The 57,671-nt window shown below is 67.9% G+C and carries 46 protein-coding genes and 1 pseudogene (2 of these 47 cut by a window edge); 25 read left to right on the forward strand and 22 right to left on the reverse strand.

Features of this window, described 5'->3' with window-relative positions; translation table 11 throughout:
- A protein-coding gene (locus DM992_RS38495; RefSeq protein WP_111021455.1) for a LysR family transcriptional regulator crosses the window boundary here: on the reverse strand, positions 1 to 488 show its 5' portion. 418 nt of this gene lie to the left of the window's left edge; 488 of the gene's 906 nt are visible here — the first part of the coding sequence; its start codon is at positions 486 to 488; its stop codon lies beyond the left edge, outside the window.
- A gap of 124 nt (positions 489 to 612) precedes the next feature.
- Between DM992_RS38495 and DM992_RS38500 the strand changes: the two genes are divergently transcribed.
- Together DM992_RS38500 and DM992_RS38505 are read left to right on the forward strand one after the other, a co-directional pair.
- Entirely contained in the window at positions 613 to 1,263 is a 651-nt protein-coding gene (locus DM992_RS38500; protein WP_111021660.1) for a DsbA family oxidoreductase, read from the forward strand.
- A gap of 217 nt (positions 1,264 to 1,480) precedes the next feature.
- On the forward strand, positions 1,481 to 2,422 hold the full coding sequence (locus DM992_RS38505) for an MBL fold metallo-hydrolase (RefSeq protein WP_111021661.1): 942 nt from the start codon (positions 1,481 to 1,483) through the stop codon (positions 2,420 to 2,422).
- A gap of 39 nt (positions 2,423 to 2,461) precedes the next feature.
- Here DM992_RS38505 and DM992_RS38510 read toward each other — a convergent pair whose 3' ends face one another.
- Positions 2,462 to 3,370 carry an AraC family transcriptional regulator gene (locus tag DM992_RS38510; RefSeq protein WP_111021456.1) on the reverse strand — a complete coding sequence of 303 codons (909 nt, stop codon included), beginning with the start codon at positions 3,368 to 3,370 and terminating at the stop codon, positions 2,462 to 2,464.
- Between the two features lie 397 nt (positions 3,371 to 3,767).
- On the opposite strand from DM992_RS38510, the gene DM992_RS38515 reads away from it, so the two are divergent.
- From DM992_RS38515 to DM992_RS38525, 3 genes are all read left to right on the forward strand, one after another.
- A complete protein-coding gene (locus tag DM992_RS38515) occupies positions 3,768 to 6,659 on the forward strand; it encodes a winged helix-turn-helix domain-containing protein (protein ID WP_111021662.1) in 2,892 nt (963 codons plus the stop codon).
- A gap of 158 nt (positions 6,660 to 6,817) precedes the next feature.
- Positions 6,818 to 8,704: an amidohydrolase gene (locus tag DM992_RS38520; protein ID WP_111021457.1), complete on the forward strand. Its 1,887-nt coding sequence runs from the start codon at positions 6,818 to 6,820 to the stop codon at positions 8,702 to 8,704.
- A 97-nt stretch (positions 8,705 to 8,801) separates the two neighbouring features.
- Positions 8,802 to 9,473: a phosphohydrolase gene (locus tag DM992_RS38525; protein WP_111021458.1), complete on the forward strand. Its 672-nt coding sequence runs from the start codon at positions 8,802 to 8,804 to the stop codon at positions 9,471 to 9,473.
- A gap of 78 nt (positions 9,474 to 9,551) precedes the next feature.
- On the opposite strand, the gene DM992_RS38530 is transcribed toward DM992_RS38525, so the two are convergent.
- From DM992_RS38530 to DM992_RS38590, 13 genes are all read right to left on the reverse strand, one after another.
- Positions 9,552 to 10,664 (reverse strand): alkene reductase, encoded by a 1,113-nt coding sequence (locus DM992_RS38530; protein ID WP_111021459.1) that lies wholly within the window; start codon positions 10,662 to 10,664, stop codon positions 9,552 to 9,554.
- Positions 10,665 to 10,845: 181 nt separating this feature from the next.
- Positions 10,846 to 12,063 (reverse strand): MFS transporter, encoded by a 1,218-nt coding sequence (locus DM992_RS38535; RefSeq protein ID WP_111021460.1) that lies wholly within the window; start codon positions 12,061 to 12,063, stop codon positions 10,846 to 10,848.
- A gap of 511 nt (positions 12,064 to 12,574) precedes the next feature.
- Positions 12,575 to 13,492: a LysR family transcriptional regulator gene (locus DM992_RS38540; protein ID WP_111021461.1), complete on the reverse strand. Its 918-nt coding sequence runs from the start codon at positions 13,490 to 13,492 to the stop codon at positions 12,575 to 12,577.
- Between the two features lie 70 nt (positions 13,493 to 13,562).
- Complete coding sequence (locus tag DM992_RS38545) at positions 13,563 to 15,824, reverse strand: molybdopterin cofactor-binding domain-containing protein (RefSeq protein WP_111021462.1); 2,262 nt, start codon at positions 15,822 to 15,824, stop codon at positions 13,563 to 13,565.
- The gene (locus tag DM992_RS38550; RefSeq protein ID WP_105392436.1) at positions 15,824 to 16,324 is read right to left on the reverse strand and encodes a (2Fe-2S)-binding protein; all 501 of its coding nucleotides are present in this window, start codon (positions 16,322 to 16,324) and stop codon (positions 15,824 to 15,826) included. Before DM992_RS38550 ends, DM992_RS38545 begins: the two co-directional genes overlap by 1 nt.
- A complete protein-coding gene (locus DM992_RS38555; protein WP_111021463.1) occupies positions 16,321 to 17,601 on the reverse strand; it encodes a cytochrome c in 1,281 nt (426 codons plus the stop codon). The genes DM992_RS38550 and DM992_RS38555 overlap by 4 nt, the downstream gene beginning before the upstream one ends.
- A gap of 415 nt (positions 17,602 to 18,016) precedes the next feature.
- Complete coding sequence (locus DM992_RS38560; RefSeq protein ID WP_111021464.1) at positions 18,017 to 19,141, reverse strand: FAD-dependent monooxygenase; 1,125 nt, start codon at positions 19,139 to 19,141, stop codon at positions 18,017 to 18,019.
- A gap of 166 nt (positions 19,142 to 19,307) precedes the next feature.
- Positions 19,308 to 20,435 (reverse strand): amidohydrolase family protein, encoded by a 1,128-nt coding sequence (locus DM992_RS38565; protein ID WP_111021465.1) that lies wholly within the window; start codon positions 20,433 to 20,435, stop codon positions 19,308 to 19,310.
- Positions 20,436 to 20,475: 40 nt separating this feature from the next.
- Positions 20,476 to 22,110: a cation acetate symporter gene (locus DM992_RS38570; RefSeq protein WP_111021466.1), complete on the reverse strand. Its 1,635-nt coding sequence runs from the start codon at positions 22,108 to 22,110 to the stop codon at positions 20,476 to 20,478.
- Complete coding sequence (locus DM992_RS38575; RefSeq protein ID WP_204356198.1) at positions 22,107 to 22,466, reverse strand: DUF485 domain-containing protein; 360 nt, start codon at positions 22,464 to 22,466, stop codon at positions 22,107 to 22,109. Before DM992_RS38575 ends, DM992_RS38570 begins: the two co-directional genes overlap by 4 nt.
- A 75-nt stretch (positions 22,467 to 22,541) precedes the next feature.
- Entirely contained in the window at positions 22,542 to 23,768 is a 1,227-nt protein-coding gene (locus DM992_RS38580) for an FAD binding domain-containing protein (RefSeq protein WP_111021467.1), read from the reverse strand.
- Position 23,769: 1 nt separating this feature from the next.
- Complete coding sequence (locus tag DM992_RS38585) at positions 23,770 to 24,249, reverse strand: VOC family protein (RefSeq protein WP_111021468.1); 480 nt, start codon at positions 24,247 to 24,249, stop codon at positions 23,770 to 23,772.
- Between the two features lie 199 nt (positions 24,250 to 24,448).
- On the reverse strand, positions 24,449 to 24,721 hold the full coding sequence (locus DM992_RS38590; protein WP_034184373.1) for a UBP-type zinc finger domain-containing protein: 273 nt from the start codon (positions 24,719 to 24,721) through the stop codon (positions 24,449 to 24,451).
- 217 nt (positions 24,722 to 24,938) lie between these two features.
- Between DM992_RS38590 and DM992_RS38595 the strand changes: the two genes are divergently transcribed.
- Entirely contained in the window at positions 24,939 to 26,210 is a 1,272-nt protein-coding gene (locus DM992_RS38595; protein ID WP_111021469.1) for an FAD-dependent oxidoreductase, read from the forward strand.
- Positions 26,211 to 26,253: 43 nt separating this feature from the next.
- Here DM992_RS38595 and DM992_RS38600 read toward each other — a convergent pair whose 3' ends face one another.
- Positions 26,254 to 31,338 (reverse strand): AAA family ATPase, encoded by a 5,085-nt coding sequence (locus DM992_RS38600; protein WP_111021470.1) that lies wholly within the window; start codon positions 31,336 to 31,338, stop codon positions 26,254 to 26,256.
- A 353-nt stretch (positions 31,339 to 31,691) separates the two neighbouring features.
- Between DM992_RS38600 and DM992_RS42095 the strand changes: the two genes are divergently transcribed.
- The 3 genes from DM992_RS42095 (at position 31,692) to DM992_RS38615 (ending at position 34,417) form a co-directional block, all read left to right on the forward strand.
- Positions 31,692 to 33,161: a winged helix-turn-helix domain-containing protein gene (locus tag DM992_RS42095; RefSeq protein WP_162631846.1), complete on the forward strand. Its 1,470-nt coding sequence runs from the start codon at positions 31,692 to 31,694 to the stop codon at positions 33,159 to 33,161.
- Positions 33,091 to 33,636 (forward strand): response regulator, encoded by a 546-nt coding sequence (locus DM992_RS38610; protein ID WP_239511493.1) that lies wholly within the window; start codon positions 33,091 to 33,093, stop codon positions 33,634 to 33,636. The genes DM992_RS42095 and DM992_RS38610 overlap by 71 nt, the downstream gene beginning before the upstream one ends.
- A gap of 106 nt (positions 33,637 to 33,742) precedes the next feature.
- Positions 33,743 to 34,417, forward strand: coding sequence for a response regulator (locus tag DM992_RS38615; RefSeq protein ID WP_111021472.1), 675 nt, complete (start codon positions 33,743 to 33,745; stop codon positions 34,415 to 34,417).
- A 251-nt stretch (positions 34,418 to 34,668) separates the two neighbouring features.
- On the opposite strand, the gene DM992_RS38620 is transcribed toward DM992_RS38615, so the two are convergent.
- Positions 34,669 to 36,093, reverse strand: a complete 1,425-nt coding sequence (locus tag DM992_RS38620) for an efflux transporter outer membrane subunit (protein ID WP_111021473.1) — start codon at positions 36,091 to 36,093, stop codon at positions 34,669 to 34,671.
- Positions 36,090 to 37,157, reverse strand: a complete 1,068-nt coding sequence (locus DM992_RS38625) for an HlyD family secretion protein (RefSeq protein ID WP_111021474.1) — start codon at positions 37,155 to 37,157, stop codon at positions 36,090 to 36,092. The genes DM992_RS38620 and DM992_RS38625 overlap by 4 nt, the downstream gene beginning before the upstream one ends.
- Before the next feature lie 44 nt (positions 37,158 to 37,201).
- On the opposite strand from DM992_RS38625, the gene DM992_RS38630 reads away from it, so the two are divergent.
- Positions 37,202 to 38,782 carry an MFS transporter gene (locus tag DM992_RS38630; RefSeq protein WP_111021475.1) on the forward strand — a complete coding sequence of 527 codons (1,581 nt, stop codon included), beginning with the start codon at positions 37,202 to 37,204 and terminating at the stop codon, positions 38,780 to 38,782.
- A gap of 153 nt (positions 38,783 to 38,935) precedes the next feature.
- Here DM992_RS38630 and DM992_RS38635 read toward each other — a convergent pair whose 3' ends face one another.
- Positions 38,936 to 39,757: an alpha/beta hydrolase gene (locus DM992_RS38635; protein ID WP_034184366.1), complete on the reverse strand. Its 822-nt coding sequence runs from the start codon at positions 39,755 to 39,757 to the stop codon at positions 38,936 to 38,938.
- A 554-nt stretch (positions 39,758 to 40,311) separates the two neighbouring features.
- Here DM992_RS38635 and DM992_RS38640 point away from each other — a divergent pair.
- Both DM992_RS38640 and DM992_RS38645 read left to right on the forward strand, forming a co-directional pair.
- Positions 40,312 to 40,737 (forward strand): DUF3331 domain-containing protein, encoded by a 426-nt coding sequence (locus DM992_RS38640; RefSeq protein ID WP_111021476.1) that lies wholly within the window; start codon positions 40,312 to 40,314, stop codon positions 40,735 to 40,737.
- Positions 40,738 to 40,807: 70 nt separating this feature from the next.
- Entirely contained in the window at positions 40,808 to 41,629 is an 822-nt protein-coding gene (locus tag DM992_RS38645) for an alpha/beta hydrolase (RefSeq protein WP_111021477.1), read from the forward strand.
- A 49-nt stretch (positions 41,630 to 41,678) separates the two neighbouring features.
- On the opposite strand, the gene DM992_RS38650 is transcribed toward DM992_RS38645, so the two are convergent.
- On the reverse strand, positions 41,679 to 42,320 hold the full coding sequence (locus DM992_RS38650) for an HD domain-containing protein (RefSeq protein WP_111021478.1): 642 nt from the start codon (positions 42,318 to 42,320) through the stop codon (positions 41,679 to 41,681).
- A gap of 504 nt (positions 42,321 to 42,824) precedes the next feature.
- Here DM992_RS38650 and DM992_RS38655 point away from each other — a divergent pair.
- Positions 42,825 to 44,618 (forward strand): winged helix-turn-helix domain-containing protein, encoded by a 1,794-nt coding sequence (locus DM992_RS38655; protein WP_111021479.1) that lies wholly within the window; start codon positions 42,825 to 42,827, stop codon positions 44,616 to 44,618.
- A gap of 364 nt (positions 44,619 to 44,982) precedes the next feature.
- Positions 44,983 to 46,446: a mechanosensitive ion channel family protein gene (locus DM992_RS38660; protein ID WP_111021480.1), complete on the forward strand. Its 1,464-nt coding sequence runs from the start codon at positions 44,983 to 44,985 to the stop codon at positions 46,444 to 46,446.
- Positions 46,447 to 46,510: 64 nt separating this feature from the next.
- Here DM992_RS38660 and DM992_RS38665 read toward each other — a convergent pair whose 3' ends face one another.
- Both DM992_RS38665 and DM992_RS38670 read right to left on the reverse strand, forming a co-directional pair.
- The gene (locus tag DM992_RS38665) at positions 46,511 to 47,419 is read right to left on the reverse strand and encodes a LysR family transcriptional regulator (protein ID WP_034184360.1); all 909 of its coding nucleotides are present in this window, start codon (positions 47,417 to 47,419) and stop codon (positions 46,511 to 46,513) included.
- Positions 47,420 to 47,748: 329 nt separating this feature from the next.
- Positions 47,749 to 48,015, reverse strand: coding sequence for a XapX domain-containing protein (locus tag DM992_RS38670; RefSeq protein ID WP_111021481.1), 267 nt, complete (start codon positions 48,013 to 48,015; stop codon positions 47,749 to 47,751).
- Between the two features lie 310 nt (positions 48,016 to 48,325).
- On the opposite strand from DM992_RS38670, the gene DM992_RS38675 reads away from it, so the two are divergent.
- The 11 genes and pseudogenes from DM992_RS38675 to hutC form a co-directional block, all read left to right on the forward strand.
- Positions 48,326 to 49,012, forward strand: a complete 687-nt coding sequence (locus DM992_RS38675) for a hydrolase (RefSeq protein WP_111021664.1) — start codon at positions 48,326 to 48,328, stop codon at positions 49,010 to 49,012.
- A gap of 170 nt (positions 49,013 to 49,182) precedes the next feature.
- Positions 49,183 to 49,350, forward strand: coding sequence for a DUF1427 family protein (locus DM992_RS38680; protein WP_034184358.1), 168 nt, complete (start codon positions 49,183 to 49,185; stop codon positions 49,348 to 49,350).
- A 19-nt stretch (positions 49,351 to 49,369) separates the two neighbouring features.
- Positions 49,370 to 51,259: an amidohydrolase gene (locus DM992_RS38685; protein WP_111021482.1), complete on the forward strand. Its 1,890-nt coding sequence runs from the start codon at positions 49,370 to 49,372 to the stop codon at positions 51,257 to 51,259.
- Between the two features lies 1 nt (position 51,260).
- Positions 51,261 to 51,707, forward strand: coding sequence for a DoxX family protein (locus DM992_RS38690; protein WP_111021483.1), 447 nt, complete (start codon positions 51,261 to 51,263; stop codon positions 51,705 to 51,707).
- Positions 51,708 to 51,747: 40 nt separating this feature from the next.
- A pseudogene (locus DM992_RS43200) lies at positions 51,748 to 52,176 on the forward strand (glyoxalase); the annotation flags it as partial.
- Between the two features lie 419 nt (positions 52,177 to 52,595).
- Positions 52,596 to 53,456 carry a transporter substrate-binding domain-containing protein gene (locus DM992_RS38695; RefSeq protein WP_034184651.1) on the forward strand — a complete coding sequence of 287 codons (861 nt, stop codon included), beginning with the start codon at positions 52,596 to 52,598 and terminating at the stop codon, positions 53,454 to 53,456.
- Between the two features lie 107 nt (positions 53,457 to 53,563).
- Positions 53,564 to 54,286, forward strand: coding sequence for an ABC transporter permease subunit (locus tag DM992_RS38700; RefSeq protein WP_111021484.1), 723 nt, complete (start codon positions 53,564 to 53,566; stop codon positions 54,284 to 54,286).
- A 12-nt stretch (positions 54,287 to 54,298) separates the two neighbouring features.
- A complete protein-coding gene (locus tag DM992_RS38705; RefSeq protein ID WP_111021485.1) occupies positions 54,299 to 55,045 on the forward strand; it encodes an ABC transporter permease subunit in 747 nt (248 codons plus the stop codon).
- 27 nt (positions 55,046 to 55,072) lie between these two features.
- Complete coding sequence (locus DM992_RS38710) at positions 55,073 to 55,864, forward strand: ATP-binding cassette domain-containing protein (protein WP_111021486.1); 792 nt, start codon at positions 55,073 to 55,075, stop codon at positions 55,862 to 55,864.
- A gap of 7 nt (positions 55,865 to 55,871) precedes the next feature.
- Complete coding sequence (hutH, locus tag DM992_RS38715; protein ID WP_111021487.1) at positions 55,872 to 57,365, forward strand: histidine ammonia-lyase; 1,494 nt, start codon at positions 55,872 to 55,874, stop codon at positions 57,363 to 57,365.
- A 70-nt stretch (positions 57,366 to 57,435) separates the two neighbouring features.
- On the forward strand, positions 57,436 to 57,671 hold the 5' portion of the coding sequence (gene hutC / locus DM992_RS38720; protein ID WP_111021488.1) for a histidine utilization repressor. The gene runs 520 nt beyond the window's last position; 236 of the gene's 756 nt are visible here — the first part of the coding sequence; its start codon is at positions 57,436 to 57,438; the stop codon falls past the right edge of the window.

Raw genomic sequence — 57,671 nt, forward strand, 5'->3', positions numbered from 1 at the left:
TGGAACGTGCCGAGCTGCCGCGCGACGACTTCCGCGGACGGCGCCGCTTCGCCGAGCCGGATCGCGACGTCGATCCGGCCGGCGGCGAGATCGACGCGTTCGTCGGTGAGCTGCAGGTCGAGGTCGAGCTTCGGATAGCGCGCGAGAAAGGCCGCGACGTGCGGCGCGATGCGGCGCACGCCGTACGCGACCGGCACCGACACCCGCAGCGGTCCGGACGGCTCGTCGCCGCGATCTGAAACCAGTGCGTCGGCTTCCGCGAGTTCCTCGAGCAGCCGCTTCGCGCGGGCGTAGTACACGGAGCCGGCATCGGACAGCGTGACCTGTCGCGTCGTGCGGTTCAGCAGCACGGTGCCGAGCGACGCCTCGAGCGCATCCACCGCGCGCACCACCGACGACGCTGCGAGTTCGAGGCGCCGTCCCGCGCTCGAGAAGCCGCCGGCTTCCGCCACTTCCACGAACGCGCGCAGCGCGGAGAATTTGTCCATGTCGTCGCCTTTGTGACTTTGTGCCTTTGTGCGCGCCGCAACGATGCGTTGCGCGCCGTTCGCATTCTATCGTCGGCCCGCACGCGCTATCTTCCGGACTGCAATGTACAGGAAGGAGCCTGCGATGAAACCCCTCGAAGTAACGGTGACCTACGACCTCATCTGCCCGTGGTGCTGGATTGCGGAGCACCGGCTCGCGGAGGCGCTTGACGAAGCCGGCCTGGCCGGCAACGTGAACGTCCGGTTCGTGCCGTTCGAACTGAACCCGTCGATGCCGGCCGGCGGCATGGACCGCAAGGCGTACCGGAGCGCGAAGTTCGGCAGCTGGGCGCGCTCGCAGGCACTCGACGCGCATGTGGCCGAAGCCGGCCGGGCGGCCGGCCTCGTGTTCGATCATGCGCGGATCGCGCGCACGCCGAACACGCGCCTTGCACACCGGCTCGTCTGGTTCGCCCAGCAACGCGGCAGCGCGGTCGCGCTCGTCGACGCGCTGTTTGCCGCGTATTTCCGCGACGGCCGAGATATCGGCGACGCGGACGTGCTGGTCGAGATTGCGGCCGGCGCCGGTTTGCCGGGCGACGCGGTGCGTGCGTTCCTGGCGTCCGGCGATGGGCTCGACGCGGTGGTCGCGCTCGAAGCGCAGGCGGTGCGCGAAGGCGTCGCGTCGGTGCCGTCGACGCGCATCGGGCTGTCGGTCGTCAGCGGCGCGCAGCCGGCTGCCGTCTTTCGCGATGCGTTGATTGCCGCGCAGCACGCGCGTGACCGGGCCGCCTGAATCCGGGCCGGCGCCGCCGGGGCACGGCCTTCAGAACGATTCATGTCCCGCTCAGGATTATTGCGAATCCGGCCGGTAAGCTCGGTGTCGCGTGCTTCTCGCCGGCCGTGCCGGCTGGCCGGCGCGCAACGTCGCAACGTCGCAACGTCGATACGCAACCCGGGAAACGGACATGAAGAACTTGAACTGGCGCACGCGCGCGGCGCGCTCGGGCCGCATGCTGCTCATCGCGTGGTGCGTCGGCATCATCGCAACGGTCGCGTTCGCCGGCGAGCCGGGCGGCGGGAACCAGGCCCCCGGCTTCTATCGGCAGAAGCTCGGCGATCTCCGGATCGTCGCACTGTCCGACGGCACGCATCCGTTTCCGGTCGATACGGTCTTCCGCGATGTGTCGAAGGACGAAATCCGGCGCGATCTCGATCGCGAGTTTCTCGAGCCGCCCGTCCAGGGGTCGATCAACGCGTTCCTGGTCGATACGGGATCGAAGCGGATTCTCGTCGATACGGGCGCCGGCGTGCTGTATGGCGACTGCTGCGGCAAGCTGCTCGCGAACCTGCGCGCGGCAGGCTATGCGCCGGAGCAGATCGATGAAGTGTTGCTCACGCACCTGCACAAGGATCACGTCGGCGGCATTGTGTCGAACGGCAGGATGACCTTTCCGAATGCGGTCGTTCGCGTGAACGAGATCGAAGCGAATTACTGGCTCGATCCGGACAACAAGGCACAGGCGCCGGCATTCCTCGCGTCGTTTTTCGATGCGGCGGCCGCGTCGGTCGCACCGTACGTCGCGGCCGGACGCTTCAAGACGTTTCGCGGCGAAGCGACGCTCGCTCCCGGCATTCGCGCGGTGCCGATGCCCGGCCATACGCCGGGCCATACGGCCTATCTGATCGAAAGCGGCGACGCCGGGCTGCTCGCTTGGGGCGACATCGTGCACGTCGCGGCGATCCAGTTGCAGGATCCGGACGCGACCGTCCAGTACGACAGCGATGCCGACGCGGCGCGCCGCACCCGGCGCGATACGCTGAAGCGCGTCGCGGACAAGCGTTATCTGGTCGGTGCCGCGCACATCGCGTTTCCCGGGCTCGGGCATCTGCGCAGGGACGGGGAGCAGTACGACTGGGTGCCGGTCAACTATGACGCGACGCCGCTTCAATGACACGATGACGCGCGCGTGCCGCGACCGCGCGCGACGGCTTCAGCGCGACAGTTCGCGCCGCCATGCGCCGGGCGGATGGCCGACGATGCGCGCGAACACGCGGTTCAGGTGGCTCTGGTCCGCGAAGCCGCAGGCGGCCGCGATTTCGGCGAGCGTCATGTCGGTCGTCTCGATCAGTTGCCGGGCGCGGATCACGCGCTGTTCGAGCAGCCATTGATGCGGCGTGCGGCCCGTCGTGCGCGAGAACGCGCGGATGAAATAGCCGCGCGACAGATCGCATTCGTTGGCCACTTCCTCGATCGATACGCCGAGGTTGGCCTTTTCCATCAGGAGTTCCTTCGCGAGCGCCGCCTTGGCCGGCGACAGCAGGCCCTTGCGCTGCAGGTCGCGCGCGTGCGCATTGCCGTAGCGGCATGCGAGATGCGTGCCGATCGCGAGCCCCATCTGCTCGACGAACAGCGCGTTCAGCGCGCCCGGCGCGTCGAGGCTGTTGGCGACGGCGTGCGCGAGATGGCCCAGCACCGCGTCCTGCGCGTCGGGCGCGCAGGTCAGGCCGCCGATTTCCGTTCCGTCGTGCTCGCGGCCGACGCGCTCGAGGTAGCTGCGCGACAGCTCGACGAGCAGGAAGTCGAACTTGCCGTACAGGTCGGCGCGGAAATTCCGCGAAAAGTCGCGAATGTAGATCGAGTTGTGCTGAAACTGCCGCTCGGATTTGCCGGCTCCGCCGTAGATCGTGCGCCGGTGCCCGCCATTGAGCGACACGCCGATCAGGAAGCCGCGATCGCTGGCCGCCATCTCGATGCGCTCGAATTGCTCGTCGCGCATGCATTTGCGGTGGAGCGTCAGGCCGCCGACCGACCTTTCAATATCCTTGGACAACAGGGTCGAGATGCATCCGAGCGTGTCTTTCGGTGGGGGCGCCGGTGGCGCGGCGAGAGGGGCTGGCATGATGGAACGATCCTTCGATGGGGTGCGGTGCGCGAGCATCCTGGTTGCGTGCAGTGTATAGCACGCCCGACAGGCCCAAGATAACTTGAATAAATGTCCGCTGGCTGACGGAATGCTTGATTCGGTCGATCCATGCCGCGCCAGGCCCGGCCGGCAAGCGGAGGCGCGATTCCGATTGATGTTGCCCCATTTGCAATCGCGCGGCGCGGGTTCGGCGGCATGCCGTTCTGCACGGTGCCAGCGCATTTTCCTTCAAGATTTTTGTTTAACCCGCGTTTACACTCGGCCCACTTTTTGAGACTTTGTGCCCGGCCTGCAGGGCTGGCCGGGCGAGGACTCCCGCCCCGGTGAACCGTGCGTTCACATGGCGGTCATCGTGGGGAACCTGGAGGCGGCCATGATCCAGATCGGGAATTTGTCGGTGGATTTCGAGCAGCGCGACATTCGCCATCACGGCGCGTCGCTGCGTATCGGCGCACGTGCACTCGACATACTTGAAGTGCTGCATCGCGCGAACGGTTCCGTCGTGTCGAAGGACGACATCATGGATGCCGTCTGGCCGGGCCTGATCGTCGAGGAAAACCGGCTGCAGGTCCATGTCGCGACGTTGCGCAAGGCACTGGGAGCGAACCGCGACCTGATCAAGACGGTGCCGGGCCGCGGCTACCTGCTGATCGCGCAGCCGCCGGTCGCGCATTCGGCGCCGCCGCGCGCGGCCGAATGTCCGCCCGAGGTTGCCGCTGCCTTTCATCCGGTTCCGCTGGTCGGACGTCAGGCCGAGATCGAGCAGATCGTCGACATGATCGAACGTGCGCCGGTCGTCACGCTGGTCGGCGCGGGCGGCATCGGCAAGACGAGCCTGGCCAACCGTGTCGTGCACGAGCTGCGCTGCCGGTCCGGCGAGCGTGGCCTGTTCGTGGAGCTGGCAAGTGCCGCGACGCGCGACGACGTGCTGCTCGCGATTGCCGCGGAACTGGGGCTCGAGACGGACGGCGTGCCTGCCGCCGACCGGATCGGCGATGCATTCGCCGCTTCGCGCGGCCTGCTCGTGCTCGACAACGCGGAGCACGTCGTCGACCTGGTGGCCGACCTGGTCGAAACGCTGACGTCGCGAGCCGCGCCGCTGCGCGTGCTCGTGACGAGCCGCGAGCCGCTTCATATCTCGGTCGAAGCCGTGTTTCGCGTGGCCCCGCTGGCGGTTCCGGACGGCAGCGCGTCCGTCGACGAGATCGTGCGCCATTCGGCCGTCGAGCTGTTTCTGGCGCGGATTCGCGCCGCCACGCCCGATTGCGAGGTCGACGCGGCCGGCGTCAGGCTGATCGGCGACATCTGCCGGCGCCTCGACGGGCTGCCGCTGGCGATCGAACTGGCCGCCGCGCGCGTCGCGACGCTCGGGCTCGAGGTCGTCGCGTCGCGTCTCGACGACCGGCTGAACCTGCTGACGGGCGGGCTGCGCTCGGCGCTGCCGCGCCACCAGACGCTGCGGGCGACGTTCGACTGGAGCTATGTGCTGCTGGATGCGGCCGCCCGGTCGCTGTTTCGCCGCATGGCGTGCTTCATCGGCCCGTTTACGTTCGATGCCGCCCGCGAGGTGGCGATGGATCCCGGCATGTCGGCCGCCGGGATGATCGCAGTGCTCGGCGAACTGGTCGCGAAGTCGCTGGTGACCGTCGAGTTCGACGGCGCGCAGGCGCGCTACCGGTTGACGGAATCGACGCGCGCGTATGCGCTCGAGAAACTGCACAACGAGGGCGAATTCGAAACCGTCGCCGAGCGTCATGCGCGCTACGAACGCGAGCAGGGGGAGGCGCGAATGCTGACGCAGGCACAAGCCGCGGACCTCGCGAGCCTGCGTCTCGCCGCGGGCGCGCCGGCGCCGCGCGAGCCCGCGGTGGCCGAGCCGCACGCGCTGGAAGCGGACGCGCTGGCGCTCGCGTTGCGGGAGCCGGCGCGGATGCGCGAATGTTCGATATCGGCGAGGCGAGCGCTCGACGCAATCGAGGCCGGGGCGGTCGGGGGCATCGATGCGGCGCGTGAAATGCGCCTGCGCGCGGCCTATGCGGCGGCGCTGCTGCATACCGATGGCGATACGCACACGGCCGCGGCGATGTGGGACCGGACGCTCGGTCTCGCGGGCCGGATCGGCGACGAGGCGTTCGACGCGCGTGCGCTGGTCGGGCTGTGGAACACGATGCTGACGCGCTCCGACATCCACGAATCGCTGCGCTACGCGACGCGCTTCGAGCGCGCCGCGGAGCGGCGGGGCGACCGGTCGCAGCGGCTGCTGGCGACCGCGATGGTCGCGACCTCGCTGCATTACTTCGGCGAGCATGCGCAGGCGCGCGAGCGGCTGGAGGCGGCGATGGCCGAGCTGGCCGAGGTCGGCGAACCGTCCTGTGCAGAGGCGGCGCTCGGGATCGACGTCGCGACGCTCGGCCGGACGATGCTGACGCGGCTCGTGTGGATACAGGGCGACCCGGAATATGCGATGCGCCTGGCGGCGCAGGCGGTCGAGTGCGCGCGCCGCAGCGGTTCGGCGCCGGCGCTGTGCGTCGTGCTCGGTGCCGCGGCTGTGCCGATTGCATTGCGCTACGGCGATCACGACGTGATTTCCGATTATCTCGGGACGCTGCGATCGACCGCACAGGCGAACGGGTTCGACATCTGGCTCGGCCACGCGGAATGCCTTGCCGGGCAGTTCGACATGCAGACCGGGCACCCCGGCGCCGGTCTCGCACGGCTCGAGCCCGCGCTGCGGCGCATCGAAGCGAGCGGCTTTCAGCGCACGCTCGCGCCGCTGATCGTCGCGTACGCGGAAGGGCTGACGCGCACGGGCCGCGCGGCCGAGGCATGCACGAAGCTCGACGCGACGCTCGCGCGCTGCCGCATGCACGGCGAGCATCTGTTCGTGCCCGAACTGCTGCGCGCCAGAGGGCTCGCGATGCTCGAACAGGCACGCAGCGCCGATGCGGACCTCGCGGTCGCCTGCGAAGCCGACGGGCACCGTCATCTGCTGATGGGGATCCATACCGCGAACGGGCAAGGGGCAGCCATGTGGGCGCTGCGCGGCACGCTCGATCTCGCCGATCACCTGATCGAGCGCGGGCGGACCGGACAGGCTTCGTCGCTGCTGGCCGGTCTGTCGGGGCATTTCGATCCGCAATCGCGTGCGTTCGACGTGCGCCGGCTGGCGCGCGTGCAGAACTTCGTCCGGCCGGACACGACGCCGTCGACGGGCCGCACGCGCATGCGGCACGAGGCGATGGATGCGGTGCAGTCGGTTGCGTAACGGCGCACCCGGCCCGCGCAGGACCCCGCCGCGCCATCGCGCCGCGGCCGGTCGGTCCGATCGTTCAACGTTCAAGGGGGAATGGATGGTCCGTGTATCGTCAAACCGGAAGCAGGCGGCCTGCGGCCGTATGCCGGCGTGCGGCGCAAGCGGGAGGCATGACGGTGCTTAGGGCGACGGATTCCGCCGAAACGGCGGACCTCATCGTATGCAACGGCAAGATCGCGACGCAGGACGACCGGCAGTCGTTCGTGACCGCGCTCGCGGTGAAGGACGGCCGGATCCTCGCGATCGGCAGCGGGCACGAGGTGATGCGCCATGCGCGTGCCGACACGCTGCGCATCGACCTGAACGGCCGCACCGTGATCCCGGGGCTGAACGATTCGCACCTGCACGTGATCCGCGGCGGCCTGAACTTCAACCTGGAACTGCGCTGGGACGGCGTGCCGACGCTCGCCGATGCGCTCGGCATGCTGCGTCGCCAGGTGCTGCGCACGCCTGCGCCGCAGTGGGTGCGCGTCGTGGGCGGCTGGACCGAATTCCAGTTCGTGGAAAAGCGCGGTCCGACGGCGGCCGAGCTCAACGCGATCGCGCCCGACACGCCGGTCTTCATCATGCACCTGGGCGATAGCGCGCTGCTCAACGCGGCCGCGCTGCGCGCGATCGGCTATGGCCGCGATACGTCCGATCCGCCCGGCGGCGAGATCCAGCGCGATCGCCTCGGCCGGCCCACCGGCATGCTGATCGCGCGTCCGGACATGGGCATCCTGCATGCGGCGCTCGAGAAGGGCCCGAAGCTCGGCCACGACGAGCAGATGAATTCGATGCGGCACTTCCTGCGCGAACTGAACCGCCTCGGCGTGACGAGCGCGATCGACGCGGGCGGCGATTTCCAGGCCTATCCGGACGACTATGCGGCGATCATGGCGCTCGCGAAGCGCGGCGAACTGACGGTGCGCATTGCCTACAGCCTGTTCGTGCAGCATGCCGGACGGGAACTCGACGACTACGCGCGATGGGTGACGCTGGCGCGGCCCGGCGACGGCGACGGGTTCCTGCGGATGAACGGCGCCGGCGAACTGCTGGTGTATTCGGCAGCCGATTTCGGGAATTTTCTCGAACCGCGCCCCGAACTGCCCGCAGCGCTCGAGGCGGAGCTGGCCGCGGTGGTCCGGCTGCTGGTGCGGCACCGCTGGCCGTTCCGGCTGCACGCGACGTACGACGAATCGATCGGCCGCTTCCTGAACGTGCTCGAAGCCGTGAACCGCGACATCCCGTTCGAAGGGCTGCGCTGGTTCTTCGATCATTGCGAGACGATCTCGGATGTGAACATCGCGCGCATCGCCGCGCTCGGCGGCGGCGTGACGGTCCAGCACCGGATGGCGTTCCAGGGCGAGTACTTCATTGCACGCTACGGCGCCGAAGCGGCCGCGCGCACGCCGCCGATCCGCGCGATGCTGGCGGCCGGGCTGCCGGTCGGCGCGGGCACCGATGCGACGCGCATCGCGAGCTACAACCCGTTCGTGGCGCTGTACTGGATGGTGTCCGGGCGCACCGTCGGCGGCACGGCGCTCTATCCCGAACGCAACCGGCTCAGCCGGATGGAAGCGCTGCGCCGCTATACGGTCGGCAGCGCATGGTTCTCGAACGAGGACGACCGCAAGGGCGCGCTGGTGCCCGGCCAGTACGCGGATTTTGCGGTGCTGACGGACGACTACTTCACGATCGACGAGGCGCGGATCAAGTTCCTTTCGTCGGTGCTGACGGTCGTCGACGGCAAGGTCGTGCATGCGGACGACGAGTTCGCGCCGCTTGCGCCGCCGCCGCTGGCGGTCCGCCCCGCGTGGTCGCCGGTGGCCGAATTCGGCGGAGTCGGCCGGCGTCGTCCGGCCGCGCCGGCACAGCCGCGCGCGGCGGCCGATGCCGGCCCGGATGCCGGTTCTGCGCGCGGTTACGGGCGCCGTCTCGCGCAGTGCCTTCATGCGGCCGCGACGGAGTCCGTCAAGCAGTGCGAAGCATTTGGTCAACCCGGCGTCGCCTTTTAGGACGGCGTCGCTCAGCGGGGCAGGCCGGCGACCCCGGCGCATGCCGCGCGATGAATGGACAATTTCCCGCCCCCGGCGCGGGGCAGAAGGAGACGAGATGAATTCTGCGCACACGTGCGCATCGGCCCATGACGAAGTCGCCGGCGTCCGCATTCCCCGGACGCCGATGGCGATCGAAGCCGCCGAAGCGGCATGCGCGTCGCTGCCGCAGGTGATTACCGACCACGCATGCCGGGTGTTCGTTCTCGCGTCGCTTGCCGCGCGACGTGCCAGCGAAACCTGCGATGCCGATATGCTGTACGTGGCCGCGATGTACGCGAACATGGGCTTGAGCACCGCGTATGGCCGTTCGACCGGGCGCTACGAGCTCGACAGCGCCGACGCCGCGCGGGCGTTCCTGCTGCGCCATCAGACGTCGCAGCGCATGCGCGACGACGTGTGGTACGCGATCGCGCTGCATACGACGCCCGGTGTGGCCGCGCGCGTGTCGCCGCTCGCGCGCGCGCTGGCGTCCGCCATATCGACCGACCTGATGGCAACCGGCGTCGACGCGTATTCGGCCGACGAGCGGCGGGCGCTGCTCGCCGCGTACCCGCGCGGCGACGGGTTCGGCGACGCGTTCCTCGATGCGATCGCGCGCGGGGTCGCGCACCGGCCGGCGTCGACGTTCGGCACGTGGAGCGCCGACGTGCTCGAGCGCGCCGACCCGGATTTTCACCGGCCGAATTTCTGCGGACGCGTGCTGGGCGCGCGCTGGAACGACGCGTGAGCGGGTCCGCACGGCAGGTTCGACCAAGGTCGGCGACGGCCTGAGCGAGACCGCATCGGGCCGCCGCCGGAGCGGGGCTCAGGCCGCCCGGCTGGTCGCGTCGTGACGCGCATAGTCGACGTATCCCGCGCGGTCGCCGCCATACCAGCCGACCGGCTTCGGCGCGGCGAGCGGCGCATTCGCCGCGATGCGCTCGACGAGATCGGGGTTCGCGATATACGCGCGTGCAAACGCGACGAGATCGGCGTCGCCGGCATCGATCAGTGCGCTTGCGGCCTCCGGCGCGATGCCGCCGTTGACGATCAGCGTGCCGCCGAAGGTCTTGCGCGTGTTCTCGACGATGCGCGGCAGGTCGGGCTCGCCGCTCCAGCCGTTGGTGTCGGCCGCGTGCAGATAGGCGACGCCGGCTTCGTCGAGCATGCGGCCGACGTACGCATACGTCGCGTCCGGATCCGCGTCGCGCACGTTGTTGTACTTCGCGTACGGCGAGATGCGCACGCCCACGCGGTCGAGCGGCATCACGCCGCCGACCGCGTCGACGATTTCCCCGAGGAAGCGCGCGCGGTTCGCGACCGAACCGCCGTAACGGTCGTCGCGGCGGTTCAGCGTCGACGACAGGAACTGGTGCGGCAGGTAGCCGTTGGCCGCGTGGATCTCGACGCCGTCGAAGCCGGCCGCCATCGCGCGGATGGCCGCCTGGCGGAATTCGTCGACGGTGCCGGCGACTTCGTCCGTCGTCATCGCACGCGACGGCGTCGCGTGAATCTTCGTGTAATAGCCGTTCTGCAACTGCGCCCACACCTGCAGTTGCTCGAGATCGTCGTTGACGCCGGACGGCGACAGCGGCGCGTCGCCGCCGAGCAGCGTCAGCGAGCTGACCCGGCCGCCGTGCCACAGCTGCGCGAAGATCCGGCCGCCGTTCGCGTGGACCGCGTCCGTGATCTGCTTCCAGCCGGCCGCCTGTTCGTCGGTGACGAGCCCCGGCGTCAGTTCGAACGACGCGGAGGCCGGGCTGACGTTGGTCGCTTCGGTCACGATCAGGCCGGCGGACGCGCGCTGTGCATAGTACTCGGCCATGAGTTCGGTCGGCTGGCCGCGCGACGGCGCGCGCGAACGCGTCATCGGCCCCATCACGACACGGTTGGGAAGCGGCAGGCCGCGCAGATCGTAGTGGCTGAGCAGGGAAGACATGATGGATTCCTTTTGCGTGGAGCAGGGCGGCGCCGCTGATCGTGAGATAGCGTCCGGTTGCGACCGGCGCAACGGCGGGCCCTGCGGAAAGTTCGGGAGTGACGCGGGTGACGTGCCGGCAGCGTTCCGGCGCGCGAACGGCCCGGGCGGGATTCGCGCGTGAACCGGTGCCGGCGCCGGTTCAGGTCTGTGCGTGGCGTTGCGCGTGCGGACGCCCGATGACCAGGTAGTGCGCGAGCGCGACGATCGGGAACGCGCCGGCGACGGCGGCGACGAGCGGCCAGCCGCCGTGCTCGTACAGCGGGCTCGCGAGCGCGGAGCCGATGGCGCCGCCGACGAAGATGCTCGTCATGTACAGCGCGTTCAGGCGGTTGCGGCTCGCCGCGTGCAACGCGTAGATCTCGCGCTGGCCGAGCACCATGTTCATCTGCACCGCGAAATCGAGCACGATGCCCGTGACGACGAGGCCATACAGGCCGGCGCCATGGATCAGCGTGACCGCGTACGACAGTGCGCCGGCGACCAGCGCGATCAGCGTCGCCCGCACGGTATGGCCGGCATCCGCAAGGCGGCCCGCGACCGGTGCCGACGTCGCACCGATCGCGCCGACGAGTGCAAACAGGCCGATGGCCGATTGCGACAGCCCATAGTGACGCGTCAGCTCGACCGGCACGGCGGTCCAGAACAGGCTGAACGACGCGAACATCAGGCCCTGGTAGAACGCGCGATGGCGCAGCACCGGCATCGTGCGGACCAGATGCAGCAGCGAACCGATCAGTTCGAAGTAGGTCGCGCGGTGATCGGGCTGGCGCGACGGGATCGTCAGCGCGAGCACGGCCGTCACGAGCGTCATCAGCACGGCGGCGGCCGCGAACACGAAGCGCCAGCCGAATGCATCTGCCACCACGCTCGACAGCGGGCGCGCGAGCAGGATGCCGAGCAGCAGCCCGCTCATGATCGTGCCGACCACGCGGCCGCGCGAATGATCCGGCGCGAGGTGTGCGGCGAGCGGCACCAGGATCTGCACGGCGACGGAGCTGAAGCCGACCAGCAGCGAAATCGCGAGGAACAGCCCGGGCGTCTGGACGACCGCGGCCGCCGCGAGGCTCGCGATCGACACGACGGCCGTGACGATCATCAGCTTGCGATTCTCGAGCAGGTCGCCGAGCGGCACGATGAAGAACAGGCCGAGCGCGTAGCCGATCTGCGTCAGCGATACGATGAGGCTCGCGGTCTCGCCGGACATGTGCAGGCTGGGCGCGATGAGTTCGGTGATCGGTTGCGCGTAGTACAGGTTCGCGACGATCGCGCCGCAACTGAACGCGAACAGCAGGATGAGGCCCTGCGTAAGCTTGGCCGCGTGCCCGTGGGGCGCGAGCGGGGTGGATTCTGCTGGCATGGTCGACTCCTTGGAAAGAGATATCGGGTGCCCGTTCATCGGGCGGGCGTTGCGATTGCCGTCGCGGCGAAACGGAAGCCGCCGCATTGCCGTCAAGATTATTGATCGATCGATAACAAGGGAATACGTCCGGGGCGCAATCGAGCATTGCGCGCCACGCAAAGGGGGCGGATCGTGCGCGGGTTCATGCGCGTCGGGCGGCCGCGCCCGCGCGAGGAGGGGCCGCGTCGGCGACTAGCGCGATGCGGCCGCTGGCGAAGGCGGGGTTGGGGGCATGGAAAACGGCCTGGACGGACGGCGCGGCGGCTGCGATCTTCATGATGCGTGTCTCGAAACGGGCCTCCGGCGCGGATATCGCGGATCGCGAAGCCCGATGAGACCAGTCTGGATCGACAGCACTGAATAGTCCTGAACGCCGTCTTAAATCAGTTGATTCGTGCGGTACGCGCGGCGGCGCGGACGATCAATTGCAACTGCGGGTTTCAACAGCGGACTTCGACTGCGGCTGGCGTCAACAGCGCTTGCCCTGCAGCGTCGGAATTTCCGCGAACAGCCCCGCGAGCCAGTCGACGAAGACCTTGAGCTTGACGGGCGTATGCCGATTGGGCGGATACAGGATCGAGATCGGCCGGGGCGGCGTGTTGAAATCGGTCAGCACCTCGCGCAGGCGCCCCGATTTCAGATACGGCTCGACCAGGTACAGCGAGGTCTTGATCAGGCCGATCCCCGCGACGCCGCACTCGATGTAGGTGTCGGCGTCGTTGACCGCGACCGTGCCGCACATCTGCACGATGCGCGTTTCGCCGTCGACGGTGTAGTCCCAGGGGCGCGGGCGGCCCGTATCGGCCGAGATGTGGCTGACCGCGACGTGCTGGGCGAGATCGTCCACCGTTTCGGGCGCGCCGCATCGGTCGAGATACGTGGGGGACGCGCAGGTGCAGGTCGTCAGGCTGCCGATCCGTTTCGCGACCATCCCCGAATCGTCGAGCGCGCCGATCCGCACCACGCAGTCGACGCCTTCGCCGACGAGGTCGATCTGGCGGTCGGTCACGCCGAGCTCGACCATGATGCCCGGATGGGCGGCGAGAAATTCGGGCAGCGCGGGCACCATGATCTGCTTCGCCATGGCTGGCGGCAGGTTCACTTTCAGACGGCCGCGCGGCACGTTGCGCGCTTGCGATACCGATGCCTCCATGTCGTCGATCTCGCGCAGCACCGCGACCGAGCGTTCGTAGTACGCCTGCCCGTCCTCGGTGAGCGAGATCCGGCGCGTGGTGCGGTTCAGCAGCCGGCAGCCGAGATGCTGTTCGAGCGCGCTCAGCAGCGCGGACACGCGCGGCGTCGTCAGCCCGGTCGTGTCGGACGCGCGCGTGAAGCTGCCTGTCTCGACGATGCGCGTAAACACGCGCATTGAAAGCAAGGTATCCATCGTTCCGAAATCTCCAGCCTGTTTGTCGCCCGCGCCGGTTCATGCCGGCGCGATGTGTCGTGCCGTGCCGTTAGGCGTCGATGCGTTTCCTGAGCGCGTCGCCCGCAAACGGCATCTCGCGCAGGCGCTGGCCGGTCGCGTCGAAGATCGCGTTGGCGAGCGCGCCGGCGGTCGGTCCCATCGACGCCTCGGCCGCGCCGAGGAACGGCGCGCCGGGGCGATTGATCAGATTGACCCGCACGCTTTGCGGCGCGGCCGAGAAGCGCAGGATCGGATAGCTGCTCCAGTCGAAGCTGCGCACGCGCTGCGTATCGTATTTCAGCGCCTCGTACAGCGTCCAGCTCGCGGACTGGATGATACCGCCCTCGATCTGGTTGCGAATGCCGTCCGGCGACACGATCTGGCCCGCGTCGACGGCCGCTTCCGCATGTTCGAGCGTCACCTGGCCGGTTTCCGGAACGACCGACACCTCGACCGCGATCGCGACATAGGCCATCAGATTCTTGTATTTGCCGAATGCGAAGCCGACGCCGCGGTTGCGTTCGCGCGGCGGCCGCGGCCAGCCGAATTTCGTCGCGGCGAGCTTGATCACCTGGCTCGCGCGGTGATCCTGCATGTGACGCAGCCTGAATTCGACGGGATCGACGCCGGCCGCGTGCGCGAGCTCGTCCATGAAGCTTTCGATCGACCAGACGTTCGTGTGCGCGCCGAGCGAGCGCATCGCGGACGTCTGCAGCGGCATCGTCGGCGAGAAGTTGTTGACGATGTGCATGTTCGGCAGCGCGTACAGCGGGATCGCGTTGCGGTCGCCGCCGCCCTCGGGCTGCAGCATCGGCGTCGACGGCGCGGGCACGAACGGCGGTTCGAGCATGCGCGCGGGCAGCAGCCGGCCGGCGTTGACGATCCGCTCGTTGTGCGAACTGCTCCACAGCGCGTAGTTCCAGTCGACGATGCGGCCGCTCGCATCGAGCGATGCGCTGAGCTCGGTGACCATCGCCGGCGTGAAGTGGTCCCACGTATGCTCCTGTTCGCGCATCCACTGGACGCGGATCGGCTTGCCGGGCATCGCGGCCGCGATCAGCGCCGCATGCGCGGCGACGTCGTCCGCGCCGTTGTGCCCGTAGCAGCCGGAGCCCTCGGTATGGATGCAGCGGACGCTCGCCTTCGGCATCGACAGCATCTCGGCGAGCGCGTCGCGCAGCGGGTAGACGCCTTGCGAGTGGGTCCACACGGTCAGCGTGCCGTTCTCGAGATGCGCGACCGAGCAGGACGGTCCGATCGAGCCGTGCAGCAGGTAGTTCTTCAGGAACGTGGCGGACAGCGTTTTTGTCGCCGGCGCGGTTTGCGCATGCGTATTGGCGATCTCGATGCGCTGCGTCGAGATCCGTTTCAGGTCCTCGTGAACCGTGTTGCGATCGGGCAGCGCCCGGCCGGGCGACCAGCGGCAGCCGGCGGCCAGCGCGCGCTGCGCGACGACCGCCTGCCATTCGCCCTGCGCGACCACCGCGAGCATGCTGCCGTTGCGCACGATCCGCACGACGCCCGGCATCTTCAGGATCGCGGCTTCGTCGAACGACAGCAGCTTCGCGTCGTACACCGGCGGCATCACGACGCGCGCATGCAGCATGCCGGGCAGCGTCATGTCCTGCACGTAGCTGACGCCGCCCGTGACCTTGTTCGGGATGTCGACGCGCGGCAGCGACGTGCCGATCACGGCGAACGTCGCGGGACTCTTCAACGGCGACGTCGGCGTCGCGTTGCGATGCAGGTCGACGGTGCGGACCGCGTCGCCGTAGCGCATCGTGCGGCCATCCGGCGCCTTGATGACCGCGTCGGCGACGGTGAGCAGGCGGGGCTCGACGCCGAACTGCTTCGCCGCGCCGTCGACCAGCAGCCCGCGCACCTGCGCGGCGGCGTTCAGCAGCGCGGAGCCGCTGTCCGCCATCGTGTGGCTGCCGGCCGTCAATCCCTCGTCCGGCGACGCGCCGGTGTCGGCGGTCAGGAACGTGATCAGCGAGGGCTTCATGTTCAGCTCCTCGGCGGCCACCTGCAGCAACGCGGTGCGCACGCCGGTGCCGAGCTCGACCTTGCCCGTGAACACGGTGACCTTGCCGTCGGGCGTGATCTTGATCCACGCATCCAGCAGCGGGTTGGTCTTCAGGCTGCCGGCCAGCGTTTCGGTGGCTTTGGCCACGTGGACGGCGGCGCCTTCGTCCGCGATCACGACCTCGGCAGCGGCGCGCGCGGCCGGTGCGAGGCTGAACGCGACGAACAGCGCGCCGGAAACCATGAAGTGCCGACGGCCTTCGTCGATATCGTCGGGTGGGTTCATCAGAGTCCCTTGCTGATCGTGACGGGAGCGGCAGCCGGTTCCGGGTCCGGCAGGCCCGCGACCTGGCGCACGGCCGCCAGGATCCGCATGTGCGTGCCGCAACGGCACAGATTCGGTTCCATGTGCGTGCGCAGCTCGTGTTCGGTGGGTTTCGGCTTGCGTTCCAGCAGCGCCTGCGCGCGCATGATCATGCCCGCGATGCAATAACCGCACTGCGCCGCCTGATGCTCGATGAACGCCTGCTGGAGCTTGCCCGGATGCTCGGCGGTGCCGAGGCTCTCGAGGGTCCTGACGCGGCGCTCGCCGACCGCGGCGACCGGGATCAGGCACGAGAACATCGGCTTGTCGTCGACGATCACGGTGCATGCGCCGCATTGCCCGAGGCCGCAACCGAACTTCGCGCCGTGCAGGTGCAGGTCGTTGCGCAGCGCGTAAAGGAGCGGCGTGGACGGATCGATGTCGAGCGTGTGCCGCACGCCATTCACGGTGAGGGTGATCATCGCGCGCTGTCCTCCTTTCTGAGTTTCGCGGCCAGGGTGTCGATGCCGCTCCACGCGGGGCGATCGGTGTATGTTTCGCGGAGGTACGCGGCGAGGTCCGCGATCTGCGCGTCGTCGTACTGGTCGAGGTAAGACGGCATGTAGTTCAGCGTGTCCTCGCCATGCCAGCCGATCCCGTTGAACATCATCTGGATCGCATTGCGCGGCGTGTCGGCGGCGACCGCCGTGCTGAACGCGAGCGTCGGCCGTTCGCCGATCGACTGCATCGGCGATGCAGGCCCGTGGCACTGCGCGCACGACGCCTGGAACAGCACCGCGCCGCGTTGGCCGGCAGGCGTCGTCGCCTTGCGTTCGGCGGCGGTCGTCGCAGGCCGCGGGGCGGCCGGCTTCTGGATCGACAGGATGTAGGCCGCGATGGCCTCGACATCCTCGACCGGCACGGTCGCGAGATCGCGCGTGACGGGCAGCATCGGCCCGGCGGCCGCGCCGTGCTCGCTCGCGCGGCCGGTGCGCAGGTACGTGACCAGTTGCGCCTGCGTCCACGGCCGCACCGCATTGCCGAGCGTATTGAGCGGCGGTGCTTCCCAGCCGTCGACGATGCCGCCGTCGAATGCCTTGCCCGACTGTTCGCCGCCGATCGCATTCAGCGGCGAATGGCAGGACGCGCAGTGGCCGAGGCCGTCGACCAGCATCTTGCCGCGATTCCATTGCGCGGATTGCGACGGGTCCGGCCGGTACGCGCCTTCGCGCAGGAACAGCACGTTCCAGAACGCGACCAGCGGCCGGAAGTTGAGCGGGAAGATCAGGTCGTTGGCCGGGGTCTTCGTTCGAACCGGCTCGCGAGTCATCAGGTACGCGTACGCGGCCGCGATGTCGTCGTCGGACATCCGCGTGAAGTGAATGTACGGAAACGCCGGGTAGAGCGGATGGCCGTCGCGGGCGATCCCGCTGCGCAGCGCGCGCGCGAACGCGTCACGCGACCAGCGGCCGATGCCGGTATCGGCATCCGGCGTGATGTTGGTCGCGTAGATCGTGCCGAACGGCGTCGCGAGCGGCAGCCCGCCCGCGAACGGCTTGCCGTCCTTCGCGGTGTGGCAGACGACGCAATCGCCGAGCGCGACCACGCGCGCGCCGGCCCGGATCAGTTGCGGATCGAACGATGCGCGGGCCGGCGGATCGATCGGCGCGATCGACGGCCGAACCATGATGCCGATCGCGACCGCCAGGCCGGCGATCGCGATGCCTGCCGCACCGAACCAGAGTCGTTTGTGCTTCATGCGCGCTCCACGTGAACCGGTTCGCCCGGCGTCATTCGAATGGCGGGGCAGTAGACAGCGTGTCGGACGCGTGCGTGCGCATGACGATCGCGCGCGGCACCGCGGATCCGGTTGGCGCGACAGGCAGGCCAGCCGGTGCGGCCGGGCTTGCGCGTGCTCGCGACGGACGTTCCGGTCGGCGCCGCCGGATGGCGGCACGGCACCGCCGATCGATTCGGCGATGACAAGCCTGCCCGGCGGCAGCGATTCGCGGCGGAGATCATGTCGTTACTCCAGGGGGGGACTGCGCGCGGACGATTTGCCTGCGCGGTGGATGATGGGGGGCAGTCTACGCGGGCGCCGACGCTATTTCCTGAAGCTGCGCTGAAACGTTCTGAACGCGCGTGCGCCCCGTCCCGGCGCCTGCGCCCATGCGTCAGCGCGGCGCGCCGAGGCCGAACGACGCGGCAAGTTGCGGACCCTTGTCGAGCAATGAGGTCACTTCCTCCCGCCGCCGGGCCGACCATAACGCCAGACGCCCGACGACGTCGGTCGCGTCCGCCGGCAGCGCTTCGGCGAGCGATACGGCATCGCTCGCCGCCTTCGACGTGCCGGACGCCGTATGAGGGCGCACGGTGCAGGCCGCGTCGCCGATCAGCGCGACGCGGCCGTCGACGAAAGCGGGACTCAACGCATCGAAAATCGCCTGGTTGAATGGCGCGCGCGTCGCGAGCACCAGTTGCGACAGGGAAGCAGGCAGCCGTTCGCCGGCGAGTTGCCGCAGCGTCGCGACGGTGTCGTCGGAAAGCTGCCCGGGATGCACGGACGCGTGATGAACGTGGCCGGCCCGATCGGTCAGGTGACGGCGCAGCGCATCCTGATCGGCCTCGTTGCGATACCACAGCCAGTTGAGCCGCCGCGTGCCCGGCACGAGCGAGCCGTCGAGCGCGGGAATCAGGAACGCCATGAACAGCTCGCCGGGCGCCTTGTGAAGCGTCATGTTCTCGACCAGCGATGCGATCGGCGCGGCGTCGAATTCGGCTTCGTCGACGATGCCGCGCCATGCGAGGTAACCGGCAAACGACGGCGTATAGCCGGGGAAGAGGTGCGCGCGCAAGTTCGAGCCGGAGCCGTCGGCTGCAACCAGCACATCCGCGCGGATGCGTTCGTCTTCGAGGTATACATCGACGCCGTCCGCGTCCTGGGCGAAGCCGGTGACCGTGCGGCCGTAACGGATGCGCCCTTGCGGCAGCGTCTCGCACAGCGAGCGGTAAACGGCGTCCCACGATGAAAACGGCAGCATTTCGGGTTCGTCGCGCGTGACGACGCCGTCGCGATCGATCCAGCGCCGCCGATGCGTCGGCACGCTGATCGTCTGGCGGCAATGCCGGCCATGCCGTTCGAGAAACGCCATCATCCGGCGCAACACGGCCACGCCGCCGCCCTGGCCGCGCAGCGGGGACGGCGAGCGCTCGCAGACCATGACGTCGTGTCCGATGCAATCGAGCGTCAGCGCGGCCGCGAGACCCGCGATCGATCCGCCTGCAATGACTATCTTCATCGTGCGTGATTCCCGTGTTCGGCCGGCGGCATGCGTCGCCGGCCGGTCGCCGTGATGCGTGGCGTTGCATGCCGGCCCTCACCGGCTGGCCGGATGATGCCATGTCCGGCAACGGCCTGCACCGACGGTGCAATGGGTCGAAAATTTCCATATGCCTGCTTGCCCGCTAGATCCCGAGCAGCTTGCCCGCATTGCCGCCGAGTATCATCGAACGCTGTTCCGCCGTCAGGTCGAGGCGGTCGAGAAAGCGGACCGGCTGCTCGTAGCCCATGTCGAAGCAGTAGTCGCTGCCGAGTACGAGCCGGTCGACCCCGACGTTCTCCATCAGGAAGTTCAGCACGGGCCCCGAATGGGATACCGTGTCGTAGCTGAAGCGCCGCAGATAGCTGCTGGGCTTTTGCGCGAGCCGGCGTGTTTCGGGGCGCACGGTCCAGCCCGCATCCAGGCGCCCGACGAGGATCGGCAGCGCGCCGCCCGCATGCGGCAACGTGACGTGCAGGTTCGGGTGGCGGTCGAGCACGCCGCCCAGGATCAGGTGCGAGCCCGCGATCGCCGTATCGAACGGATTGCCCAGCAGGTTGCTCAGGTAGAAGTCGCCGAGCCTGGCGCCGCCGACCGTTTGCTGCGGATGCAGGAACACGGGCAGGCCCAGTTGCTCGATACGTGCGAACACCGGAGCGAACAGCGGATCGTCGAGGTCGCGGTTGTCGATGTTGGTGCCCATGTACACGCCGCGCACGCCCGGCAACTGCGCAGCGCGCTCGAGTTCGTCGATCGCATCGGTCGCGTTCAGCATCGGCAGCGTCGCGAGGACGACGAACCGCGTCGGGTGCCGCTGGTAGACGCGCGACGCGGCCGAATTCCAGTCGCGCGCGAGCTTCGCGTTGAACGGCCGGTCGCCCCAGTACGCCATCGGCACGCTGAGCGACAGCGCCTGGACGTCGACGCCGGACGCATCCATGTCCTTGAGTCGTGCGTCGACGTCGATGAACTTCATCGGCAGCGGCCCGAGGCCGCCGGCGGGCGTCCGGAACGTGAACGACGCATCGTCGCACGCGAACGAGCCGCCGAAGCGCTTGCCTTCGCCGCCGACCAGATCGCAAAAGCTTTCAGGATAGTAGTGCGCGTGGATGTCGATCGAGCGGGGCCGGTGCTGCGGCACGGCGGTCGATGCGGCTGGGGCGCTCGCGGTGTCGGCTGCGGTGCGTCCGGCGACGGCCGTGCCGGCGAGCGCGGCCAATGCGCCGAGCAGGCGGCGCCGTGCCGGCGACATGCAGCAGGTGCAATTCAACATGGTGTCTCCCACGGGATATCGATTTTTCGGGGCGTGCGGCTCAGCCGCGTTGCGTCATGCCCATTTCGCAGGCGACGAGCTGCGTGTCGAACTGCTCGCGCTCTCGTTGCGCACGGGCCGAGCGGTCAGTGACGGAGAACAGGACGACGCCGGCGAATGCCGCCGCCATCGAGAACAGCGCCGGATATTCGTACGGATAGACCGCATGCGCGTGACCGAGCACCTGGACCCAGACGGTCGGGCTCAGCACGGTGAGCGTCACGGCGGTGGCGAGCCCGGTCAGGCCGCCCAGTACCGCGCCGCGCGTCGTCAGGCCGCGCCAGTAGATCGAGAGCAGCAGCACGGGAAAGTTCGAGCTTGCCGCGATCGAGAACGTGAGGCTGACGATGAACGCGATGTTCTGCTTTTCGAACGCGATGCCGAGCAGGATCGCGAGCACCCCGAGCACCAATGTCGTCCCGCGCGCCACGCGCATTTCCTCCTGGTCGGAAGCGCGCCCGCGACGCAGCACGTTCGCATAGAGGTCGTGCGAGATCGCCGACGAACCCGCGAGCGTCAGTCCGGCGACCACGGCCAGGATGGTCGAGAATGCGACCGCGCAGATGAAGCCGAGGAACACGTCGCCGCCGACCGCATGCGCGAGGTGGATCGCCACCATGTTCGCGCCGCCCGCGATCGCGCCGGATGCGTCGTGGTATTGCGGGTCCGACGCAACGAGCGCGATGGTGCCGAAGCCGATGATGATGATCAACACGTAACCGGCCCCGACGATGCCGGTCGCATAGAGGATGCTCTTGCGGGCCGCGTTGACGTCGCCGACCGTGAAGAAGCGCATCAGGATGTGCGGCAGGCCCGCGGTGCCGAAGATCAGCGCGAGGCCGAGCGACACGGCCGAGACCGGATCGGATACCAGGCCGCCGGGGCGCATGATCGCCGCGTGCTTCGGATGGACGAGAATCGCGTGCGCGAACAGCGCATCGAGGCTGAATCCGAAACGGCTCAGCACCATGATCGCCATGAAGGCCGCGCCGGCGAGCAGCAGCACGGCCTTGATGATCTGGATCCAGGTCGTCGCCAGCATCCCGCCGAAGAACACGTAGACGACCATCAGCACACCGACGATCAGCACCGCGACCGTGTAGTTCAGGCCGAACAGCAGCTCGACCAGCTTGCCCGCGCCGACCATCTGCGACACGAGGTACAGCAGCACGATGACGATCGAGCTCGACGCCGCGAACGCGCGGATCGGCCGTTGCCGGAGACGATAGGACACGACGTCGGCAAGCGTGTATCTGCCGAGGTTGCGCAACGGCTCCGCGATCAGGAACAGGATGATCGGCCAGCTCGCGAGAAAGCCGACCGAATAGATCAGGCCGTCGTAGCCGCTCGTGAACACCAGCGCGGAGATGCCGAGCAGCGACGCCGCCGACATGTAGTCGCCGGCGATCGCCCAGCCGTTCTGGAACGCGGTGATCTTGCCGCCCGCGGCATAGTGGTCGGCCACGCTGTGGTTCTTGCGCGCAGCCCAGCGCGTGATGAAAAGCGTCGAGGCGACGAACAGCAGGAACATGCCGATCGCGACCGGATTGTGCCCGTGCGCCAGCGCTGCGGGGCCGGCCGCGAACGCCGGTGCCGAGCCGACGGCGGCGATCGATGCGAGGAGCAGGCGTTTCATTGATCGCCTCCGTGACGAATGGACGCGACGATCGTGTCGTGCACCGAATTGGCCCGATACACGTAAAGCGCGACCAGCACGAACGTGACGACGAACATGCCGAACCCGACCGGGATACCCCACGGGGTAGGCCGGCCCTGCACGATCGGCTGCCCGAGCAGCGCCGGCGAAAACGCCAGCGTGAGGATGAACGCGAAATAGAGGGTGAGCATGACGAGCGTCAGCGACCAGGCGAACAGCCTTCTGCGCCTGACGAGATCGCGAAAGCGGGCATCGCGCAGCAGCGGATGCATGGGCTGCGCCGGCGCGTCCAGGTCGGATGCGGTGCCGGCGGCAGCCGGAATCGGGTGGTTCACGGTGTCTCCTTCTGGTTTGAGTATCTGGGCCGGGCAGCGGGCGCCGCGCGTCTCGCACGCGGCGCCTGTCCGCGCTCAGAAATGCGGCGGAACGGCGGTTTCCCGCATCACGACTTCAGGCGTGCGATAGCGCTCGGCCATTTCGCGTTCGGTGTCGTTTTTCAGTTGTGCCTGCATGTAGGCGCCGAGGTGGCGCGCGTGCTGCACGATCGCGGCACCGAATGCCGTGCGCGTCTCGCTGTATTCGCACAGTGCGTTTAGCGTGTCGGTGCGCGTGGCGAGCGCCATGACGAGCGCGAACGCATCGCCGGCGGCTTTCGTGACGCCCATCCCGCAATGCGGCCGCGCGACGAACGCGGCGTCGCCGAGCAGCGCGATGCGGCCGAACGCCATGTTCGGCACTTCGAGGTCGTAAATCGGCTGGAACAGCGGTTGCGTCGCACGCGCCACGACCTCGGCGAACTGCGGCGCAAGCAGCGCATGAGCCGCGTCTTCCAGGTCGTCGAGAACGTCGCGGCGGATCAGCGTCGGCGGAATGCCGCCCGCCCACAGCTTGCCCGTCTCGTCGGTCAGCAGGTGCGGCAGGTCGGTATCTTCGCGGGTCGCGCGATACCAGACGAAGTTGTAGCGGCGCTCGCCCGGCTTCGTGCTGTTGCCCTGGCCGGCGACCGGATAGCCGAGGATCTGCTCGTGCGGCGGCAGGCCGAACGCGAATTTATCGAACAGCGTCGCGTGGGTCGCGTCCGACAGGCCGGCTTCGTCGACCAGCCCGCGCCACGCGACGTAGCCCGCGTACTGCAACCGAGCATCCGGCAGGAATTTCTCGCGGATCGCGGAGCGGAACCCGTCGGCCGCGATGACGAGATCGGCGTGCACGACCGAGCCGTCGGACAACGTGACCGATGCGCGATCCGCTCCGTCCGCGACATCGGCGACGACGGCGCCCGAGTGGTAATGCTGGTCGGGCAGTGCCGCGCGCAGCACGTGGTACATCTTGCTCCACGCGGTCAGCGTCTGCGGCAGCCCGCGTTCCGACGCCACGCTGCCGTCCCTGGCCAGCGTGATGCGCGATTCGACCTTCACGCCGATCGATTCGTCGATGCGCACGCCCGCGGCGTGCATCACGTCGAACAGCTCCGGGTGCGTGACGATACCGGCGCCGCGGCCCGAGAGCGCCTCGGGCACGCGTTCGAACACGTCCACGTCCCAGCCGTTGCGCAGCAGGAGATTCGCGGCGAACAGCCCGCCCAGCGAGCCGCCGATGATGGCGGCCTTGCGGTTCGTCGAAGTGCTGTTGTTCATGTCAGTCTCCGTGGGTGTGGCCGGCCGAGGCTGCGGCAGGAAGTTCCAGACCGGCGACCTCGGCGGCGGGGTAGTTGAGCTCGATCGTCACGCCGGACGGGTCCTCGATGAAGACCTGGTGCAGCCCGAGGCTCGGCACCGTGCGGTCGCGCCACGCGATGTCTTCCGCGCGCAGCGTGTTCCACATCGCTTCGACGCCGGTCGCGAGGAACGCGATGTGGTCGACGGTTCCGGTGCCGGTGGCGGGCAGGTCCTTGTCGCCGAGATAGGCCGCGAGCCCGTCGGGGTTGGCCGGATCGACAGCGATGATGTGGACCGTGCCGTAATCGGCTTCGTCGCCGCCCTTGTAGAGCCACGCGCCGGGAAAGTCGAACGGCGGGCGATAGCCGCGCTTGAAGCCGAGCACACGTTCGTAGAAGCGGCACGATTTCTCGAGATCGAGCGTGCGGATCGAGTAGTGCGCAAGTCTGGAGACTGGCATGGGAGGCTCCTTGTTTATCGATAGATAACTTATCGTTCGATAAACTATAGCCGAAAAGATCGGCATGACAAAGCCGCGATCGAACGGTGTTAACCCGTGGTCCGACAAGGTGCCGGATCGATGTCGGCAGGCGGGGGCGACGGGCGGCCCGTCGGGGGACACGGGCGCGCGCGGGTACCGGATCCCGACGCGCGGCGCGTTACGACGCGATCTCGCCGGCCATCACGTCGTCCGCATAACACCAGACCCAGCGCTCGCCGGGTTCGATCGAACGCGCGAGCGGGTGGCCGGTTTCGTGAAAATGCCGGCTGGCGTGGCGATTCGGCGACGAGTCGCAACAGCCGACGTGCCCGCATGTCAGGCACAGGCGCAAATGCACCCACTGGCTGCCGGACTTCACGCATTCCTCGCAGTAGTCCTTGTCGGTGGTCAGGATGCGCGCTTCGCCGAGATGGGTGCAGGTCGTGGTCATCTTCCGCTCCGATGCCGGCGCCGGAGATCGCTCGCAGCGCGGCCGGCGCGAAGCTGCAAGCGGGGTTGGGTACGATGCATTGTGGACGGTCGTGTCGCGCGCGGACCTTAATTCTTATTAAGCATGTCACCCCGGGCGGCAGGGGGACGTACAGTCGCAAGTGCGCCCGGCGCGAGGTCCGGGCGAGATCCGACACGACGGTCACCGGGAGGCGCTCATGACTCAGCCGCAGCATGTCAAGGTAATCGGTTTGCCGAACAGCAAGGAGGCCTACGCAATCCGCGACTTCCTGAAGCGCGGCGTGATCGAGTACGAATGGTGCGAGCTGACGTCCGACACCGATTGCGCGCGCGAGCTGGGCATCGCGCCGCTGCGCGATATCCGGCTGCCGGTCGTCATCTTCCCGGACGGTTCGCGCATCTACCAGCCGACGCTGCCGGAGATCGCCGCAAAGCTCGGCTGGGTCGCCCGGCCGCGCTTCATCGAGTACGACGTATCGATTTACGGCGCCGGTCCCGCCGGCCTGTCGGCGGCCGTCTACGCGGCGTCGGAAGGGCTGCGCGCCGTCGTGATCGAACGCGATGCGATCGGCGGGCAGGCGGGAACGAGTTCGCTGATCGAGAATTACATGGGGTTCCCGGACGGCATTCCGGGCGCCGAGCTGGCCGAGCGTGCGCGCCAGCAGGCGGTCAAGTTCGGCGTCGAGCTGCTGATGATGCGCGAGGGCGTGCACGCGACGTTCGTCGACGGCAAGATTCGCGTCGACCTGGCCGACGGCTCGATCCTGACCGCGCGCTCGAACATCTGCGCGACCGGGATCGAATACCGCAGCCTCGGCCTGCCCGACGAACGGAAGTTTCTCAACGCCGGCCTGTTCTACGGCGCGGGGTCGAGCGAAGCGCCGATGTGCGAAGGCAAGCACGTGTTCATCGTCGGCGGCGGCAATTCGGCGGGGCAGGCCGCGATGAACTTCGCGCGGCATGCGCGCGAAGTCACGATGATCGTCAGGGGCGCGTCGCTGGCGGCGACGCTGTCGCGCTACCTGATCGACCGGATCGAGCGCACGCCGAACGTGACGGTGCGGTACGGCTCGACCGTCGACGCGCTGCACGGCGACGGCCGGCTCGAAGCGATCGTGCTGCGCTCGGAAGACGGCGCGCGCGACGTGCTGCCGGCCACGCACCTGTTCGTCTGCATCGGCGGTGCGCCGAACACCGAATGGGCCCGCGATACGAACGTCATCCGCAATCCGGGCGGCTATCTGGTGACCGGCAGCGACCTGTACGACTGCCCGGCATTCGAGCGCGTGTGGCCGCTCGAGCGCCGGCCGTACTATCTGGAAACGAGCGTGCCGGGCTCGTTCGCGGCGGGCGACGTCCGGTCGGGGTCGGTCAAGCGGGTGGCGTCGGCGGTCGGCGAAGGGGCGATGGCCGTGACGTTCGTGCACCGGTTCCTCGGCGAAGACGCGCATCGACCGAGCGGCACCTGAGCCGCAGCGAGAAGCGGGTTGCGCGCCGTGCTTGCCCCACGGGTCAACTTGTCGTCGAAATCGGCAGCCGGAACGTCAGCACGGTGCCGCTGTCGTCGCGCGGCGCGGCTTCGAGCGTGCCGCCATGCGCTTCGACGATCGAGCGGCAGATCGCCAGGCCCATCCCCATGCCGTGCGATTTCGTCGTGAAGAACGGATCGAAGATCCGGTTCGCGATGTCGGCATCGATGCCGGCGCCGCGGTCGGCAACGGAGACGACCGCGTAATCGTCGCCGACCTGCGACGCGATCTCGAGTTCGCGCGACGCGGCCAGTCCGTCCATCGCGTCGAGCGCGTTGGTGACCAGGTTCAGGATCACCTGCTGGATCTGCGTGCGATCCGCCATCACGCGGATGCCGCTGCAGTGCAGGTCGACGCGCAGCGCGACCTGCTTCGCGTCGATTTCGGTCGCGGTGAGATGCAGCATGTCGCGAATCAGGTCGTCGATCGCGAGCGGCGCCAGCGCGGGCGGCGCCTGGCGTGCGAGCGATCGCAGCGCGCGCACGATGTCGGCCGCACGCACGCCGGACGCACGGATGTCTTCGAGGCTCGCGAGCGCTTCGCCGAGATCGGGTTGCGCGCCGCGCAGCCAGCGTATGCAGGCGCCGACGCTCGATACGATGCTCGTCAGCGGCTGATTGATCTCATGCGCGATCGACGCGGCCAGTTCTCCCATCACCGTCATGTGCGCGGTGCGCGCGAGCTCGGTCCGCGCATGCCGCAGCGCGGCCTCGGTCTCGAGTCGGCGCGTGTTCTCGTCGATCAGTTCCGCGTAGAGCCGCGCGGATTCGAGCGCATTGGCCGCCTGCGGCGCGAGCACTTCCAGCATTGCGATGCGCCGCGGCGAAAACACGCCGTTGCTCAGCGCATTCTCGAGATACAGCACGCCGATCAGCGCTCCCTGCTTCAGCAGCGGCAGGCAGAACAGCGAGCGCGTCGGATGCGCCCGCAGGCTGTCGGCGTGGTCGGGAATGCCTTCGCGCTGCGCGTTCGCGAGCACGACCGGCTTGCGGGTCCGGGCGACGGTGTTCAGGATCGACAGCGGGACATCCTGCTCGGTGGGTTCGCTGCGGGCAATATCGACGATCACGTCGCTGCCGACGGTCCGCGCGGCCGCCTCGATCGTCAGCCGGTCGTGCCGGGCGAGCAGCAGCAGGCCATAACGCGCGCCGGCATACACGATCATGTTGCGCATTAGCGTCTGGATCAGGCGCTCCAGCACGATTTCCTCGGACAGCGAATGGGCCGCGCGCATCGCCAGCGAGAAATCGAGATCTTCGCGCGCGGGCATGGGTGGGCCGCCCGGCGACGGGTCCATCACGAGGAACGGATGCTGCGCTTCCAGCGCCTGCGTCTTGCCGGCCGCGCCCCAGCGCCGGTAGCACGCATGGGCGAGCCGCAGCTGATGGCGGGCGGGGCCGGCGAGCCCGAGCGACGCGGCGTGATGCGCGGCCAGTTCGTGCGCGAGCGCCTGTTCGTGCACGAAACCGTGTTCCGCCGCCAGGCTGGCCGAGGCCTCGTACTGCTGCATCGCGACGATATGTTCGCCGCGCACGCGTGCGAATTCGGCATCGATCAGCGCGAGCTTGTTGCGGAACGTGGCCGGGTTGCGTTCGCTCCACGCGGCGAAGCGGGCGCGTTGCGGCGCATGGCGTTCGAGCAGCCGCTCGGGCGGCGTGGCGCCGCGGTCGCTCGCGATGCCGGCCAGCACGCCGAACAGGTGGAAGTCGGACAGCATGATGTGCGCGGGAGTGGACCACGCGCTCGATGCGGCTGCATCGAGCGCCGCACGCGCCGCGTCCGCGTCGCCGAAGATGAAGGCCGCCTGGCCGGCGAGCACGTCGGTCCAGAACTGCAGGACCGACATCGGCGTCTTCGTCGACGCACGGGCGCGCCAGGTGCCGATCGGCCGGTGGTAGCCGAACTGCAGCGCGTCGACGAATTCCGACTGGGTGGAAACGAGGTCGACGATGTCGTCGTAACGTGCACCGCGTGCGATCTGCAGCAGCGGATCGATTTCGTCGCGGATCGTCGGCAGCGCTTCGCCCATCGCGAGCAGATCGCTGACGATGTGGTTGCAGCTGTAGCACATCCAGCGCAGCTCGGCGCTCGCATTGCCCGCCGCTTTCGCATCGCGCGCGCTCTCGAGCGCGTACGACAGCGGCTGGGTCCAGACGCTCACCTGGTCGAGCGCGATCAGCGTTGCGGAGCGGTAGCGCTCGAAGCCGTGGCGATCGACCAGTGCGAGTGCGACCTTCGCGAATTCGAGGCCGTCCTCATACGCGTCGTGATGCTCGGCAATGCTGACGCCGTACCACGCGAGCCCCTGCACCGACGCGGCGGTGACGCCGTGGCGCAGTGTCAGTCGGACCATCGTCGCGAGATGCAGCAACATCAGCCCGCCGCTCGGATAGAACATCGCGGCTTCGAGCGCGGTCAGCAGCGCCATCGCGGCTTCGACGCGCGTGTCGGTCATCACGGGCAGGTCGACGAGTTCGCCGACGGCGCGGCCGCCGAGCGTATCGCGCACCGCGTCGCAGGCCGCCGCGAGATCGGCCTCGGCCGGCTCGGCCGGCAGTTCCACGCCGAGCAGCGCCAGCCCCGCCAGCGCGACGTCGACGGCCTGCCGGTAGCGCGACTCCACCGTGAGCTGTGCGGCCTTCAGCCGGTGGGCCTCCGCGCGATCGGCCGGTGTGCGCGTCCGCGCCATGAGCTCGTCGATCGCGTCGGATGCCTGCGCGGTTTCGCCGGTCGCGAGCAGCAGGCCGCTGCGCAGGATGCCGATCCGGCTCGCGAGATCGTAGTGTTGCGACCATGCGTGGGGGCCGAGCAGCGCTTGCGCGGTCGCGAGAAACGACAACGCGCGATCGCGCGCGGCGACAATCGCCGCGGCCTCGGCCGCCGCGACCAGCGCATCCGCAAATTCGAGCGCGAGCGCGTCGTCGAGCGGCGCGGTTTTCGCCTGCTCGATCTGGGCGGCGAGTTCGAGCAGGGATTCGGCCGACTGCGCGTCCGCGCGCGCGAGCATCGCGGCGGCGATCCGCGCGTGGCGCTGCGCGCGCTCCGCCGGCCCGGTGACCGCGTAGACGGCCTCGAGGATGCGGTCGTGAACGAAGCGCCAGCGGTTTCCGGAGAGCGACACGAGGCCCGCCTGGCGCACGGGGTCCAGCCAGAAACGGAGTTCGGCCCACGTCTTGCCGGTGGCGGCGCACAACAGCGCGTCGTCGGCGTCGGTACCGATACAGGCGAGCAGCGACAGCAGCGTTCTCGATTCATGCGGCAGCCGCTGCATCCGGATCTCGAGCAGGCTCACGACATTCTCGGTCGGGCGGCGCGCGTCGATGCCGGCCGGATCCCATTGCCACGTTTGTCGCGCCGGGTCGTAGCCGAGGAGCTGCTCGTCGATCAGCGTGCGCAGCAACTGCTGGATATGGAACGGATTGCCGCCGGTCCTGCGGTGCACGATGTCGCCGAGCCCGGACAGCCGGTCCGGCGGCTCCCCGAGCATGCCGGCCAGCATGCGCGTCACGTCGGGTGCGTCGAGCGGCGCCAGCGTGAGGGCCGACACGCGGGTGGGGTCGAGCTGTTGCAGGAAGCGGCGGAACGCCGGCGGGTGGTCGTGCTGCGGCCCGCTTCGATAACCGGCAACGATGCAGATGTCGGCCGGCGGATCGACCGCGATCGACGCGAGAAACGCGAGCGTCGCGTCGTCGGCCCACTGGATGTCGTCCAGCGCCATGACGAGCGGTTCGGCCGGCGCCGCGAACGCGCGGAAGGCATTCACGACGGTCCGGCATAGATGAAATTCCGGAATCGCATCGCTACGGTCGAATGCGACGGGATCGACATCGAGCAGCCACGCAATTTCCGGGAAAATGGCGGACAGCAGGTTGGCCTGACGTCCCACGCAGTCGCGCAGCCGTGCGGAGATCGCCGCGATTTCGTCGTCGCGCCTGGCCAGCGCGCTGCCGAACAGCGCGCGCAACGCCTGCAGCACGGGCGCGTAGGGCCGTGCGGGCTGGAACTGATCGATCTTGGCCGACGTGCACCAGGCCGTGCGCGACGCCGCTCGCGCATCGCGCATGAAGTGCTCGGCCAGCGCGGTCTTGCCGACGCCGGCCGGCCCGTCGATCAGCACGATGGCCGTCTCGCCGGTTCGCGATATGGCCGCCAGCACCTCCTCGAGCCGGCGGGATTCGGCTTCGCGGCCGACCAGCAGGTCGGGCGCGTGCAACCCGGCGAGCGGATCGCGGCCGCCGAGCGCGAACGGCTCGACGCGGCCTGCTGCCAGCCAGTCGCGCCGGATCCGTTCGAGATCGTGCTGCACCGCTTCGCAGGACGGGTAGCGATCGGCGGGCTCCTTGGCGATCAGTTTCAGGATCAGGTCGTTCAGGACGGCAGGCAGGTCGTCGCGAAAGGCCGTGGCCGGCGCCGGCTGCATCGCGACGTGCGCGTGGACCCATTCAGGCGTCGACGTGGCCTTGTAAGGCATTGCGCCCGTCAGCAGGCGGAACAGCGTGATGCCGAACGCGTACAGGTCGGAGCGCTCGTCGACGCATGCGCCCTCCGATACTTCGGGCGCCGCGTACGCGGCGAAATCCGTGCGCATCGTACTCGCCGCGGCTCGTCCCGTCCGGCGGTTCCATGCATGGGCGAACGAGCGGAGCATGACCGTACCGTCCGGCGCGACGACGAAACTGGCCGGTTGCAGATCGCCATGCAGCCAGCCGCGCCGATGGAGCTCCCCGAGCGTGCGCGCGGCCTGGATCGCGGCGTCGAGAAAGACTTCGAGCGGCAGCCGTCCGTCCGCCAGCGTGTCGAACCCTCGCACGTCCGGGCGAGGATAGACGAGCACCGGGCCGTCCGCGGCGCGGATCAGCGCAACCGGCATGAGCGCCCACGCCGGTTCCAGCGCTTCGTTCAATGCGTATTCGTGCTCGAATTGCCGGCAGCGCTGGTCGGATTCCCACCCGGTCTGGCACGCGGACCACACGCGCCCCGTCCCGGCGTCGGTCAGGTCGAACCACAGCACGTCGCCCGAGCGGACCGCATTCGACAGGCGGGCGCGCGCCAGCCAGTCGGCATTCATTCGCTTCGTGTCGTCGGGGGCGTGTAACGGTTGGTTCACGGTCGGGGCAGGCTGGGTGGGGCAGGGCGAAAACGGTTCGTAAAAAGGGGCCGGCCGGACTGGGTTGCGCAGGCTCGGGCGGCGGCTCGTGCATTGTCCGCCAGCCTGCGGGAATTTGCAGTACCCCCTTCGCCCCACCGGCGACCGGGCCGGCCGGCGCCGGACTAAACCTATGGATAGTGGTCGGCGCGCCTGTCACACCCTACGATGCGTTCAAGCCTCCCGGCATGCATCGATGCGCCGGACGGGCAGAACAGAGGGCGTCGCCTTGCGAGGCGGCGCAAGGTGAGGAGCAGCATAAGCGAGTGCGGATCATGTACACGTTCGGGCGGGTGACGGTTTCCCTTGAATGCCGGGAAGTCTGCGTCGACGGGCAGCCCCGGTATATCGGCGCACGGGCATTCGAGATTCTCGAGCTGCTGGTGAAGGCGGCCGGCAGGCTCGTGTCGAAGGACGAGATCATGCAGGCCGTGTGGCCGAATACGATCGTGGTCGAGAACAACATCCAGGTGCACATCTCGACGCTGCGCAAGCTGTTCGGCGGCAAGCACGGCTGGATACGGACCGAATCGGGCCGCGGCTATCGTCTCGCTCCGCCGGTCGACCCGGACCACGTCGACCGCCTGCCGGCCGGGTTCGAGCCGGCAGGCGGCGTTCGCGCGGGCGCGGTGCCGCGCAAATGTCCGCTGATCGGCCGGGAGCAGGAGGCGGCCGAACTGCACGCGCTGCTCGAGCGCGAGGCGCTCGTCACGCTGGTCGGCCCCGGCGGCGTCGGCAAGACGCATCTCGCGCTGGAGGTCGCCACGACCTGGGCGGCGGTGCGCGGCATCGAGATGGTTCGGATCGATCTCGCCGGCTGGCAGGGCGACGCGACGCTGGAGTCGGCGGTGCTGGACGCGCTCGACCTGCCGGGCGGCCCTGCCGCCGAACCTGCCGATGTCGTGCGCGCGATCGGCGAGCAGCGCGTGATGCTGGTGCTCGACAATGCCGAGCAACACATCGACGATCTGGCGGACCTCTGCGAAGCGATTGCGGAGGCGAATGCCGGCGCGACGCTCGTCGTGACGAGCCGCGAACCCTTGCGTGTCGCGGGCGAACGCGTTTATCGCGTCGGCCCGCTGGCGCCGCCGCCGGCCGGCGCGAACGACGGCGAGATCGTCGCGAGCGGTGCCGTCCGCATGTTTCTGGCGCGGGCTCGCGCGATGGGCACCGACATTCCGGCGGACACGAACACGCTGAACGCGATCGCGACCATCTGCCGCCGCCTGAGCGGCCTGCCGCTCGCGCTCGAACTCGGCGCGGCCCGGGTTGCGTCGCTCGGCATCCAGGGGCTGGCGGCCGATCTCGACAAGTCCGTCCTGTCGCTGTCCGGCGGCCTGCGCACCGCGCATCCCCGCCAGCAGACCCTCAGGGCCACCATCGACTGGAGCTACCGGCTGCTCGACGACACGGAGCGCACCGTGCTGTGCCGCCTCGCGGTGTTTCCGGATGCATTCCGGCTCGACGCGGCCTGCGCGCTTGCCGCCTGCGACGAACTGGGTGCCGAAGAGGTGCTCGACTGCCTGGTCGGCCTTGCGTCGAAATCGCTGCTTGTCGTTCATTCGGTCGGACTCTCGAAGCGTTACTCGTTCCTCGAGGTCGTGCGCGCGTATGCGCTCGAGAAACTGGCGGAGTCGGGCGAAGCCGGGCGCCTCCATGCCCGGTGTGCGTCCTTTGCTACCGAAGCGCAGTCGGCACCGGCAGCGTCTGCCCAACCGGTGCTGGCTGCGGGACCGTGGGCCTGAAACACCGGTTGCGCGGGCGTTGCGCGAAGCGGCGATGCCCGTCGACGCAGCGCAAGCCGGGTCGCGATGTTCTGGATTGACAAAATTCTCGGGTTCTCATTTCATGGCCATTGTTTGCATCATCGATGACGATGCGTCGGTCCGTAAGAGTCTTGCCAGCTTGCTGAAATCGGCCGGGCATACCGCATTGCCGTTCGCGTCGGGCGAGGAATTCCTCGCGGCCGGCCCGCTGGACGGCGCGGCTTGCGTGCTGGTCGATCTGAAGATGAAGGGTATGAGCGGTCTCGACGTTCAGCGCCTGCTGGCTCAGCGCAAGGCGACGATTCCGGTCATCGTCATGTCGGCGCACGGCGACGGCGAGTCGGTGCGCCGCGCGCTCGCGCAAGGCGCGGTCGCGTTCCTGCGCAAGCCGTTTCCGTCCGACGATATGCTCGATCTGATCGATCAGATCGCATCCGGCGCGCCTCCCGCGTGAGCGGCGGCCCGTCGACCGGCCGCGCCGTGTGGGGCGTGGCGGTTCCGCTCGGCTTTTTCTTAGTTTATCATTCGATAATGAAGCGAATGCGTACACAGGGAATGCAATGGCGAGCACGCCGGATATGACGTCGACCGGCAACCGGGGCGCGGGCGATCCGGCGCCGATCGTCTATGTGGTCGACGACGACGAAACGCTGCGGCGCGCGTTGAGCGCACTGTTGCGCTCGGCGGGGTTTCGCGTCGAGACGTTCGCGTCGTCGCGGGCGTTTCTCGCGTTCGAGCGGCCCGACGTGCCGAGCTGCCTGATCCTCGACGTGCGTCTTGTCGACGAAAGCGGGCTGGCCCTTCAGGAGGAAGCGGTGCGTGCGGGCCTGAACGTGCCGATCCTGTTCATGACCGGTTACGGCGACGTGGCCACGACGGTCAAGGCGATGAAGGGCGGCGCGCTCGACTTCCTGACGAAGCCGTTCGACGAGGAAGCGATGCTCGATGCCGTCGGCCGCGCACTGGCCCGTGACGGCGAGCGCCTCGCGCGCGAGCGCGCGCTGGGCGCGGTGCGCCAGGCCTACGCGTCGTTGACGCCGCGCGAACGCGAAGTGATGAGCCAGGTGGTCGCGGGCCTGATGAACAAGCAGATCGCAGCGAATCTCGGCCTGCAGGAAATCACCGTGAAGGTGCATCGGGCCCAGGTGATGAAGAAGATGCAGGTCCGCACGCTGCCGGATCTCGTCCGGCAAGCCGAAGCGCTGGGCGTGCGCCCGGCCGGTGCACGCGACTGAGCGAGCGTGCCGGGTCGTTCGACTTAACGGCGCCGGCTTCGGCACGATACCGCGGGCTTGCGTAAACGCCCATCGGGATGTGCGCAAGACACCATTTTCAGGCGATCCATGACAGGTCTCGCTGCGGCAGATTCGGACATGACCAATCTATGCGGCGCGCCGACACCGGACAACGCAAAAAACGTTAGGTAAGCTTACGAGCGACATGAAAATACGGGGGCCGTTCGAGCGGAAACGGACGGCGCGTTTTTTCAGAATCGATCAGCGTGTTTCGCGTCGCTCGCCGGTGTCGACGCAGGCGGCGTCCACCCGCCGCCCAGCGCGCGCACGAGATTGACCGTCGCGATCGCGAGTGCCTGGCGGCTATGAATCAGCTGGCGTCGCGCATTCAGCGCGTCCCGGTCCGCGTCGATGACCTCGAGATAACTGACGTAGCCGTGCCCGTAACGGCTCAGCGACAACCGCGCCGCCGCTTCGGTGGCGCGCGCCGCGCTGTCGTAGCGCACGATCCGTTCGTTCTGCGCGGCGATGTCGTTGAGTGCGTCCTGAACCTCGCGCAGCGCGCCCAGCGCGGTCGCGCGATAGTTCGCGTCGGCGAGGTCCGCGCCTGCCTTCGCGGCGGCCACCGCGGCCTCGCGCTTGCCGCCGTCGAACACCGTTTCGGCCACGCTCGCGCCGAGGCCCCACAGCGAACTGTTGCGGTCGAGAAACGTGCCGAGGTCGCGACTGGCGAACCCGCCCTGGGCGGTCAGCGTCAAGGTCGGAAGCCACGCGGTGCGGGCGACGCCGATTTCGAGCGATGCCGCGTCGACGCGGCGCGCCGCCGCATAGACGTCCGGCCGTTGCGCGAGCAGCGCGGACGGCAGGCCGGGCGGCACCTCCGGCACGCGCATGGCGGACGCGGTCGGCGCGACCGTGAACGCGGTCGGCGAGACGCCGGTCAGCACGGCGAGCGCGTCGACGAGGTTTTCGCGCAGCCGCCGGCTGTCCGCGAGATCGGCGCGAGCCGTATCGAGATCGGCCGCCGCGCGCAGCGCATCGAGATCGCTTGCCGCGCCGGCCCGCACGCGCGCGGCGATCACGTCGAGCGCGGTGCGTCGCAATTCGATCGCGCGGGCGAGCGTCGCGAGATCCTGCTCGACGAAATGGAGCGTCAGGTAGTCGCTCGCGACGTCGGTCGCGACGCGCAGGCGAACGGCCGCGCGATCCGCAGCCGCCTGCAGCACGTTCTGCCTGCCGATCTCCGCATTGCCGCGCAGGCGCCCCCACAGATCGACTTCATAGCTGGCGTTGAACGGCACCGACCAGTTGTGCATCGTGCGTTTCGGCAACGCGTTGTCGACCGTGCCGGATACGCGCGAGCGGCTGAACGACGGATCGACGCCGACGGTGGGCGCCAGTGCGGCTTCGCGCACGCCGAGCAGCGCCTGCGCCTGGTCCACGCGTGCCGCGGCGGCACGGATGTCGTGGTTGCCGGCGAGCGCGGCATCGACGAGCGCGACGAGCGGCGGATCGCCGAACGATGCGGGCCAATCCACGAGCGACGGTGCGGGTTCGCTCGCCGCATCCGCATGGCGGAACCGGTCGGATCCGACTGCGACGGGGGCGAGCGGCTGCGGCGCGATCGTGCACGCGCTCAGCAGGGCGGCGGCGAGCAGGGCGGCGATGCGGGTCATGGCTGCGTGCGGCCGCGTTGCAGCGAAACGACGACCGACAGGCCGGGCCGAATGCGCGGTTCGGCGGAGGCCGGGCCGTCCAGCAGGATCTTGACGGGCACCCGCTGCGTCACTTTCGTGAAGTTGCCGGTCGCGTTGTCGGGCGGCAACAGCGAGAATTGCCCGCCCGTCGCGGGCGACAGGCTGTCGACGTGCCCGCTGAAGGTCCGGTCCGGCAGCGCGTCGAAGCGCAACTGCACGACGTCGCCGGCGCGAACGTGCCGGAGCTGGGTTTCGCGGAAGTTCGCGACCACCCATGGGTGCGGTTCGACGAGCGTGAGCAGCGCCTGGCCGGGCGCGACATGCTCGCCGGTCTCGACCGTCTTCTTGCCGACGTAGCCGTCCGACGGCGCCACGACGGTCGTGTACTGGCGCTGAAGCTCCGCATCGCGCAACTCGGCGTCGTTCTGGTTCGACACGGCATCGGCGGCCTGCTGCGCGGCCTGCGCGCTGCGCCGCTGCGCTTCGGCCGCCTCGATGCGTGCGCGGGCGGACTTGCGCGTCGCGTTGGCGGCATCGAATTCCTGCTGCGACAGCCCGCGCGGGGTTTCGCGGGTCAGTTCGCGTGCCCGTGCATAGTCGAGCTCGGCTTTCTCGGCGTCGGCATGCGCCGACACGAGCGTCGCCTCGGCTTGCTCGACCAGCGCCTTCGCGCGGCTCGCATCGGAGCGCGCCTGCGCGACGCGGGCCCGCTGCAGCGCGATGCGCACGTCGAAATCGCGCGGGTCGAGCCGCACGAGCGGGTCGCCCGCGTGCACGAACTGGTTGTCGTTCACCAGCACGCGCTCGACCGTGCCGGCCACGCGTGGCGAGATCACGTGCAGGTGGCCCGTCACGTACGCGTCGTCGGTGCCGCGATCATGCGCGTCGAATTCATAGACCAGCAGCGCGACGAGCAACAGCGCGCATCCGGCGATCAATACGATCGGCCATTTGCGCGAACGCGCGGCAGAAGTGGGCGGCGTGTCCGGCGAGTTCGTGGTCACGATCGGAATACTCCATCGAAAAGACAGGAATTGTCGCATCGCGCTATGCTTGCGCGAGCTTTTTGTGCGGGAGCCGCTCGACGATGAACACCACGTTCGCCCCCGGTGGCGCGACACCGGGGCCGGCCGCAGCGCCGGCCTCCGACATACCGACGTTTCGTTCGATCGCGGCGATCGCGGCCGTGCTGCTCGGCGCGATCATCGCGACCTTGACGTCGCGCATCACGTCGCTCGGGCTCGCCGACATACGCGGTGCGCTCGGCGTCGGGTTCGACGACGGCGCGTGGATCAACACAGCGTTCATCGCGTCGCAGATGTTCGTCGGGCCGCTCGCGATCGCGGCGGCCTTCGTGTTCGGCACGCGTCGCGTGCTGCTGGCGGGCGCCGCGGTGTTTCTCGTGGTCGAAAGCGTGCTGCCGCTGTGCACGAACTTCGGCACGTTCATCGTGTTCCAGAGCCTGGCCGGTTTCGCGTCCGGCGTGTTCGTGCCGTTGACCGTCGGGTTCGTCGTCCGCACGCTGCCGCCGCGGCTGATTCCGTTCGGCATCGCCGCATATGCGATGAACCTCGAGATGTCGCTCAACCTGTCGGCGACGCTCGAAGGGTGGTACAGCGAACACCTGAGCTGGCGCTGGCTGTTCTGGCAGAACGCACTGCTGACCGTGCCGTTCATCGTCTGCCTGATGCTGTCGCTGTCCACCGAGCCGATCAAGCGCATCGCGTCCGGTATCGATACGCGCGGCATGCTGCTCGGTGCCGGCGGGTTCGCGTGCCTGTGCATCGCGCTCGATCAGGGCGAGCGGCTGTTCTGGTTCCAGTCGCAGCTGATCGTCGCGCTGCTGTGCATCGGCATCGTGATGGTGGCCGCGTTCCTGATCCACGAACTGACGTCGCGACGGGCCGGGCTCGATCTCGGCTACCTCGCGCTGCCCAACGTCGCGTTGCTGATCCTGCTCGTCGGCCTCGTGCGCTTTACCGTGCTCAACACGAGCTTCATTCCGTCGGCGTTTCTCGCGAGCACCTACGGGCTTCGCCCGCTGCAGATCGGCGATACGCTGCGCTGGATCGCGATGCCGCAGCTGCTGTTCGCGCCGTGCGTGGCGTGGCTGCTGCAACGCGTCGATCCACGCCGGCTGATCGTGGCCGGCTTCGCGATGGTGGCGGTCGCGTTCGCGCTCGGCGCGCGCCTCACGCCCGTCTGGGCCGAACCCGACTTCATCCCGTCGCAGCTGCTCCAGGCGTTGGGTCAGACGATGGCACTCACGTCGGTCGTGTTCTTTTTCGGCAAGCACGCGACGGCCGAGCATGTACTGACGTTCGGCGCCGTCGTGCAGACGACGCGCCTGCTGAGCGGGCAGCTCGGCACGACGTCGATCGCGGTGATCCAGCGCATCATGGAGGCTACCCATTCGAATCTCGTCGGTCTGCATGTCACGCTGTCGGATCCGCAAACGCTGGAGCGCTTGCGGGCCGGCGCGGCGTCGCTCGTGTCGCACGGCGCGACCTTCGCGACCGGCGACCAGGCGGCTTATGCGCTGCTCGACCGGGCGGTCCGCATCCAGGCGACCACGCTCGCGCTGGCCGACAATTTCCGTGTCGCGACGGCTTTCGCGGTCGCGGGGGTGTTGATCGGCATGTTGCTCAGGCCGGCGCGTGCGCGGTGAGCGCCCGACGCCGGATCGGCGGATATGCCGCATCGACGATGCTGGCGATCGCGCCCGCCGCAACGCAATGGCGGCGACCTGAAAAATCCTGAATCGTGCTGAAGAGCGCGCCGGCCTGAAGGTCTGAAGGCAGGGCGCGCCGTGTCGCGATGCTTACGCCTTCAGGAACGCGAGCAGTTCGGCATTGATCCGGTCGGCGTTGACGACGCACATCCCGTGCGCTCCGCCGGGGATCACCTTGAGTTGCGCGTGCTTCACGATCTTCGCGGACAGGCGGGCCGAATCGTCGATCGGCACGATCTGGTCGTCGTCGCCGTGCAGGATCAGCGTCGGGACGTCGATCTTCTTCAGGTCTTCGGTGTAGTCGACCTCGGAGAATTCCTTGACGCACAGATACTGGCCATAGACGCCGCCCATCATGCCCTGCGCCCAGAACGCGTCGATCGTGCCCTGTGACACCTTCGCATCCGGACGGTTGAAGCCGAAGAACGGCACGGCGAGATCCTTGTAGAACTGCGAACGGTTCTCGGCGACGTTCTTGCGGATGCCGTCGAATACGTCCATCGGCAGGCCGCCGGGATTGGACGCCGATTTCACCATCTGCGGCGGCACGGCGCCGATCAGCACGGCCTTCGACACGCGCTTCGTGCCGTGGCGCCCGATGTAGTGCGCGACTTCGCCGCCGCCGGTGGAATGGCCGACGAGCGTGGCTTCGCGCAGGTCGAGCGCATCCATCAGCGCCGCGAGATCGTCGGCATACGTGTCCATGTCGTTGCCGTGCGACGGCTGGCTCGAGCGGCCGTGACCGCGGCGGTCGTGCGCGATCACGCGATAGCCGTGCTGCACGAGGAACAGCATCTGCGGGTCCCACGCGTCGGCGCACAGCGGCCAGCCGTGCGAGAAGACGACCGGGCGGCCGCTGCCCCAGTCCTTGAAGTAAATCTGCGTACCGTCTTTGGTGGTGATCGTGTTCATCGCATGGGCTCCTTGATGGGCGGAAGCGGCGTGTTTGGGGGCGGCAGCGGCGGCGGCGGCCGGCAACGCGGCGGCTGCAACGGCGGTCGCGCCGGCAAGCAGCATGTCTCGGCGACGCGCCGAGGGAACGGCGTCGATGTCTGCTGGACGCATTGGGACTCCTTGAACGTGCGGTGGAACGATGCCGCGTTGGATGGATGGTTCGGACCTGCCCGCATGCGGCAATCGCGCCGGCAGCCGGCGAGCGTTCGCGGTCGCGGGCCGGCAGGCGCGCAAGGGTTAGCGAACGAACGCCGACAGCAGCCTATCGCGCGGTCATGCGGCCTGTACTGAAATCGCGCTGAATTTTCATGAAGCCGGTCGCGGCGCACGCCGCACGCCGCGCCGGCCAGAAAAATTAAGCCCGGAATCAAGACTCTTCAGCGGCGGCTCGCTATCGTCAGCATCAGGTCATCCCGTCGCGGGTCTTGCCAGTTCGTGCCGGCGGATGACGACCGCAATGCGGGCGGGTGCGAACCATCCGCTCCCTTTGCCATTTGCCTGGGTACGCCGCCATGGACGAATTCAATCGCTGGGAGCACGTTATGACGCTGCTCGACCCGTCGCCGGCCACGAGCCGCTGTGCGCCGTCGCATCTTCGCGATCCGGACGCCGCGCGCCGCCGCCATCGCGACGATGCGCCGCCCGCGTCGAGCGGTGGCGTGCGCCGCCGTTGCGCGATCGTCGCCGCCGAGCGGCAGACCGATTCGTCGGTGCTGATATCGTGGAGCGATCCGACGCGCTGCCGCTACGACGAGCAGCGCTGGATCAGCGCAAAGTCTCGCGCCCTCGGCCGCTGCGCGCTGACCGGCATCACGATTCATACCGGCGATGCGATCTACAAGCCGCAATGGCGCGGAGCGAAGCGCCCCGCGAACTACCGCGAGGTGATCCTCGCGTCCGAACTCGACCGTTTCATCGTCAGGCTGTCCCGTTCATGACCCGGGACGGTGTGCCCTGTCCGTCGGCCATCGCTGGCGACCGCTGCATTTTCACCGCTGAGGAATCTTCATGAGCACGTTCACGACACGCGACGGCGTTTCGATCCACTACAAGGACTGGGGCGCAGGGCGCCCGGTCGTGTTCATTCACGGCTGGCCGCTGAATGCGGACATGTGGGACGTCCAGATGCATCATCTCGCATCGAACGGTTTTCGTTGCATCGCCTACGACCGGCGCGGCTTCGGCCGATCCGGGCAGCCGTGGACGGGGTACGACTACGACACGCTGGCGGACGATCTCGCGACGCTGATCGAGACGCTCGCGCTGCGCGACGTGACGCTCGTCGGTTTTTCGATGGGCGGCGGCGAAGTGGCGCGCTACATCGGCCGGCACGGCACGCGACACATCGCGAAGGCCGTCCTGATGGGGGCGGTGACGCCGCTGGTCGCGCGACGCGACGACCATCCGGACGGCGTCGACGTGGCCGTGTTCGACGGTATTCGCGCGGGCATCGTGGCCGACCGCGCGGCATTTTTCGAGCAATTCTGGCCGCTGTTCACCGGTTCGAACCGGGCCGCTTCGACGATCTCGCGCGCCGCGCTCGACTGGACCTCGTTCATGGCGCTGCAGGCCGGATTGAAGGGCACGCTCGATTGCGTCGGCGCGTTTTCCGAAACCGATTTCAGGGCGGATCTCGACAAGTTCGACGTGCCGACGCTCGTGATTCACGGCGACGACGACCAGACGGTGCCGCTCGCGCTCACGGGCGCGGCCACGGCGAAGCGCGTGCCGCACGCGACGCTGAGCGTCTACGAGGGCGGGCCGCATGCGCTGTATCTGACGCATGCGCAACGATTGAACGACGAACTGCTGGCGTTCGCCCGCGCATGACCCGGCGGCGGCAGTGACGTGGCGGAGCGGGCCCGGCCGACCGGACGGCTCACTCCGTCCATTTCGACCCGAGCACCAGGCCGCAGAAATTCGTACGACGATAGTCCGGGTCGCAACGCTCGAGCACGTCGGCGCCGACGTTGCCGAACGCAGCGGCAGGGCGATGCGCGGTGCCCGCGGCGAGCGCCTCGAGGAAAAGCTCCTTGAAACCCGGGCCGCGCGGCCACGCGTTCACGATCTCGTCGCGTTCGGACCGGCACACGTCGTCGAAATGACGCGCAAAGAGATCCGTCTCGATACCCGCGCCGAGCAACGCCGTCAACGGCGTCATGTACGGGTGAATGCCGAAGGTCGTGTGTAGCGCGATCGCACGCCAGACCTCCTCCGCATCGTCGGCGGCGACGCCGTATCCGCCGAGGAACGCGTGTGCGGCATTCGCGCCGTCGATTTCGAAGCGCCGGCGCGAATGCCGGTAGCGCTCCGCCAGCCCGAAGTGATGGAACAGCGCGGCGACGTACAGCAGCTCGGCGTCGAATGCGATGCCGCGACGCAGCCCGATGATCGACGCAAACGCGAACACGCGCATCGCGTGCCGGAACAGGAGTTCCGGTTCGCCGGCGCGCACGGTCGCGGCGGCCTCCCGTGCGATCGGGCCGTCGGGAATCCGGATGCCGGCGATACGGTTGCCCATGGTAGTGTTCCTCGCGGCGTGACGGCGGTCGCTCGACGCTGGCGCCATCGAAGCATCGTCGCGCGCCGCGCCGCTGAATGTCCTGAGCGGAGCCTGAATCGTTCTGAACGGAAAATCCGACCGGTTCTCGCGCCCGGAATCGATTTTGCTGCGTTTTGCGCGTCGCTTTTACCCGGTTTTTTCGCAAGTCATGCGAGCTGCGATTTCAATTAACGAGATCACGAAATGGATTCCGGCCAATCGGCCGTTTTATCCCGCGAAGCGGGTTCACGGGTGAACGGATGTTTCGCGCATTGAAAATGCAGGATGCCGTGGTGCGCCGTGTCGGGGGCACGGCGTATGCCCTGCAGGTGTCACGGCGATCGTGGTTCTCTTCGATTCAAAAAATTTGCTCTTCCTGTTCTGATAATTTGAATCATTTCTCGACGCAAATGCCGTAGCATGGCGTCGAACCGGTGTCATTTCTGACAGGGCATCAATGAATGAAATCGATTAAGAATTCCCATGATCAGGATTGGAACGCTTCACGTTTTTCTCGACAGGCGTGAAATTCGCTCGAACGGCAAACTGCTGCGCATCGGCAGCCGCGCATTCGAAATTCTCGAACTCCTGATTCGGGCGAACGGCGCATTGGTGTCGAAAGACGAGATCATGCAGCGCGTGTGGCCGCACACGATCGTGGAGGAAAACAACCTGCAGGTGCATATCGCCGCACTGCGCAAGGCGCTGGCCGGCGACCGGAACCTGATCGTCACGGTGCCGGGGCGCGGCTATCGGCTGGTCGGCGCCCAGGCCGAAGGCGTGGCGTCGGTGCGTCCCGCGGCGTCGCGGCTGACCGCCGCGCCGACCGCGCTCATCGGCCGCGAGCAGACCGTCGCCGACGTCCTCGCGGTGCTCGACACCGCGCGCGTCGTGACGCTGGTCGGGGCGGGCGGCATCGGCAAGACGCGGGTCGCGCTCGAAGCGGCCATGCGGGCCGAGGCGAGCTTTCCGGATGGTGCCGCGTTCGTGTCGTTGGCCACGGTTGCGTGTCCTCAATTCGTGCCCGCCGCGCTGGCCGGTGCGTTCGGCATCGTGCAGCCGGCCGGATCGCTGACGCTCGAAGCGGTGCTGGCCAGCGTGGCGAACCGCCGGATGTTGCTGGTGCTCGACAATTGCGAACATCTGCTCGACGCCGCCGCGCAGATCGCGACTGCACTGACCGAGTCGGACACCGGATTGTGCGTCCTCGCGACCAGCCGCGAGGCGCTGCGTATCCAGGGCGAGCGGCTGTGTCCGATTCCGCCGCTCGATGTGCCCGGCGAAGGCGCCGACGATGCCGAGATCCTGCGCGCAAGCGCGGTGCAACTGTTCTCGACGCGCGTGTGCGCCTCCGATCCTCGCTTTCCGCTCGACGGACGCAGTGTGTCGCTGATGGCGTCGGTGTGCCGGCGCCTCGATGGTCTCCCGCTCGCCATCGAACTGGCAGCGGCCCGCGCGGCCGTGCTCGGCATCGATGTGCTGGCCGCGCATCTCGACGATCATTTCAGGTTGCTGACCGGCGGTTTTCGTACGGCCTTGCCGCGTCATCAGACGCTGCAGGCGATGTACGACTGGAGCTACCGCCTGCTCGGGGACGCGGAGCGCCTGTTGTTGCGGTGGCTCGGCGTGTTCCGCGACAGCTTCTCGATCGACGCGGTGCGGGAGATCGTCGGCACGAAGGGGCTGGCCGATGCGGACCTGCTCGACACGATCGCCGGCCTCGTGTCGAAGTCGCTGCTGAGCCTCGAGAGCGCGCACGGCGCGCCGCGCTACCGGCTGCTGACCACGACGCGCGCGTATGCGCTGCAGCAGCTCGCGAACAACGGCGAATGCGCAGCCGCGGCACTCGCGCATGCGAACTACTTCAATACGTTGTTCAGGCTTGCACCCGGTGGCGACGACGGGCCGCGGGCCGAATCACGGCTCGACGTGATCCGGCGCGAACTCGGCAATCTGCGCGCGGCGCTCGACTGGGCGTTTTCGCCGAACGGCGATGCGGAGGTCGGCATCGCGCTGGCGGCCGTCGCGGTCCCGTGCCTGTTCGACCTGTCGCTGGTGGACGAATGTCGCGAACGGGCGCGCGCGGCGCTCGATGCAATGCGGAATATGGACGAGACGCGGGCGCGCGAGGATGCGCGCGTGCGCCTGCTGGCCGCCTATGCCGCCGCGCTTGCTCATACCTCGGGGTCGACGCAGGTCGTGCACGACGCCTGGTCCGAACTGCACGCGCTCGGGGTCGACGCGGACGAGGCCGGGTTGCCGGCGCGCGAACCGTAACGGCGCGTGCCGCTGCCGAATTCAGAACGTTTCAGCCTGAACTCAGGACTTGGCCGGCCGGTGCGTCTACATTGCACGCATGGAGACCGTCGGCGATTCGCAGGCGTGCGTGCGGCAGACCGTTTCGCACCGCCGCTTGTCGATATCCCGGCGCCACCGAATGCCAGCGTGGGGCGGCAATCGGCACATGTCGTGCCGCGGCGACTTCGCGCGTCATCGAACGACTACTGCATGAAACCTGTCCAGTCCGACCTTTCATGCCACGATTCGCTGCGGGCGGCCGCTCGCCGGATCGGGTAGCGCGAGCCATGCGATCGCGCGGGTTCCCCGCCAGTCGCAACGCGCGCACGCGGCCCATTCCAGCATGCTGAACCTGTCCGTCACGGTCGCCTACGGCGCGCCGATCGTCGTTGCCGACCTCGTTGCGTGGCGGTTGCTCGGGCCTGGCCGTTCGACGGCGAAAGCGGTCTGGCGCTGCGCGTCGTTCGCCGCGTTGACCTATGTGCTGTTCGCCACCGGCGTGAGCCCGCTCGCGGTGCCACCGTCGCCCGACCGGTTCGACCGACTTGCAATCCAGGCGATCGGCGTCGCATGGTGGTTGCAGTGCGCGCTGGTGTTCAGCCTGATGCTCGACCATCTGCTGCTGCCGCGCGCGTGGCGCAACCAGCGGCTGTTTCACGACATCGCCGCGGGCGCCGTGTTCGGTGCGGCCGCGGTGGCCGCGCTGGGTTACGTACTGGGCCTGCCGCTGAGCGGCCTGGTCGCGACCTCGGGCGCCGTGGCCGTGATCCTCGGCCTGGCCGTCCAGAACACGCTGAACGATGTGTTCTCGGGCCTCGTGCTGAATACCACCCAGCCGTTTCGCCTGGGCGATACGGTGGCCATCGGCGAACTGGAAGGGCGGATAGTCGAAAGCAACTGGCGCGCGACAAAGATGATCAACAGCCTCGGCAACCTGGTCGTCGTGCCGAACAGCGTGGCGGCGAAGGCGACGATCGTCAACCTGAGCGAACCCGCGAGCGTGCACGGCGTGACATTGACGATCGAGATCGATCCGGCAGTACGGCCGGCCGTCGTCGTCGATGCGCTCGACCGCGCTGCGGCCAGTTCGCTGGATGTGCTGGCCAGTCCCGCGCCGATCTCGATCGTCAAGGCCTTCAGGACCAATTCCGTCGAATACGAACTCGTCTGTTACGTCGACGCGCTGCAAAAAAAAGTGGCGGTGCGTAACCGGCTCTACGATCTGGCCCACCGGCATCTCGCCGCCGCGGACATCGCGCTGCGCCCGCTCGGCGGGATGGCCGCGGCGCACCGGCCGGCTTCGAGCGGTCAACGGCTGCTGCGCGCGGTCGAACTCTTCAGGCAACTCGACGACGAGGATCTGGCGGTGCTGGCCGATGCGCTGGCGTCGCGCGTATTCCACAAAGGGGAAGTGATCTACGCGTCGAATTCCGATACGCGCCTGCTGACGATCGTCGGGTCCGGTGTCGCGTCGGTGTTCGTGCCGGGCGCGACAGGCGACATCGAGGTCAGGCGGATGGTGCCGGGCGACGCGATCGGCCAGTCCGTCGTGCTGGCCGGCACGCAACTTCATGCGAGCGTCTACGCGGTGACGGCCGTGACGGCCTATCAGTTGAGCAGCCGCGACCTGTCGCCGCTGCTCGCGAGGAAACCCGAACTCGGACGGCTGATGTGCGAATCCCTGAACGAACACATCGCGACCGAGGAAAAGATGATGATCCCGCCGGCCGCGACCGCGCATGCGTCGTTCAACCTGATCGAGTGGCTCGAGAAGGAGATGAAGCGCCTTCACGATTCGTTCGGCTGACGCGGCGGTGGCGGAAGATCGCGGAGAAAGGCCGATCGAGCGGTGCGGCCGGCGTGCGGCGGAATCAGGCGAGCGCGGTGAACCGGTCGACGAGATCGGGGCGGTCGAGCTGCTCGACCCACCAGTGCAGCGCGCGTCCGGCTTCGTCGCCGCGCCATGCGATATAGCACTGTGTTGTGTCGCGCATGCCGGTCACCTGGCGGGCGACGAGCTTGCCCTGCGCGATCGCGCGTGCCGCGACGCAATCCGGCAGCGTGCCCACCGCCAGTCCTTCGCACTGCGCGGCCAGTTTTGCGGCGAGCGTGGGGACCGCGAGATACGGCTGCCCGGCATCGACGTTGACCGAGCGTGGCTGCAGTTCGCGAGAGGTATCGCTGATGACGGCGCCGCGATACTCGACGACCGACGCCATCGACAGCGGTTCGGGCAGCGCCGCGAGCGGATGGGTGGGGGCGACGGCGAACACGTGCCTGAGCGTGCCGATCGGCCGCGCGACGATGTTCGGCAGCTCCGGCGGCTCGCCCACCGCGCCGACGACGAGATCCGCGCGGCGCGAAATCAGCGCATCCCAGGTGCCGCCGAGCACTTCGGTGGACAGGCGCAGCCGCGTGTTCATCTCGAGTCCGTAGAACGTATGCACGTACGGCCACAACGCGTCGAACGGCAGGATCTCGTCGATACAGATGCGAACCTCGGTTTCCCAGCCTTGCTGTGCACGCAGTGCCTTGAGTTCGAGCTGTTGGGCTGCATGCAGCAGCCGGCGGCCCTCCTCGACGACTACGCGGCCCGCGTGCGTGAGCTTCGCGCGGCGCCCGCTGCGGTCGAACAGTGCGACGTCGAGGTCGCTTTCGAGCTTTTGTACGAGATAGGTCAGTGCAGACGGTACGCGGTGCAGGAGCTCCGCGGCTTCGGCGAATGTGCCGGTGCGATCGATCGCGTCCAGTGCTTCGAGCGCTTCGAATGACAGCTTCATGATGGATTCCACGCGGGCGTCGGGCTGTCATGTTATCGCCAAGCGCTGCAGAGTCCAATACGAACCGGAACAAATTATCCGGACGCCGGAGCCGGAGTGCCATCCTGTTCCGGGCAAGATTGCGTCGCGCGATTGCAGCGTCCGATCGGTATTGGCGATGCGCGCCATTTCCGGAGCGTCAGCGCACGGGGGAGCCGTGCCGGCTGAGCGCGGGTTTCGCGGGTGCTTCGCGTTCCGCTTGCCCGCGTGTCGTCGGTGTCGGCCGATCGGTTGGCCCGCCGATCGGCCCCCGGAATCCGGTCAATCAACGCGTATCACGACGGCGTCGATTAACGCTTCTTCGCGGCGGCATCGGATGCCTGGGCGCCGGGCAGGGAGCCGAACATGTGCTGGCTGCACTTCGCTTCGCTCCACGCGGTTTTCAGATGAATCCCGGCGAGCATCCTCCGTGCGATCGGCAGGATCTGTTCGCCGGCAAGGATTCCCAGCAGGCCGGCCAGTGCGATCGTGGGCGGAGCGGGTGATTGCACGCCGATCAGGAAGTAGACAACGCCGGCGAGAATCCCGGCAAGCAGCGATGAAATATACGGCTTCATGATTCGGCTATAAGTGAATGACAACCGTGTGAAAAATACGGATAACTACCGATCCCGGGACGATCCGGAATTCATTCGATAGCGTAGCAGGTCTTTTTTGATGTGATCATTCAATTCGATGGTTTTAAGATCTTTTAAGGCCTGGTTTTAGGGATTTTATTAATCGATTTGATTAAGTGGCGTTACCATGAAATCGCGTGTTGAATGACACCGGCTGGCAGGCGAACCTGCCGGCACAGCGCATCGGGCGCCCCCGGCTTGCCGGCGAGGCAGCCCCTCTTTTTTCTCCGCGTCAAAGGACATGACCGCCATGAGCAACCCGAAGCTTGAAGTACTCACCCCCCAGAACAGCCAGCTGATCTTCATCGACCAGCAGCCGCAGATGGCGTTCGGCGTGCAGTCGATCGACCGCCAGGCGCTGAAGAACAACGTCGTCGGGCTCGCGAAGGCCGCGAAGGTGTTCAACATCCCGACCACGATCACGACGGTGGAATCCGAGAGCTTCTCGGGTCACACCTATCCCGAGCTGCTCGACGTGTTCCCGAACCAGAAGACGCTCGAGCGCACGTCGATGAACTCGTGGGACGACCAGAAGGTGCGCGACGCGCTTGCCGCAAACGGCCGCAAGAAGGTGGTCGTGTCGGGCCTGTGGACGGAGGTCTGCAATACGACGTTCGCGCTGTGCGCGATGCTCGAAGGCGACTACGAAATCTACATGGTCGCCGACGCATCGGGCGGCACGTCGCAGGCCGCGCACGATTTCGCGATGCAGCGGATGGTGCAGGCCGGCGTGGTGCCGGTCACGTGGCAGCAGGTCCTGCTCGAGTGGCAGCGCGACTGGGCACACCGCGAGACTTACGACGCCGTGATGGCGATCGCGAAGGAGCACTCGGGCGCGTACGGGATGGGCGTCGATTACGCGTACACGATGGTCCACAAGGCGGCCGAGCGTACGCTGACGCCGCACGAGTCGATCCCGCCCGTGCCGGCGAAGTAACCGCAGGCAGTCGCGACTGTCGATGCCGATGCGGCGTGTTTCGTGCGAACACGCCGCATCGGCAATATGAAATCGCGGGCGGCGTACGTGGTCGATTCACGGATGCCGCCCGCAGCGTGTTTGCCAGGACGTTACGACCTGCATTCCAACCTGTCCGAGAAATTGATCGTATGGAACCTTATCTGGTTTCCCTTGGCGCGGGCTTGCTGATCGGTGTCATTTACAGCGCAATCAAGGTCCGTTCTCCGGCACCGCCGCTGATTGCGCTTGTCGGGTTGCTCGGCATGTTGATCGGCGTGCAGGCCATCCCCACCCTCAAACAGCTATTTGGCTTCTGATCGAAACGAGGTGACATATATGACCGCAACCGAGTCCCAACCGGATCTGATCCTTCACAACGGAAGGTTCACGACCCTCGACCGCGCAAACCCCACCGCGACGGCGGTGGCGATAGCCGCCGGCCGCTTCGTTGCGGTCGGCAATGAAGCGGATGTCATGCGGCTCGCCGGGCGCGCGACGAAGGTCGTCGACCTCGAAGGCCGCGCCGTGCTGCCGGGCCTGATCGACAACCACTGCCACGTGATTCGCGGTGGCCTGAACTACAACATGGAACTGCGCTGGGACGGTGTGCCGTCGCTCGCGGTCGCGATGGACATGCTCAAGCGGCAGGTTGCGATCACGCCCGCGCCGCAATGGGTGCGCGTGGTCGGCGGCTTCACCGAGCACCAGTTTGCCGAGAAGCGCCTGCCGACGATCGAGGAGCTCAACGCGGCCGCGCCCGATACGCCGGTGTTCATCCTGCACCTGTACGACCGCGCGCTGCTGAACGCGGCCGCGCTGCGCGTGGTCGGCTACACGAAGGATACGCCCGAGCCGCCGGGCGGCACGATCCTGCGCGACGCCGCGGGCAATCCGACCGGGCTGCTGCTCGCGAACCCGAACGCGACGATCCTCTACGCGACGCTCGCGAAGGGGCCGAAGCTGCCGTTCGAATACCAGTACAACTCGACGCGCCACTTCATGCGCGAACTGAACCGCCTCGGCGTGACCGGCGTGATCGATGCGGGCGGCGGTTCGCAGAATTATCCTGACGATTACGAGGTGATCCGCAAGCTGCACGACGCTGGCGAGATGACGATCCGGATCGCGTACAACCTGTTCACGCAGAAGCCGAACGCCGAGAAGGAAGACTTCGTGAACTGGACCAAGAGCGTCAAGTATCACGACGGCACCGACTATTTCCGCAACAACGGCGCGGGCGAGATGCTGGTGTTCTCGGCGGCCGACTTCGAGGATTTCCGCGTCGCGCGTCCCGATCTGCCGGCGCAGATGGAAGACGATCTCGAAGGCGTCGTGCGCGTGCTCGCACAGAACCGCTGGCCGTGGCGCATGCATGCGACCTACGACGAAACGATCAGCCGTGCGCTCGACGTGTTCGAAAAGGTCAACAAGGACATCCCGCTCGACGGCCTGAACTGGTTCTTCGATCACGCTGAAACGATCACCGAAAAATCGATGGATCGAATCGCGGCGCTGGGCGGCGGCATCGCGGTGCAGCACCGGATGGCGTACCAGGGCGAATACTTCGTCGAGCGCTACGGCGCGCAGGCGGCCGAAGCGACGCCGCCCGTCGCGAAGATGCTCTCGAAGGGCATCAAGGTCTCGGCCGGCACCGACGCGACGCGCGTCGCGTCGTACAACCCGTGGGTGTCGCTCGCATGGCTCGTGACGGGCAAGACGGTCGGCGGGTTGCGGATGTACCCGCAACGCAACCTGCTCGATCGCGAGACCGCGCTGCGGATGTGGACCGAATACGTGACCTGGTTCTCGAACGAGGAAGGGAAGAAAGGGCGTGTAGCGGTCGGGCAGCTCGCCGACCTGGTGGTCCCGGATCGCGATTTCTTCGCATGCGCGGAGGACGATATCGCGGGCACGACCGCGTTGCTGACGGTGGTCGGCGGCAAGATCGTATGGGGCGCGGGGCCGTTCGCATCGCACGATGCGCCGATTCCGCCCGCGATGCCGGACTGGTCGCCGGTGCGCGAGTACGGCGGCTACGGTGGCTGGGGCGCGACGCAGCGCAACGGCGCACCGCTGCAGCGTGCGGCAGCCGCTGCGATGTGCGGCTGCGCGAGTGCATGCAACGTGCACGCGCATGCGCATGCGAGCGCATGGGGCAGTGCATTGCCGACGTCGGACGCGAAGGGCTTCTGGGGCGCGTTCGGCTGTTCCTGCTGGGCGATCTGACATGTCGACGACAACCGGCCGGTACAGCCCCGGGTGGATTCGCGTCCTGCTGGCGCAGCCGTGGGTCGGCGCGCTGGTACGACTTGCGCTGGTTTCCGCCTTTCTGATCGGAGGCGTCGACAAGGCGATGCACTTCGGCGACGCGATCGCGGAGCAGGCGCATTTCGGCCTGCACCCGCCCGCGTTCTGGGCTGCACTGGCGGTTGTGGTCGAGATCGGCGGTTCGCTGTGCGTGGTATTTCGCCGGTTCACCTGGATTGGCGCGGGTGGACTCGGCGTGCTGACCGTCGTCGCGATGCTGGTGGCGAACGACTTCTGGAACCGCACGGGCGTCGCGCGCTTCATGGCGCTCAACGGCTTCTTCGAGCACCTGGGGCTGATCGCCGCGCTTGTGGTCGTCACCATGCTTGGCGATGTTCGAAGCGGGGAAGGGGGCGGTCGCGCCTGATCTTTTTTTCGGCGCATTGAAGCAGGAAGAAAATTCAATCTTGGGGCACGTTCGTGCGGCATTGCTTGCGCTGATGCTGGCGGACGGCTTCGCTGCCGCTCCCGCTTCGTTCGCAACGCCTCCCGGACCCGCCGCTACGCTTGCACGCTCGCTCGCGGCAGGTCTGCAATAAGACACCCGCCGCCGCCGGCGATTTCAACCGTTTCACCGACAGCTTTGTCGCGAGGTCTCGCGGCAGCAAGTCGAAGCAGGTGTTTTCCAGGTGACGCCGACACCCGGTCGGCCCCTGTCTCAGCTCGTCCTTACGCCGTCCGGCACGATTTCGTCGTTCTGCTTCAAGACACCAATCCCCTGGCCGCCTGGAGCGGCGCCCACGGGCTACGTGGCCGTGTCCATGTCGGCCATGAAAGTGGCGCGCGAGCATGGCACGGATGGGGGCGTCGATACGTTCTCCGATCCGATCGGCCGGGCTCGCGTAGACTTCCGCGGAACGCGAACGCGCGGCCATACCGGAACGCGCGCGATGTCGAAGCATGACCCGGAATACTCGATCGAGCCTCGCCGGGAAATCCAATCCGCAGACCTTATGCCGGTCAGTCAGACCTGCCTGTCTCCGCACGTCGAATGGTCGGCACCCCGGCGATCGAATTCGAAATTTGTCTAGTCATCCTTGCGATTTGTCCACATCCGCTGCACCAAATCCGTGCCGGAATTCCCGCAATGAGGCGCGCTAGAGCCCTGTATTTAGGGGATTTCCCGCGTTTACGCAGGTTTTTTTTGATCAACGCTTGTCCCGCGGTTTTTCTTCTTGCATGCTTGTATAGACAAATTCCTGAGGCGGCTTGCCTGACCGAGGGGATGACGAACTTCAACGCAAGGAGAAATCTCGTGAACGGCAAGCGCATCAAGTGGGCAATCAGGACGATCGGCGTCATCGCGGCTGCAGCGGCAACGCTTGCCGCGCCGGTGCAGGCAAAGGAATGGAAGACGGTGACGGTGGCGCTCGAAGGCGGCTATGCACCGTGGAACCTCACGCTGCCGGGCGGCAAGCTCGGCGGCTTCGAACCGGAACTGCTCGCCAACGTGTGCGGCCGGATCAAGGTCCAGTGCAACATGGTCGCGCAGGACTGGGACGGAATGATTCCCGGCCTGCAGGCCGGCAAGTTCGATGTCCTGATGGATGCGATCTCGATCACGCCGGAGCGTGAGAAGATCCTGCTGTTCTCGCGCCCCTATGCGGCCACGCCGGCGACGTTTGCCGTCACCGACACGAAGATCCTGCCGAAGGCCGCGCCCGGCGCGCCGGCCGTCAAGCTGACCGGCGACGCTAACGCCGACAAGCCTACCGTCGACGCGCTGCGCAAGCAGTTGAAGGGCAAGACGATCGGCATCCAGTCGGGCACCGTCTATACGAAATTCATCAACGACAGTTTCAAGGACATCGCGTCGATCCGCGTGTACAAGACCTCGCCCGAGCGCGATCTCGACCTCGTCGCCGGGCGGATCGATGCGTCGTTCGACGACGTCACGTACTACGCGGCGAACATCGAGAAGAAGGAAAACGCGTCGATCGTGCTCGCGGGCCCGAAGCTCGGCGGGCCGATCTGGGGGCCGGGCGAAGGTCTCGCATTCCGCAAGCAGGATGCCGACCTGAAGACCAAGTTCGATGCGGCGATCGGTGCTGCGCTCGCGGACGGCACCGTGAAGAAGCTTGCCGACAAGTGGTTCAAGACCGACGTCACGCCGTAAGCGCACGTTCGGCCGCCGCCGCGTAGTTGACGTCACGACGCAACGACACGGCGACGCTCGGCGGCGCGCATCCTGCAGATCCATTCAACGCTTGCCGGGAGGCACGCATGGCGATTCTCGAAATGCTCGGCTTCGGAACCGAAGGCTGGGGCGGCGTGCTGTTGCTCGCCGCACTGATGACGGTCGCGCTGACGCTCGCCGCGCTCGCGGTCGGCGCGGTGATCGGCGCCGCGATCGCGGCCGCGAAACTGTCGCGTCACCGCAGCGCGCGCCTGCTCGGCGATCTCTACACGACGGTGTTTCGCGGCGTGCCCGAACTGCTCGTCATCTACCTGTTCTATTTCGGCGGCTCGACGCTCGTCACGACCATCGGCCAGTGGTTCGGCGCGGAAGGCTTCATCGGCGTGCCGCCGTTCGTGATCGGCGCGCTGGCGGTCGGGATGATCTCGGGCGCATATCAGGCGGAGGTATACCGCGCGGCCGTGCTGGCCGTGTCGAAGGGTGAGCTCGAAGCGGCGCGCTCGGTCGGCATGTCGCGCGGCATGGTGCTGCGCCGCATCCTGATTCCGCAGGTGCTGCGCTTCGCGCTGCCCGGCATCGGCAACGTGTGGCAACTCAGCCTCAAGGACTCCGCATTGATCTCGGTCACCGGGCTCGCCGAGCTGCTGCGCACGAGCCAGATCGCCGCGAACTCGACGCACCAGTACTTCGTGTTCTTCGTCGCGGGCGGCGCGCTCTACCTCGTGATGACGGGCCTGTCGAACCGCGTGTTCAACCGGGCGGAAGCGATCGTCGGCCGCTCGTTCCGCCGCAATTTCGCGCGCAACTGACGGAGAGCACGCATGTCCATCGATTTCGACTTCCTCATCGACACGCTGCGCCAGCTGCTCGCGGCCGTGCCGACCACGCTCGGCCTGTTCTTCGCGTCGCTCGTGCTCGGCGGCCTGCTGTCGCTCGTGATCGTCACGATGCGCGTGTCGCCGCGCTGGCTGCCGAACCGCTTCGCGCGCGCGTACATCCTCGTGTTTCGCGGTTCGCCGCTGCTGATCCAGATGTTCCTCGTGTACTACGGGCTCGGCCAGTTCGGCGTGATCCGCGAGAGCTTCATGTGGCCGCTGCTGCGCGAACCGTACGTGTGCGCGGTGCTGTCGCTGGCGTTGTGCACGGCCGGCTATACGGCCGAGATCGTGCGCGGCGGGCTGATGGCCGTGCCGGTCGGGCAGATCGAGGCCGGTTATTCGATCGGCCTGTCGGGCTTCGCGCTGCTGCGGCGCGTGATCGGCCCGATCGCGTTGCGCCAGTGCCTGCCCGCGTACTCGACCGAAGCCGTGCTGCTCGTCAAGTCGACCGCGCTGGCCAGCCTCGTCACGGTGTGGGAGGTGACGGGCGTCGCGCAGCAGATCATCCAGCAGACCTACCGCACGACCGAGGTGTTCGTGTGCGCGGCCCTCATCTACCTTGGCCTGAACTTCATCGTCGTACGCGTGCTCGGCGCGCTCGAATGGCGGCTGTCGGGCCACCTGCGCGCGCCGAAGCCGGCCGGCGTGCCCACTGCGGCGGCGCGCAATGCCCGGCGCGTCGCGCCCTGAGCGCATCCATCCTTCCCGGAGAATTCGATGAACACCGCTGCTCCCGTTGCCCTGTCGGTCAGGAACATCCACAAGTCGTTCGGCGATCACCATGTGCTGAAGGGCATTTCGCTCGATGCGCACGAGGGCGACGTCATCTCGATCCTCGGCGCGAGTGGCTCGGGCAAGAGCACGTTCCTGCGCTGCCTGAACCTGCTCGAGACGCCCGACGACGGCTCCGTCGCGCTCGCCGGCGAGGAACTGAAGATGAAGCGCACGCGCGACGGCAAGCTGCATCCGGGCGACCGGCGTCAGGTCGACCGGATCCGTTCGCAGCTCGGCATGGTGTTCCAGAACTTCAACCTGTGGTCGCACATGACGGTGCTCGACAACCTCGTCGAAGGCCCGCTGCGCGTACAGAAGCGCAGCCGCGCGGAAGCGGTCGAGGAAGCCGAGGCGCTGCTCGCGCGCGTCGGCCTCGCGGACAAGCGCGGCTACTATCCGGCGCACCTGTCGGGCGGCCAGCAGCAGCGCGTCGCGATCGCCCGTGCGCTCGCGATGCATCCGAAGGTGATGCTGTTCGACGAACCGACGTCGGCGCTCGATCCGGAACTGGTCGGCGAGGTGCTGCGTGTGATGCGCTCGCTCGCGGAGGAGGGGCGCACGATGCTGGTCGTCACGCACGAGATGGGTTTTGCACGGCACGTGTCGAACCGCGTGATGTTCCTGCATCAGGGCGAAGTCGATTCGGACGGCACGCCCGGCGATCTGTTCGGCGGCCAGTGCTCCGAGCGCTTCCGGCAGTTCGTGTCGAGCCATCACGACCGTTCCGCGAACTGAGGCTGCCATGACCGTATTCCGTTCGGCAAAGCCGCTCGACTGGCGGCAGGTCGCGGCAGTGGCCGCCGGCGAGCCGCTCGCGCTGGCCGATGACGCGCGCGTACGCATCGTCGCGGCGCGCGAGCTCGTCGACGAAATCGTCGCACGCGGCATCCGCGCGTATGGCGTCAATACGGGCGTCGGCGCGCTGTGCGACGTGATCGTGTCGCCGGCGCAGCAGAGCACGCTGTCGCGCAACATTCTGATGAGTCATGCGGTCGGCGTGGGCGCACCGCTCGGCGCGGCGGAAACGCGCGCGATCGTCGCGGCGGCGATCAACAACTACGCGCACGGGCATTCGGGCGTGCGCGCCGACGTCGTCGACCAGCTCGTCGCGTTGCTGGAACACGATTGCCTGCCGGAAGTTCCGGCGCACGGCTCGGTCGGTTATCTGACCCATATGGCGCACGTCGCGCTCGTCTGCATCGGTCACGGCCATGCGCGCCACCGCGGCGAGCGGATTCGCGGCGACGAGGCATTGCGCCGCATCGGCCGCGAGCCGCTCGTGCTCGGCGCGAAGGAAGGGCTGAGCCTCGTCAACGGCACGCCGTGCGTGACGGGGCTGGCCGCGCTCGCGCTCGCCCGCGCGGAGCGGCTGCTCGACTGGGCCGACTGGGTGGCGGCGACGAGCTTCGAGAACCTCGGCGGGCAGATCGCCGCGTTCGATCCGGCGTCGCTTGTGCTGCGGATTTCGCCCGGCATCGGGCACGTCGGCGCGCGGTTGCGTGCGCTGCTCGCCGACAGCGGAATGCTCGCCGCGGCAAGCGGCCGGCATACGCAGGATCCGCTCAGCCTGCGCACGATTCCACACGTGCACGGCGCGGCGCGCGACGTGTTCGACGTGACGGCGGAGGTGGTCGATCGCGAACTGGCGTCGGTGACCGACAATCCGATCGTGGCCGGCACGCGCGACGCGCCGGCCGTCCATTCGCAGGCACATGCGGTCGGCGCGGGCATCGCGCTGGCGATGGACAGTCTCGCGGCGGCAATGGCCCAGGTCGCGGCAATCGCCGAACGGCGTCTCGACCGGCTCGTCAATCCGCTCGTGAGCGGGCTGCCGGCGTTTCTCGCGACGCCGGGCGGCACCTGTTCGGGCTTCATGATCGCGCAGTACACGGCGGTCGCGCTCGTCGCGCAGAACCAGCGGCTCGCGGCGCCGGCGAGCCTCGACGGCGGCATCACGTCGGGCCTGCAGGAAGATCATCTGTGCCATGCGACGCCGGCGGCGCTGAAGGCGCTCGACATCATCGAGAACACGACACGCGTGCTGGCGATCGAGCTGCTGGCCGCCGCACAGGCTTACGATCTGCAGGCGGACGGCGCATCGCGGGCCGCACCCACCGACGCGCTGTGGCGGCATGTGCGCGAACGCGTGCCGGTGTACCGGGACGACCGGCCGCTTGCGGACGACATCGCGATCGCCGCCGGCATCGTCGCGAGCGTGCCGCCGCCCGTGATGTAACGGCCGGAGGCCGGCCGCCGGGCGACGCGGCGGCCAGCGGGCGATCCATCATTCATTCGATCGAGGGCGCATGAACGAAACGCAACGACAACTTGCCGGCCGGGTGGCGGGCGCACCGGGCGACGGCGTGCCGGCGCGTGCATTGCCGGCCTACCAGCAGATCAAGCGCTACGTCGTCGAGCGGATCGCGAACGGCGACTGGAAGCCCGGCGGCGCGATTCCGACCGAGGCCGAACTGGTGAAGGAGTTCGGCGTCGCGCGGATGACGGTGTCGCGCGCACTGCGCGAGCTGACCGCCGAGCGCGT

The organism is Burkholderia sp. JP2-270, assembly GCF_003233675.1.
Taxonomy (GTDB): Bacteria; Pseudomonadota; Gammaproteobacteria; order Burkholderiales; family Burkholderiaceae; genus Burkholderia; species Burkholderia pyrrocinia_C.

Bases quoted from the DNA above. Each gene is read 5' to 3' on its own strand.
- DM992_RS38500 (WP_111021660.1), top strand. From the start codon at position 613: ATGAAACCCCTCGAAGTAACGGTGACCTACGACCTCATCTGCCCGTGG.
- DM992_RS38505 (WP_111021661.1), top strand. From the start codon at position 1,481: ATGCTGCTCATCGCGTGGTGCGTCGGCATCATCGCAACGGTCGCGTTC.
- DM992_RS38510 (WP_111021456.1), bottom strand. From the start codon at position 3,370: ATGCCAGCCCCTCTCGCCGCGCCACCGGCGCCCCCACCGAAAGACACG.
- DM992_RS38515 (WP_111021662.1), top strand. From the start codon at position 3,768: ATGATCCAGATCGGGAATTTGTCGGTGGATTTCGAGCAGCGCGACATT.
- DM992_RS38520 (WP_111021457.1), top strand. From the start codon at position 6,818: ATGACGGTGCTTAGGGCGACGGATTCCGCCGAAACGGCGGACCTCATC.
- DM992_RS38525 (WP_111021458.1), top strand. From the start codon at position 8,802: ATGAATTCTGCGCACACGTGCGCATCGGCCCATGACGAAGTCGCCGGC.
- DM992_RS38530 (WP_111021459.1), bottom strand. From the start codon at position 10,664: ATGTCTTCCCTGCTCAGCCACTACGATCTGCGCGGCCTGCCGCTTCCC.
- DM992_RS38535 (WP_111021460.1), bottom strand. From the start codon at position 12,063: ATGCCAGCAGAATCCACCCCGCTCGCGCCCCACGGGCACGCGGCCAAG.
- DM992_RS38540 (WP_111021461.1), bottom strand. From the start codon at position 13,492: ATGGATACCTTGCTTTCAATGCGCGTGTTTACGCGCATCGTCGAGACA.
- DM992_RS38545 (WP_111021462.1), bottom strand. From the start codon at position 15,824: ATGAACCCACCCGACGATATCGACGAAGGCCGTCGGCACTTCATGGTT.
- DM992_RS38550 (WP_105392436.1), bottom strand. From the start codon at position 16,324: ATGATCACCCTCACCGTGAATGGCGTGCGGCACACGCTCGACATCGAT.
- DM992_RS38555 (WP_111021463.1), bottom strand. From the start codon at position 17,601: ATGAAGCACAAACGACTCTGGTTCGGTGCGGCAGGCATCGCGATCGCC.
- DM992_RS38560 (WP_111021464.1), bottom strand. From the start codon at position 19,141: ATGAAGATAGTCATTGCAGGCGGATCGATCGCGGGTCTCGCGGCCGCG.
- DM992_RS38565 (WP_111021465.1), bottom strand. From the start codon at position 20,435: ATGTTGAATTGCACCTGCTGCATGTCGCCGGCACGGCGCCGCCTGCTC.
- DM992_RS38570 (WP_111021466.1), bottom strand. From the start codon at position 22,110: ATGAAACGCCTGCTCCTCGCATCGATCGCCGCCGTCGGCTCGGCACCG.
- DM992_RS38580 (WP_111021467.1), bottom strand. From the start codon at position 23,768: ATGAACAACAGCACTTCGACGAACCGCAAGGCCGCCATCATCGGCGGC.
- DM992_RS38585 (WP_111021468.1), bottom strand. From the start codon at position 24,249: ATGCCAGTCTCCAGACTTGCGCACTACTCGATCCGCACGCTCGATCTC.
- DM992_RS38590 (WP_034184373.1), bottom strand. From the start codon at position 24,721: ATGACCACGACCTGCACCCATCTCGGCGAAGCGCGCATCCTGACCACC.
- DM992_RS38595 (WP_111021469.1), top strand. From the start codon at position 24,939: ATGACTCAGCCGCAGCATGTCAAGGTAATCGGTTTGCCGAACAGCAAG.
- DM992_RS38600 (WP_111021470.1), bottom strand. From the start codon at position 31,338: ATGAATGCCGACTGGCTGGCGCGCGCCCGCCTGTCGAATGCGGTCCGC.
- DM992_RS42095 (WP_162631846.1), top strand. From the start codon at position 31,692: ATGTACACGTTCGGGCGGGTGACGGTTTCCCTTGAATGCCGGGAAGTC.
- DM992_RS38615 (WP_111021472.1), top strand. From the start codon at position 33,743: ATGGCGAGCACGCCGGATATGACGTCGACCGGCAACCGGGGCGCGGGC.
- DM992_RS38620 (WP_111021473.1), bottom strand. From the start codon at position 36,093: ATGACCCGCATCGCCGCCCTGCTCGCCGCCGCCCTGCTGAGCGCGTGC.
- DM992_RS38625 (WP_111021474.1), bottom strand. From the start codon at position 37,157: ATGCGACAATTCCTGTCTTTTCGATGGAGTATTCCGATCGTGACCACG.
- DM992_RS38630 (WP_111021475.1), top strand. From the start codon at position 37,202: ATGAACACCACGTTCGCCCCCGGTGGCGCGACACCGGGGCCGGCCGCA.
- DM992_RS38635 (WP_034184366.1), bottom strand. From the start codon at position 39,757: ATGAACACGATCACCACCAAAGACGGTACGCAGATTTACTTCAAGGAC.
- DM992_RS38640 (WP_111021476.1), top strand. From the start codon at position 40,312: ATGGACGAATTCAATCGCTGGGAGCACGTTATGACGCTGCTCGACCCG.
- DM992_RS38645 (WP_111021477.1), top strand. From the start codon at position 40,808: ATGAGCACGTTCACGACACGCGACGGCGTTTCGATCCACTACAAGGAC.
- DM992_RS38650 (WP_111021478.1), bottom strand. From the start codon at position 42,320: ATGGGCAACCGTATCGCCGGCATCCGGATTCCCGACGGCCCGATCGCA.
- DM992_RS38655 (WP_111021479.1), top strand. From the start codon at position 42,825: ATGATCAGGATTGGAACGCTTCACGTTTTTCTCGACAGGCGTGAAATT.
- DM992_RS38660 (WP_111021480.1), top strand. From the start codon at position 44,983: ATGCTGAACCTGTCCGTCACGGTCGCCTACGGCGCGCCGATCGTCGTT.
- DM992_RS38665 (WP_034184360.1), bottom strand. From the start codon at position 47,419: ATGAAGCTGTCATTCGAAGCGCTCGAAGCACTGGACGCGATCGATCGC.
- DM992_RS38670 (WP_111021481.1), bottom strand. From the start codon at position 48,015: ATGAAGCCGTATATTTCATCGCTGCTTGCCGGGATTCTCGCCGGCGTT.
- DM992_RS38675 (WP_111021664.1), top strand. From the start codon at position 48,326: ATGAGCAACCCGAAGCTTGAAGTACTCACCCCCCAGAACAGCCAGCTG.
- DM992_RS38680 (WP_034184358.1), top strand. From the start codon at position 49,183: ATGGAACCTTATCTGGTTTCCCTTGGCGCGGGCTTGCTGATCGGTGTC.
- DM992_RS38685 (WP_111021482.1), top strand. From the start codon at position 49,370: ATGACCGCAACCGAGTCCCAACCGGATCTGATCCTTCACAACGGAAGG.
- DM992_RS38690 (WP_111021483.1), top strand. From the start codon at position 51,261: ATGTCGACGACAACCGGCCGGTACAGCCCCGGGTGGATTCGCGTCCTG.
- DM992_RS38700 (WP_111021484.1), top strand. From the start codon at position 53,564: ATGGCGATTCTCGAAATGCTCGGCTTCGGAACCGAAGGCTGGGGCGGC.
- DM992_RS38705 (WP_111021485.1), top strand. From the start codon at position 54,299: ATGTCCATCGATTTCGACTTCCTCATCGACACGCTGCGCCAGCTGCTC.
- DM992_RS38710 (WP_111021486.1), top strand. From the start codon at position 55,073: ATGAACACCGCTGCTCCCGTTGCCCTGTCGGTCAGGAACATCCACAAG.
- hutH (WP_111021487.1), top strand. From the start codon at position 55,872: ATGACCGTATTCCGTTCGGCAAAGCCGCTCGACTGGCGGCAGGTCGCG.